This is a genomic window from Terrabacter sp. FW104-15G4B (assembly GCF_058790095.1).
On record NZ_JBYTCI010000029.1, the window covers coordinates 1 to 43,983 of the forward strand.

Sequence of the window (43,983 nt, forward strand, 5' to 3'; positions counted from 1 at the left end):
GTCCCACCCGACCCGCGGACGGCCCCGGGGTGGAATGCGCGGGAGCCCGGGCTCGCTACTAGGGTGTTCACCACGTCGGCATACGTCGGCCAGTCCCTCCCGTGTCGGCTTGCGTCGGCCCGGATCGGGTAGGTCCGACCGCACGTTCCACGAAAGCAGAGGTAGCCATGGCTGACCCCGCCCGCGCCCGCAAGATAGCCGACCGGATCAAGGTCATCGTCGCCGAGTACCTCGAGTTCCGGCTCAAGGACGAACGCCTCGGCTTCGTCACCATCACCGACGCCCGGGTCACGGGCGACCTCCAGCACGCGTCGGTCTTCTACACCGTCTTCGGCAGCACCGAGGAGCGTCAGGCCACGGCCGACGTTCTCGAGGCGAACAAGGGCCGCATCCGCTCGGCGGTCGGCAAGGGCATCGGCATCCGCCTGACGCCATCGGTCGAGTTCATCGCCGACGCCCTGCCAGAGGGTGCCGCCCACCTCGAGGACCTCGTGGCCCAGACCCGGGCCCGCGACGAGGAGCTCGCGCGCGCTGCCGCGAACGCGAAGCCGGCCGGCGACCCCGACCCGTACAAGAAGCCGGTCGACCGGAGCCAGTCCGACAGCGACGCCGACGCCGACGACACCGTGGACGCCGAGGTGGACGCGGACGTCGAAGCCCGATGACCGACCGCTCGGGTCTGCTCGTCGTCGACAAGCCGGCCGGGTGGACCAGTCACGACGTCGTCGCGCGAGCCCGGCGCCTCTGCGGCACCCGCCGCGTGGGGCATGCCGGCGCGCTCGACCCGATGGCCACGGGCGTGCTCGTGCTCGGCGTCGACCGCGGCACCAAGCTGCTGACCTTCCTCGTCGGTTGCGACAAGGCGTATGCGGCGACGATCCGTCTCGGGATGGCGACCGTCACCGACGACGCCGAGGGAGAGGCGACCGAGGCGCTGGGCGTCGGGGACGTTCCGGCGCTCGAGGCCGCCCTGCCCGGCGCCGTGGCGGCCCTGACCGGGGACATCCAGCAGGTGCCGAGTGCGGTCAGTGCGATCAAGATCAAGGGCGTGCGCAGCTACACACGCGTGCGTGACGGGGACACGGTCGAGCTGCCGGCCCGCCCGGTGACCGTGAGCCGGTTCGACGTCCTCGCGGTGCGTCCGGGCAGGGCCGCAGTCGAGGTGGGGCCGGAGTTCGACGTCGTCGACGTCGACGTCGAGGTCGAGGTGTCATCGGGCACCTACGTGCGGGCGCTCGCCCGGGACCTCGGCGCCGCCCTCGGCGTCGGTGGGCACCTGACCGTCCTGCGGCGCACACGGGTGGGCCGCTTCGGGCTCGACGTCGCCGTCTCGCTCGACGAGCTGGCGGCCAGGTCGGAGGTCGACGGGCCGGACGGCATACCCCTGCTCCCGATCTCGGAGGCGGCCCGTGCGCAGCTGCCGGTGCACGCCGTCTCGGCCGAGGAGGCGGTGGCGCTCGGCTACGGCCAGCGGATCCCGAGCGCGGTCGCCGGTGCGCCTGCGGTGGCGGCGATCGACCCGGGCGGGCGACTCGTCGCCGTCCTCGACGAGACCCGCGCCACGGCGCGCGCCAAGGTGGTCTTCGCCGCGTCCGGCGCTGGGGCCTGAGGGCGTGCCCGCGCAGTCGCGCGTCGGACCGGCCACTACAGTGGGCGCCGTGCAGCGCTGGTACGGACTCGACGACATCCCGGTCGACCTCGGGCCCACCGTCGTGACCCTCGGCAACTTCGACGGGGTGCACCGCGGTCACCGTGAGGTGCTGACGCGCGTCGTGCGCGAGGCCGGCGCCCGCCACGCGATGCCCGTGGCCGTCACGTTCGAGCCGCACCCGATCGCGGTGCTCTACCCCGAGCGCGCGCCGGCGGCCGTCATGTCGCTCGAGCAGCGCCTCGACGCCCTCGAGTCGGTGGGCCTGGCCGCCGTGTTCGTCATCGAGTTCACGCGAGAGTTCGCGGAGCAGACGCCCGAGGAGTTCGTGCGCAGCACCTTCGTCGACGCCCTGGGGGCGTGTGCGGTCGTGGTCGGCAAGGACACCCGCTTCGGGGTGCGGAACTCCGGTGACGTCGACACCCTCCGCGAGCTGGGGTCGGCCCACGGCTTCGAGGTCGTCGCCCTGGAGGACATCGGCGAGGGTGCGCGCTGGAGCTCGACCCAGCTGCGTGGCGAGCTGCTGGCCGGCAACGTCGAGCACGCCGCCCAGATCCTCGGCCGTCCGCACCGCGTCACCGGCACCGTCGTGCACGGCGACCACCGCGGCCGCGAGCTCGGCTACCCGACGGCCAACCTCTCGCAGGACCACGAGGGCCTGGTGCCCGCGGACGGGGTGTATGCCGGGTGGCTCGTCCGCCTCGACCTGGACCCCACCGCCCCGGACCGCACGCTCCCGGCGGCCGTGTCGGTCGGGACCAACCCGACGTTCGACGGCCACCAGCGGCGCGTCGAGGCCTACGTCCTCGACCGCACCGACCTCGACCTCTACGGCGAGCGGGTGGTCGTCGACTTCGTCTCCCACCTGCGCCCCACGCTGAGGTTCGACTCCATCGACGCGCTCGTCGAGCAGATGGCCCAGGACGTGGCACGGTGTCGCGCGATCCTCTCGGCGATCGTCCCGTCGTAGCGAGGCCGGTGACCGGGCCCGCGGCGCCGCGCCCTGGGGCGCGTATGCCGCATGGCGTGCGGCGGATGGTCCCCTCGGGACGGTCGTGGCTGCAGGTCGACGTCGGCCTGCTCATCGGCGCCGTCGGCCTGTCGCTGGTGGGCGTCGTGCTGGTCTGGTCGGCCACCCGCTCCTCGGTCGGGGGAGCTGCGGCGCTCAAGCAGCTGGTGGCGCTTGCGGTCGGCGTCGGTGGGGCGGCCGCGCTGACGCGGTTGGACGTGCGGTCGGTGCGTGCGGCGGCTCCCGTCGTCTACGTGGTCGGCCTGCTGGGTCTCGCGGCCGTCGTCTCGCCGCTGGGGACCACCGTCAACGGCTCACGGTCGTGGATCCGCCTGCCCGGGGGGATGACGCTGCAGCCGTCGGAGCTGATGAAGGTCGCCCTCGTCGTCGGCCTCGCCATGCTGCTCGCCGAGCGGTCGGAACGGGGGCTGAGACAGCGCCACCGGGACGTCGCGCTCGCGTGGGTGGTGGCCGGCATTCCCGTCCTGCTCGTCCTGGCACAGCCCGACCTCGGCTCGGCCGTCGTGCTCCTGGCGATGTCGGTCGTCGTCATCGCCGCTGCCGGCGCGCCGGCATCCTGGACCCTCGCCGTCCTGGTCGTCGACGCGGGCGCCGTCGTGGCCGCTTTTCTCACCCCCGCGCTGTCGGCCTACCAGCGCAACCGGCTGCGGGCCTTCCTCGACCCGTCGCTCGACCCCCAGGGCATCGGCTACCAGACCCGCCAGGTGCGCATTGCCATCGGTTCAGGTGGTCTCGGCGGCCAGGGCCTGTTCGAGGGGCGCCAGACCCAAGGCGGGTTCATCCCCTTCCAGGAGACCGACTTCGTCTTCTCGGTGGCGGGCGAGGAGCTCGGCTTCCTTGGTGCGGCAGGTGTGGTCCTGCTCCTGGCGTTTCTCGTCGTGCGCTGCGTCGTCGTAGCGAGGCGCGCCGACGCGTTCGGGCGCCTCGTCGCCGTCGGGGTCGCCGTGTGGTTCGGTGTGCAGGCCTTCGAGAACATCGGGATGAACCTGGGCCTGATGCCGGTGACCGGTCTGCCCCTGCCGTTCGTGTCGAGCGGCGGGTCCTCGCTCATCGCGTCGTGGCTCGCCCTCGGCCTCGTCGGCAACGTGGCCGCGACGTCGAGCCGCCGGGAGCGGCGCCGGACGGTCCGTGCGGTGCGGCCGGTGCGCCGTTGACGGCGGTGGTGGCGCTGGGGGCGGCCGTGGCGAGGCGGTGGCCCTACGGTCACGTTTCGATGTGGGCGGAGCGCCGACACGTGACTGCGGCGCCGATTGTTGACATCATCCCGGCATGGCGGCCGCCGCAGACGCCGATGACGCGCAGCCGCAGTGACAAAGGAGTCAACATGCCCCTTCAGGCACTGGCCGACCGGCAGGTCGACCGCAACGTCCTCGACGGACGTGCGCCCAGCGTCGGCGCCCTCTTCCGCGGCCGGGTCCGGGCCACCCCCGACGCCCCGGCCTACCTCTACTTCGGCGACGGCGGGACCGAGCTGACGACGCTGACGTGGCGGCAGACGTACGACATCGTCGAGCAGTGGGCCGCCGGGCTGATCAGCTTGGGCGTGCAGCTCGAGGACCGGGTGGCGATCGCCTCGACCACGCGGGTCGAGTGGATCCTCGCCGACCTCGCCGTCATCTGCGCGGGCGGAGCGACGACGACCGTCTACCCGACGACGATTGCCGAGGACGTCGCCTACATCCTGACCGACTCCGGCAGCGCCATCGTCTTCGCCGAGAACGAGGAGCAGGTCGCCAAGCTGCAGCACGTCCGCTCCGAGGTGCCCGGTGTGCGCCAGGTCGTCGCGCTGACGGGGCCGGGCAGCGAGGACGGCTGGGTCATCACCACCGACGAGCTTGCCGAGCGCGGCCGGGAGTGGCTGGCCGCGACCCCCGACCTCGTCGACTCGCGCATCGACCAGCTCACCCCGGAGTCCCTCGCCGTGGTCATCTACACGTCCGGCACGACCGGGCGCCCCAAGGGCGTGCGCCTCGTCCATGACAGCGTCGTCTACGAGGGGGCCGTGATCGACGCCCTGGGCACCTTCACCAAGGACGACCTCCAGTTCCTGTGGCTGCCGCTCTCGCACGTCTTCGGCAAGATGCTGCTCGCCACGGGGCTGCAGATCGGCTTCCCGACCGCGGTGGACGGCCGCGTCGAGAAGATCGTCGACAACATGGCCGTGGTGCAGCCGACCTTCATGGCCGGGCCACCGCGGATCTTCGAGAAGGCGCACGGCCGCATCGCGCTGATGTTCGCGGGGGAGAAGGGCGTCAAGAAGAGGCTGATCGACTGGGCCCTCACGGTCGGCGGCGAGATGCGCGATGTGCTGGCCCGGGGCCAGGAGCCCTCCGCGGGGCTCAAGCGCCGGCACGGGCTCGCCACCAAGCTGGTCCTGCACAAGGTCCAGGAGCGCTTCGGCGGCCGGGTCCGCTTCATGATCAGCGGCTCCGCGCCGCTCAACGCCGACGTCGCCCGCTGGTTCGGGTCGGTGGGCCTGCTCGTGCAGGAGGGCTACGGACTCACCGAGACCTCCTCGGGCACCACGGTCAACGCACCCGACCACGGCTCGTACCAGTACGGCTCCGTCGGCTGGCCGCTCCCGGGCACCGAGGTCCGGATCGCCGAGGATGACGGCGAGATCCTCGTCAGGGGCCCCGGCGTCATGCGCGGCTACCACAACAACCCCGAGGCGACCGCCGAGGTGCTGACCGAGGACGGCTGGTTCCACACCGGCGACATCGGCCGCATCGACGAACGCGGCTTCCTCTACGTCACCGACCGCAAGAAGGACGTCTTCAAGACCTCCGGCGGCAAGTACATCGCGCCGGCGGAGATCGAGGCCCGGTTCAAGGGGCTGTGCCCCTTCGTCAGCCAGTTCCTCGTGCACGGCGCCGGGCACAACTACGCGACGGCGCTGGTCACCCTCGACCCCGACGCCGTGGCCGCGTGGGCCCCGACCGCCGGGCTGGCGGGCCGGCCCTACTCCGAGGTGGTCACCTCGGGGCAGGCGCACGCGCTCGTGCAGGGCTACGTCGACGGGCTCAACGCAGGCCTCAATCGCTGGGAGACGATCAAGAAGTTCACCATCCTCGACAAGGACCTCACGATCGAGGAGGGCGACCTCACGCCGAGCATGAAGCTGCGCCGCAAGGCGGTCACCGAGAAGCACCGGGCCGAGCTCGACGCCATGTACGACGGCAGCTGATCGGAGAAGCACTTCGTCCGCCGTCACGACGGCGTCTGGGGACCAAGTGCTCCGTCGATCGTCACGTACCATGGCGGGATGCCCGGAGAGTCACTGTTCAACGCCCTCGAGCCCCTCCTGGAGAAGGTCAACAAGCCCATCCAGTACGTCGGCGGCGAGCTCAACTCCACGGTCAAGGACTGGCACGTCGGTGGGCACGGCCCCGGCGGCGAGGAGCTGACCACGCGTTGGGCGCTGATGTACCCCGACGCATACGAGGTCGGCGTCCCCAACCAGGGCGTCATGATCCTCTACGAGGTCCTCAACGAACGTGCCGACGCCCTCGCCGAGCGCACGTATGCCGTGTGGCCCGACATGGAGGCACAGCTGCGGGAGGCGGGCCTGCCGCAGTTCACCGTCGACGGCCACCGCTCGGTGCGCGACTTCGACCTCTTCGGCCTCAGCTTCTCCACCGAGCTCGGCTACACCAACATGCTGACCGCGCTCGACCTCGCCGGCATCCCGCTGCACGCGGGCGACCGCGACGTCGACGACCCGATCGTCATCGCGGGCGGTCACGCCGCCTTCAACCCCGAACCGATCGCCTCGTTCCTCGACGCCGCCATCGTCGGCGACGGCGAGCAGGCCGTGCTCACGGTCACCGACATCGTGGGGGAGTGGAAGGCGCAGGGCCGCCCCGGCGGCCGCCGGGAGGTGCTCCTGCGCCTCGCCCGCACCGGTGGCGTCTACGTCCCGGCCTTCTACGACGTCTCCTACCTGCCCGACGGGCGCATCCAGCGCGTCGCTCCGGCCGCAGACGCCCACGGCGTGCCGTGGCGCGTGGCCAAGCACACCGTCATGGACCTCGACGCGTGGCCCTACCCGAAGCAGCCGCTCGTGCCGCTCGCCGAGTCGGTGCACGAACGCATGTCGGTCGAGATCTTCCGCGGCTGCACGCGCGGCTGCCGCTTCTGCCAGGCCGGCATGATCACGCGCCCCGTGCGCGAGCGGTCGATCACCGGCATCGGCGAGATGGTCGAGCGCGGGCTCGCCGCGACGGGCTTCGAGGAGGTGGGCCTGCTCTCCCTGAGCTCGGCCGACCACTCCGAGATCGCCGACCTCACCAAGGGCCTCGCCGACCGCTACGAGGGCACCCAGACGGGGCTCTCGCTGCCCTCGACCCGTGTCGACGCGTTCAACATCGACCTCGCCAACGAGCTGACCCGCAACGGTCGCCGCTCGGGCCTGACGTTCGCCCCCGAGGGCGGGTCGGAGCGCATGCGCAGGGTGATCAACAAGATGGTGTCCGAGGAGGACCTCATCAACACCGTCGCCGCGGCCTACGGCGCCGGCTGGCGGCAGGTGAAGCTCTACTTCATGTGCGGCCTACCCACCGAGACCGACGAGGACGTGCTCCAGATCGCCGAGCTCGCCAAGCGGGTCATCGAGACGGGTCGTCAGGTCTCGGGCCGCCGCGACATCCGCTGCACCGTCTCGATCGGTGGTTTCGTGCCCAAGCCGCACACGCCGTTCCAGTGGGCCTCGCAGCTCGGCGTCGAGGAGACCGACGCACGCCTGGCGAAGCTGCGCGACGCGATCCGCGCCGACAAGCGCTACGGGTCGTCCATCGGGTTCCGCTACCACGACGGCCAGCCGGGCATCATCGAGGGACTGCTCTCGCGCGGTGACCGCCGCGTGGGACGCGTCATCGAGGCAGTCTGGCGCGACGGCGGTCGCTTCGACGGGTGGAGCGAGCACTTCTCCTACGAGCGGTGGACGCGGTGCGCCGACGAGGCGCTCGCCGACCTGCCGGTCGACCTCGCCTGGTACACCACGCGTGAGCGCGGCCAGTCCGAGGTCCTGCCCTGGGACCACCTCGACTCCGGCCTCGACAAGGACTGGCTCTGGGAGGACTGGCAGGACGCCCTCGACGAGACCGAGGTCGACGACTGCCGCTGGACGCCCTGCTTCGACTGCGGCGTGTGTCCTCAGATGGGCACGGAGATAGAGATCGGCCCGACCGGCAAGACCCTGCTGCCGCTCACTGTCCTCGGCTCCGGTCGTCAGGACCTCCTCGAGCACCAGCACTGATCCCCGGACGCCGCGCACCCCGGCTGCGCCGGGGGCCGGCTGCGTCCGGGCCGCTCAGACGGGGAAGCCGACGTGGGCGAGCGCCGCGCGTACGAGGACCCCGTGGGAGCCGGGCATCTCGCCGCGCGCAGCGAGCGAGGCGGCTTCCTCGGGGGTGACCCACGACAGGTCGAGGGCGTCCTGCTGCGGGCGGCAGTCGCCCATGACCGGGACGACGAAGGCCAGCGAGACGGCGTGCTGCCGCGGGTCGTGGAACGGCGTGACGCCGGGTGTCGGGAAGAACTCGGCGACCGTGAACGGCTGCGGGGACAGCGGGATCCGGGGGAGCGCCATCGGCCCGAGGTCGCTCTCGACGTGCCGCACCAGGGCGTCGCGCACGCGCTCGTGGTAGAGCACGCGGCCGCCGACGACCTCCTGGCCGATGCCCCCGTCGCTGTCGGCGCGCAGCAGCAGGCCCACGTGGGTGACGACGCCGCGGTCGTCGACGCGGACCGGGATCGCGTGGACGTAGAGGATCGGCAGTCGGTCACGGGCGTTGTCGAGGTCCTCGCGGCTCAGCCACGCACCCGTCGTCTCCACTTCGGTCATGCCGCCATCCTGCCAAACGCCCGCCGAGGGCCGGGGCGCGGTCTAGCCTGCGGCGAAGACCTTGCCCGGGTTCATGATCCCCAGCGGGTCGAAGACGGCCTTGAGCCGGCGCTGGCGGGCCAGCTCCGCGCCACCGAGCTCCAGCCCCAGCCACGGCACCTTGACCGACCCGATGCCGTGCTCGCCGCTGATCGTGCCGCCGAGCGAGAGGCCGAGCCGGATGACGTCGTCGAAGGCCTCCCACGCCCGCGCGAGACTTTCGGGGTCGTCGTAGGCGTAGACGATCGACGGGTGGAGGTTGCCGTCGCCGGCGTGGCCACTGACCGGGATGAGGACCGACCGTTGATGCCCGATCGCCTCGATGCCTCGCACGAACTCGGCGAGCCGCCCCACCGGCACGCACACGTCCTCGGCGAGCCGGCCGCCCATCGCCTCGAAGGCCGTGCTCATGACACGCCGCCCGGCCAGCAGTGCCTCCGACTCCTGGGCATCGTCGGCGACCGCCACCTCGACGGCGCCCGCGTCGCCCAGCAGGCCGGCATACCTGGCGAGGTCGTCGGCAACGTGTCCAGGGCGGTCGGACTGGACGAGCAGCACGGCGGCGCAGTCGTCGGGGAAGCCGAAGTCGCCGAACGACTGGATGGCGCGCACGCTCGAGCGATCGATGATCTCCAGCAGGCAGGGGCGGTGCCGGTCCCGACGCAGCGCGACGATTCCCGCGACGGCGGCGTCGAGCGAGTCGAAGACCGCCAGGGCCGTCAGGGCTGGGTCCGGAGCCGGCTCCAGTCGTACCACCGCCTCCGTCACGACGCCGAGCGTGCCCTCCGAGCCGACGAAGAGGCCGGTGAGGTCGTAGCCGGCGACCCCCTTGGCCGTCCGATGTCCGGTGCGCATGACCTCGCCGCCGGGCAGGACGACCTGCAGCGCCTTGACCCAGTCGGAGGTGACGCCGTACTTCACGCAGCAGAGGCCGCCGGCGTTCGTCGCGACGTTGCCGCCGATCGTGCACGTCTCCCACGACGCCGGGTCGGGCCCGTAGAAGAGGCCCGCTGCCGCGGCCGCGCGCTTGAGGTCCGCGTTGACGACGCCGGGGCCGACGACGGCATACCCCTCCAGCTCGTCGATGTCGTGGATCGCGTCGAGCGCCTCGACGTTGAGCACGATGCACCGGTCGGAGGCGACGGCGCCGCCGGACCGCGACGTCCGCGCCCCCTGCGGGACGACGGGCGTCCTGGTGGCCGCCGCGTGCTCGAGTACCGCCACGACGTCGTCGACGTCGCGAGCGCGGACCACCGTGAAGTCGTCGGGGGGAGGAGCGAGGGTGACCGTGGCGTCCACCGCATACGACCGGCGCACGTCGGCGTCGGTGACCTCACGTCGGGCGATCCGCTCGGGCAGTCCAGGCACGCCATCAGGCTAGACTGACCGGCACAGGCGTTCGAGCCGTCATCAGCGGCGAGCCTCCGGAAGAACAGGGCGCAAGCTCCCACTAGACCCGGACGGGTGGGCCCGTCACAGCCTTCGACAAGAGCGGTCGTATGCGGTCTGCCCGGTGGTTGGGCGCGTGCGGCAAGCGGGGTGGTACCGCGGCAGCCTCCGTCAGGAGACGTCGTCCTCGTGGCAGAGCGACCGACCGACGCCAACGCAGGAGACCACGAGCATGACCTACCCCAAGGTCACCACGAACGACGACGCCGGCCAGCCCTCGGCCGGCGGCGGTGTCCCGTCCAAGCCACGCTTCCCCGAGATCGAGCAGCGGGTCCTGAAGTACTGGGACGAGGACGGCACCTTTCTCGCGTCGGTCGAGGGCCGCGACCCCGGCACCGACGGTGACAACGAGTTCGTCTTCTACGACGGGCCGCCCTTCGCCAACGGCCTGCCCCACTACGGCCACCTGCTCACCGGCTACGTCAAGGACATCGTCCCGCGCTACCAGACGATGCGCGGCAAGCGCGTCGAGCGGCGCTTCGGCTGGGACACCCACGGTCTGCCCGCCGAGCTCGAGGCGCAGCGCCAGCTCGGCCTCAAGACCAAGCAGGACATCGTCGAGCTCGGCATCGACCGCTTCAACGACGCCTGTCGCAGCTCGGTGCTGAAGTACACGGGCGAGTGGCGCGACTACGTCACCCGCCAGGCTCGCTGGGTGGACTTCGACCACGACTACAAGACGCTCGAGCCCGACTACATGGAGTCGGTCATCTGGGCGTTCAAGCAGCTGCACGACAAGGGCCTGGTCTACGAGGGCTTCCGCGTGCTGCCCTACTGCTGGAACGACCAGACGCCGCTGTCCAACCACGAGCTGCGCATGGACGACGACGTCTACAAGATGCGCCAGGACCCGGCCGTCACGATCGGCCTGCGCCTCGAGACCGGCGAGCTCGCCCTCGTCTGGACGACGACGCCGTGGACCCTGCCGGCCAACCTCGGCATCATGGTCGGCCCGGACATCGACTACGTCGTCGTCGAGTCCGACGCCACCGGCACGACGGAGCGCTACGTCATCGGTGCGGCACGCCTCGCGGCCTACGCCAAGGACCTCTTGGGTCCCGACGTCGACCCGGCCGGCCTCGACGAGCGGGTCGTCGCGCGCCTCAAGGGCAGCGACCTCGTGGGCCGATCCTTCACGCCGCCCTTCTCCTACTACGTCGGTCACGAGCGCGCGCACCGCGTCTTCCCCGCCGAGTTCGTCACCACCGAGGACGGCACCGGGCTCGTCCACACCGCAGGCGCGTTCGGTGAGGAGGACAAGATCGTCACCGACGCGGCCGGCATCGAGCCGGTCATCCCCGTCGGCCCCGACGGCCGCTTCCTCTGGCCGGTCACCGACTACGAGGGCATGCACGTGTTCGACGCGAACGCGCACATCATCGACCACCTCAAGGCGGCCACCCGCGGTGAGGGCGAGACGGGCTCCGTCACCCCCGGCACGGTGCTGCTGCGCCGCGAGACCTACGACCACAGCTACCCGCACTGCTGGCGCTGCCGCGAGCCGCTCATCTACATGGCGGTCTCGTCGTGGTTCGTCGAGGTCACCAAGATCAAGGAGCGGATGCTCGAGCTCAACCAGCAGATCGAGTGGACGCCCTCGCACATCAGGGACGGCCAGTTCGGCAAGTGGCTGGCCAACGCCCGTGACTGGTCGATCTCACGAAACCGCTTCTGGGGCAGCCCGATCCCGGTGTGGAAGTCCGACAACCCGGAGTTCCCGCGGGTCGACGTCTACGGCTCGTTCGAGGAGCTCGAGCACGACTTCGGCGTCACGGTCACCGACCTGCACCTTCCCTTCATCGACAGCCTCACCCGTCCGAACCCCGACGACCCCACGGGCCGGTCGACGATGCGCCGCGTCGAGGACGTGCTCGACGTCTGGTTCGACTCGGGCTCGATGAGCTTCGCGCAGGTGCACTACCCCTTCGAGAACGCCGAGTGGTTCGAGCACCACTTCCCGGGCGACTTCATCGTCGAGTACATCGGCCAGACGCGCGGCTGGTTCTACACGCTGCACATCCTCGCCACGGCCCTCTTCGACCGGCCCGCCTTCAAGACGTGCGTCAGCCACGGCATCGTGCTGGGCTCCGACGGCCAGAAGATGAGCAAGTCGCTGCGCAACTACCCCGACGTCCGGGAGGTCTTCGACCGCGACGGCGCCGACGCCATGCGGTGGTTCCTGATGAGCAGCCCGATCCTGCGCGGCGGCAACCTCGTCGTGACGGAGCAGGGCATCCGCGACGGGGTGCGCCAGGTGATGATCCCGCTGTGGAACGCCTGGTCGTTCTTCGCGCTCTACGCCAACACCGCCCGCGGTGGTGAGGGCTACGAGGCGAAGCGCTCGACGGCGTCGACGGACGTGCTCGACCGCTACCTGCTCGCCAAGCTGCGCGAGTTCGTCGGCGACATGACCGAGCAGCTCGACGCATACGAGATCGCCGCTGCGTGCGACACGATGCGTGGCTTCCTCGACGTGCTGACCAACTGGTACATCCGCCGCTCGCGCGACCGGTTCTGGGGCGGCGAGACCGACGAGTCGCTCGCGGCCTTCGACACCTTGTGGACGGCGCTCGAGACGGTCACCCGTGCCACGGCGCCGCTGCTGCCGCTCGTCACCGAGGAGATCTGGCGCGGCCTGACCGGCGGCCGCTCGGTGCACCTGGCCGACTACCCCACGGTCGACGACCTCCCTGCCGACCACGAGCTCGTCGTGGCGATGGACCGCGCCCGCGAGATCTGCTCCACGGGCTCGAGCCTGCGCAAGGCCCGCGGGCTGCGCGCGCGCCTGCCCCTGGCCGAGCTGACCGTCGTGGCTCCCGACCCTGCCGGCCTCGAGCCCTTCCGGGCGATCATCCAGGATGAGCTCAACGTCAAGGCGCTGACCCTCGTCGACGTCGCCACCGCGAGCGAGGCCGACTTCGGTGTCACCCAGCGCCTGACCGTCAACGCGCGAGCCGCCGGTCCGCGCCTCGGCAAGGACGTCCAGCGCGCCATCAAGGGCAGCAAGTCGGGTGACTGGTCCGTCGACGCCGAGGGCACTGTGACGGCGGGCGGCCTGGCCCTCGTCGAGGGGGAGTACGCCCTCGAGACCGTGGTGGCCGGCGACGGCGCCACCTCCGGAGCCACGGCGATGCTGCCGTCCGGCGGCTTCGTCGTGCTCGACACGACCGTCACCCCCGAGCTCGCCTCGGAGGGCCTGGCCCGCGACCTCGTCCGTGCGGTCCAGCAGGCCCGGCGCGACACCGGCCTGCACGTCAGCGACCGCATCAGCCTGACGGTCCAGGGCGGGGCCGAGGTCTTCGAGGCCACCGTGACCCACCGCGACCTCATCGTCGGCGAGACCCTCGCGACGCAGTTCGCCGCGGCAGGACTCGACCACACGCTGCCGGACGGGCTGCCCGGCAGCCCCACCGAGGTGGTCGTCGGCGACGGCCACCCGGCCACGATCCTGGTGGTCAAGCGATGAGCGCCGCCAACCGCGAGGACGACCTGGAGGGTGCCGACGTGAGCACGATTTCCGACCCGACCGACCGTGACCGGAGCGGCTTGCGCGCGACGCGCGACGGCGTCGTCGTGCGCGGGGCCGTCGGCGACGACCTGGCGGGTGTCCTGTCCGTCGGGCACCGCACGTGGCTCGCCACGTACGAGCCGATCGCCGGGCCCGAGTACGTCGCGATGGGCCTGGCCAAGTGGTGGACGAGCGACGTCGTGACCGACTCGATCCGCAAGGGGCGCACCCTCGTCGCCGTCGAAGGCGACGAGGTCGTCGGTGTGGCGACCTTCGGCCCGCAGGACGACGCCCTGGTGCTGTGGAAGCTCTACGTCCTGCCGGAGCACCACCGCCACGGGGTCGGCTCGCGGCTGCTGGAGGCGGTCGTCGAGCGCGCCCAGGAGGGCGGCCTCCGGCGCATCTCCCTGTCGTATCTCGACGGCAACCAGCAAGCGGCCCGCTTCTACACGAGGCACGGGTTCACCGAGACGCACCGGGAGACGCCGGGCTCCGGCCTGCCCGAGAGCGTCTGGATGGTGCGCGAGCTGGGCGGGGGTGAGCCGGCATGAGCGGTCGCCCCGACGCCGCGTCCCTCGAGGCCGCCCGCAACCTCGAGGAGATGAAGCGGATGCGCGAGATCGAGGAGGAGATCCTCGCCCGCGCCCCGGAGAACGACATCGGCCCGTCGCTCGACCGCATCCGTGCCGTCATGGAGCTCGCCGGAGACCCCCAGCGCAGCTACCCCTCGATCCACCTCACCGGCACGAACGGCAAGACGTCCACGAGCCGGATGATCGACTCCATCCTGCGCGAGACCGGGCTGTCGACCGGGCGCTTCACCTCGCCGCACCTGCACGACATCCGCGAACGGATCACCCTCTCCGGCAAGCCGATCCCGCGCGAGAAGTTCATCGCCGCCTACGACGAGGTGGCCCCGCTCGTCGAGCTGGTCGACGCACGCTCCCTCGAGTCGGGTGGCCGGCGGATGAACTTCTTCGAGGTGCTCGTCGCGCTCGCCTACGCCGCGTTCGCCGACGCGCCGGTCGACGTCGCGATCATCGAGGTCGGCCTCGGCGGCTCGTGGGACGCGACGAACGTCATCGACGCGCAGGTCGCCGTGGTCACGCCCGTCGACCTCGACCACACGCACCTGCTCGGTGACGACGTCGTCTCGATCGCCCAGGAGAAGAGCGGCATCATCAAGGCCGACTCCGTGACCGTCTCGGGCGTGCAGGACGAGGACGTCGCCCGCGTCCTCCTCGACCGCGTCGAGGAGGTCGGCGGTGCCCGGATCGTCTTCGAGGGCAACGACTTCGGCGTGCTCGCACGCGAGGTCGCGCTCGGCGGCCAGCAGGTCTCCCTCAGAGGCCTGGCGGGGGAGTATGCCGATCTCTTCCTCCCGCTCCACGGCGCGCACCAGGCGAGCAACCTCGCCACCGCCGTCGCGGCCGTCGAGTCCTTCCTCGGCGGCGGCGAGCAGCGCATCGAGCCGGACGTGCTCACGGCCGCGGTCGCGGCGATGACCTCGCCCGGACGCCTCGAGGTGGTCCGGCGCTCCCCGACGGTCCTCGTCGATGCCGCGCACAACCCGCACGGCGCACGGTCGCTCGTCGCGGCGCTCGAGGAGTCCTTCGGCTTCACCCGGCTGGTGGGGCTCGTGGGCATCGTCGAGGACAAGGACGCGGCCGGGATGCTCGAGGTGCTCGAGCCGGCCCTCGACCACATCGTCGTCACCCGCAGCTCGTCTCCGCGGGCGATGCGGCCTGAGGCGCTGGGCAGGCTTGCCGTCGACCTCTTCGGCGAGTCTCGGGTGACGGTGGTCCGCGACCTTCCCGACGCGCTCGAGCAGGCCGTGACCATCGCCGAGGCCGACGGCATGGGCGGCGGCGTCATCGCCACCGGGTCGGTCATCACTGCGGGCGAGGTGCGGATGCTCCTCGACCACACCGACGTCTGACGCGACCCGCTGCACGACCCGCTCCCACGACCCGCTCCACGACCCGGACCTAGGCTGGCACCCATGCACCCCCTGGTGAAGCTCGTCCTTCTCGTCATCCTCGTCATGATCGCCGTTGTCGTGTGGGGGCGGGTCATGGGACGCAAGGACCCCGACCGCGAGCTGGTCGGGCTGACCGACACGGTCCGCGCCCGGGTCAGCCGCGAGATCAGTGCCGGCCACAAGATCAACGCCATCAAGATCTACCGCGAGGCGACGGGCGCCCCGCTCGCCGACGCCAAGCGCGCCGTCGACAGCTGGTTCGTCCCGGGCCAGGGCCCGGGCGTGCGTGACGCCGCAGCCTCCTACACCCAGGGCCGGCTGACGGACGAGGCGCGGGCCCGCATCAGCGAGCTCATCGTCGCAGGCCGGCGCGAGGACGCGATGAGCCTCTACGCCGAGGCGACGGGCGCGAGCGGCTCAGAGGCGCAGGCCATCATCCGGACCTGGGACACCTCCCAGAACTACTGAGCCGCACCACGCAGGCGCACGCCTGAGCCGCACGACCGACACCCGAGGCAGACCCACCCCATGCGTTCGATCATCTTCTACGGCCGGACCGGCAAGTTCACCTTCCGCATGCTCGCGACGGTGCTCGGCGGCGAGTCCATCTGCATCCTGCTCGGCGCCCTCGTGGCCCGGGCCGTCGCCGCCACCGACCAGGGCACCGGCAACGGCACGGCATACCTCGTCGTCGGTATCGGGCTCGGCGCCCTGTGCATCGTCGCGGCGGGACTCATGCGACGCCCGTGGGGCGTCACTGTGGGGTGGGTCGTCCAGGCACTCGCCCTGCTCAGCGCGTTCGTGGTTCCGATGATGCTCGTCGTCGGTCTCTTCTTCCTCGCCCTCTGGATCACCTGTCTGGTCAAGGGTGGCCAGATCGACGCCGAGATCGCCCGGCGCGAAGCCGCCGCGGGCGGGGACGACCCGGCCGATAGGGTGGACGGGTGACCATCGAACGCTCCCTCGTCCTCGTCAAACCCGACGGTTTCCAGCGCGGCCTCACCGGTGAGGTGCTGCGTCGCATCGAGGCGAAGGGCTACCGTCTGGCCGCCCTCTCCGTGCTGACGCCCACCCGCGAGCAGCTCGGTGCCCACTACGCCGAGCACGAGGGCAAGCCGTTCTACGCGCCGCTCGTGGACTTCATGAGCTCGGGCCCCGTGGCCGCCGTCGTCATCGAGGGGCAGGACTGCGTCAAGGGCTTCAGAGGCCTGGCCGGCGCCACCAACCCCACCGACGCCGCGCCCGGCACGATCCGCGGCGACCTCGGTCGCGACTGGGGAACCAAGGTCCAGCAGAACATCGTGCACGGTTCCGACTCCCACGAGTCCGCCACACGCGAGATCGGCATCTGGTTCCCCGATCTGGGGGCCTGACCGGGGCACAATCTCGGCATGACCTCCCGACCGTGGCTGCGCCCCCTCGGGCGTGACCTCGCGATCGACCTCGGGACCGCGAACACCCTGATCCACGAACGGGGCCGCGGCGTCGTCGTCGAGGAGCCGTCGGTCGTGGCCGTGGAGGTCGGCACCGGCCGGCTGGTCGCCGCCGGCACCCGTGCCAAGGAGATGCTCGGCCGGTCGCCGGGCACGATCCGGGCCGTGCGCCCGCTCCGCGACGGTGTCGTCTCCGACGCCGACGAGACGGAGCGCATGCTGCGATGGTTCATCGACCAGGTGCGCACCTCACGCCTCGTGCGGCCCCGGATGGTGCTCTGCGTCCCGAGCGAGGTCACCGGCGTCGAGCGCCGGGCCCTCGAGGACGCCGCCACCCGGTGCGGCGCCCGCCGGGTCTACATGATCGAGGAGCCGATGGCGGCCGCCATCGGTGCCGGCCTGCCCGTCTACGACACGGCCGCCAGCATGGTCGTCGACATCGGCGGGGGCACCACCGACGTCGCGGTCATCAGCCTCGGCGGCATCGTCACGTCCACCTCGCGGCGCATCGCGGGCGACGAGATCGACGAAGCCCTCGTCAGCCACGTCAAGAGCGAGTACTCCCTGCTGCTGGGCGAGCGCAGCGCCGAGGACATCAAGGTCGCCGTCGGCTCGGTTTTCCCGCTCCGCCAGGAGCTGACGACCCGGCTGCGCGGTCGGGACCTCGTGACCGGGCTGCCCAAGACGGTCCAGGTCGGGTCGGTCGAGGTGCGCCGCGCCATCGAGGGCCCGGTCCTGCAGATCATCGAGCTCGTCCGCGCTACCCTCGACGTGTGCCCGCCCGAGCTCGCCGGCGACATTCTCGACCGCGGCATCACGCTGACCGGCGGGGGAGCCCTGCTGCGGGGCCTCGACGAGCGGATGCGCCACGAGCTCGGCGTGCCGGTCCGGGTCGCCGAGGACCCCTTGCGCGCCGTGGCCCGCGGCGCCGGCCGGTGCGTCGACGACTTCGCGAGCCTCGAGCAGGTCCTCGTCGGTGACAACCGCCTCTGACGCATGCAGCCGAACGCCCGCCGCCGTCTCCTCGTCGTCCTCGCCTCGCTGACCCTCGTGCTGCTCGTCTCCGACGTCGCGGGCTCCCCGGTCGCCGACGGTGTCCGGCGCGCCGGCGGCTACGTGCTCGGGCCGGTGCAGCGCGCCCTTTCCGATCCCCCGGGGGACGAGCTCGCCACCCTCCGGGAGGAGAACGTCCGCCTGCGGGCGCTCACCGCCGAGCAGCAGCACCGGCTCGATGAGCTGGCCCGTCTCGACGAGCTGCTCGGCGCGGCGTCCATGAGGGGCCGGGCCGTGGTCGCCGCGCGCGTCGTCGCGACCGACCTCAGCCCCCTCGGCGGTCGCAGCGTGACGCTCGACGTCGGCTCTCGCGACGGGGTCGCCGCCGACTCGACCGTGGTTTCCGCTGATGGACTCGTCGGCAGGGTCGTCGCGGTCACCCCCTGGACCTGCGACGTGCAGGTGCTCGGCAGCGCCGGCTCGGTCGTCGCGGTCCGCACCGGGCCCGCCGGCACGCTGGGCACCGTGTCGGCCCCCGGCCCGGGCGACTCCCAGTCGCGCCCACGGGGCTCCCTGCGCCTGTCGGTGATCCCGCCCGGGGCGCCGGTCGTGGGCGACGTCGTACGCACGCTCGGGAGCGTGGACGAGACGCCGTATGCCGCCGGCATCGTCGTCGGGACCGTGACGGCCGTCGACGAGGCGCAGGGTCGACCGGACGCCGGCGCCACGGTGCGGCCGGCCGTCGACGCAGACTCCATCGACGTGGTCGCCGTCCTCCTGCCGACAGCACGGGCCGCTCCCCGGCCGGTCGTCGCTCCTGCGGCGGCGGCCCGACGATGAGGCCGACGTTGCTGGGGCTGCTGCGCACGGCCTACGTGCTCGTGGGTGCGCTGGTGACCGCGACCCTGCTGCCCCGCCTCGGGGTGCCGCGCGGCTGGGTCCCCGACCTCGTCCTCGTCGGCGTCGTGGCGACCGCCGTGCTGCGCGGGCCGGTGCACGGAGCGCTCGTGGGGCTGCTTGCCGGATGGGTCGTCGAGCTGGTGCCGCCGGTCGGGAGCCCGCTGGGCCTGACCCCGCTCGTCATGCTGGCGGCCGGGCTGGTGGCGGGGCTCTTCCGTCGGACGTCGTCGCGCTCACGCCTGCGCGCCCCCGCGGCTCTGCTTGCCGCGGTGGCCGTCGTGCTGGTGGCGCACGTCGGCGCAGCCGTCGTCGCCGACGGCAGCGTGGACCTCGGCGGGGCGGGCGCCCAGCTGGCGTCCACGGCAGTGGTGGGCGCCCTCCTGCTGCCGGCCCTCATCGCGCTCGACCGGGCCCTGGTGCGACGGAGGCTCGGGTGAGCGGGGCACGGACCCGCCACGGCGGCAGCTGGACCCGTCGGCCGCGAAGAAGCGCCACGGGCCGTCACCGCGTCGGGGTGGTCGGGGTCGTCCTCGTCCTGCTCGTCACGCTCTTCGGGCTGCTGCTCGGGCGGCTCGGGCAGCTGCAGCTCGTCCAGGGTCCGGAGCTGGCGCAAGCCGCCGCCACGGTCAACACCCGCACGGTCACCGAGCAGGCCCTGCGCGGACGGATCCTCGACCACCGGGGAGCGCCGCTCGTCGCCAACAGCTTCGACACCATCGTCACGGTGCAGCGCTCCACGCTCCTCGGGGCCGCTGACGGGGGACGCGCGCTGGTCGGTCGGGTGGCGTCCGCCATCGGGCAGCCCGTCGACCGGCTGTGGGCCAAGACGATGCTCTGCGGCACGGCAGGTGCCCCGGCGGCGCCCGCCTGCTTCAACGGCTCTCCCTACGTCCCGATCCCGGTGGCGACCGGCGTCGACGCACGGCGCGCCCTGAGCCTGCTGGAGCAGCCGGAGAAGTTCCCGGGAGTCGGCGTCACCACCGAGCCGGCCCGCTCCTACCCCCACCCCGACGGCGCCCTCGCCGCCCACCTGCTCGGGTGGGTCGCCCGCGCGGGGGCGGACGACGTGACCGGCAGCGACGGGCGGATCACGGCCGATGACGTCGTCGGCCGGTCCGGCCTGGAGGCGCAGTACGACCCGGTGCTGCGCGGCACGAACGGCAGCACGGTGGTGGCCATCGACCCGCGCGGCATCGTGACGCGCACCGTCGACTCGACGGCGCCGGTGCCCGGCCGGGACGTCGTCACCCACCTCGACGCCCGCCTGCAGGCGCGCACCGAGACCGCCCTCGCGCGCGCCGTCGACAAGGCACGGTCCCTGAAGCTGCCTGCCGACACCGGCGCGGCCGTCGTGCTCGACGTCACGAACGGTGCAGTGGTGGCCGCCGCGAGCTACCCCTCCTACGACCCGGCGCTCTTCACCGGCGGCATCAGCAGTGCGGACCTCGCCAGCCTCACCGACCCCAAGTCGGGGACCCCCTTGCGCTCCCGTCTGACGGCCGACACCTTCCCGCCGGCCTCGACGTTCAAGGTCGTCTCGGTCCCCGCCGCCGTCAACTCCGGGGCGAAGCTGGACGGGACGTACGACTGCTCGCCCGACGTCACGATCGGCGGCCGCCGCTTCCACAACTTCGAGTCGCGCGGCTACGGCCCGATCGACCTGCACAAGGCTCTCGTCGTCTCCTGCGACACCGTCTTCTACCGGCTCTCGTATGCCGCGTGGCTGGAGCAGGGCGGCCTCGCCGCGCCCGTCTCGGCCCCAGACCCCTTCGTCGCCATGGCAAGGGCGTTCGGGCTCGGGCGCCCCACGGGCATCGACGTGCCCGGTGAGGCGGCCGGCCGCGTGCCCGACCGCGCCTGGAAGGAGCAGTACTGGCTCGCGACGAGGGACGAGACGTGCCAGCGCGCCCGCACCGGCTACCCCCAGGTCGCCCGAACGGATCCCGAGCGCGCCGCCTACCTCGCGAAGGTCGCGGGCGAGAACTGCACGGCCGGCTACCAGTACCGCGCCGGGGATGCCGTGAACTTCTCCATCGGCCAGGGCGACACGGCGGTGACGATCCTGCAGATGGCCGGTGTCTACGCCGCCATCGCGAACGGCGGCACGCTGTGGCAGCCGCAGCTGGCCGCCGCCCTGCGCACCCCGGCCGGATCCACCACCCCCATCCCGCCCAGGCGCGTCGCCACGGTGCCCCTGCGACCCGACGTGCTGGCCTACGTCCGCTCGGCCCTGGGCGACGTGACGCGGCCCGGCGGGTCTGCCGGGAGCGCCTTCGCCGGCTTCCCGCAGGAGCGCTACCCGCTCGCCGGCAAGACCGGCACGGGCGAGGTCTTCGGCAAGCAGGCCACGGCATGGTTCGCCGGGTACGGACCCACCACCCGGCCGAGGTATGCCGTCGTGGTCGTCGTCGGGCAGGGCGGCTCGGGCTCGAAGGTGGCAGCCCCTGCCGTGCGCCAGATCTTCGATGCCATCCTTGCCCTGAAGCTCTAGACCGCCGATCCTGCCCGTGCCGGCCCTGCAGGGCGCGCGGTGACACCCGACCGAGAGGCTCGCTCGTGGACGACTACCTGAGGAGCGACGCGCCCGTCGCCGACGCCCTCGACCGGGCCTGGGACCGCAGCCGGCTCAGCGTCCGCACCCGCTTCGACCGGCTCCACTCACGGATGTTCCTGCTCGTGCAGTGCGCCGTGGCGGCCGCGGTGGCCTGGTGGCTGGCGACCGACGTCTTCAAGCACCTGTCGCCCTTCTTCGCGCCGATCGTCGCGGTCGTCTGCCTCGGGATGTCCTACGGCCAGCGGCTGCGCCGGGTGTTCGAGGTCGCCATCGGTGTCGCGGTCGGCGTCTTCACCGCCGACGTCTTCGTCCACGTGGCCGGCAGCGGGCCGTGGCAGATCGGCGTGGTCGTGCTGGCCTCGATGACCCTGGCCTCGTTGCTCGACGGGTCGCGCGTCATCGTGACGCAGTCGGCCGTGCAGAGCATCGTGATCGTCGCGCTCGTGGCCAGCCCGGGACAGGCCTTCCACCGGTGGACCGACGCACTCATCGGCGGCGCCGTCGCGCTCGTCGCCGCGACCGTCGTGCCGCAGGCGCCACTGCGCCGGCCGCGGGTCGCCGCCGCCGAGGCGGTGCGCAAGATCGGGGAGCTGCTGCGCAGGGCGGCCGCGAGCGCGCACGACGGTGACGTCGAGGGCGCGGCCGAGGTGCTGGCCTCGGCGAGGGGCACCGAGTCGCTCCTCACCGAACTGCGGTCGGCGGCCGACGAGGGGCTGTCGGTTCTCACGTCCTCCCCGTTCAAGCGCAGGCACGCCCACGGCGTACGCAAGATGGCAGACCTCGTCGAGCCGCTCGACCGGGCGATGCGCAGCACCCGCGTGCTCGTGCGCAGGGTCACCGTCGCCGTCGGGCGGGGCGAGTCGCTGCCACCCGGCTACGAGGAGCTCCTGCTCGAGCTCGCCTCGGCCACCGACGTCATCGGGCGCGCGCTGTCCGAGAACGCCTCGCCGGAGATCGGTCGCTCGGCGCTGCTGGGCGTCGCCGCATCGACGGGCGAGGTGCCCAGGACGTCGAGCCTTGCGAGCGAGACCGTGCTCGCCCAGGTCCGGTCGACGGTCGTGGACCTGCTCCAGGTCACCGGCCTGGACGTCGACGCCGCCATCGCCGCCCTGCCGCCCGAGCGCGCCAGGGAGTCCTGAGCCGGCGGGTCGCGCCCCGCCGGGAGGTCGCTCCGGAGCACACACGAGGGCCGGACCCGTGCGGACCCGGCCCTCGCGGCATACGTGCTCGAGCTGCGACGCGACTACGCGGAGGGCGTCATCTCGTGCGGCACCGGGGCGAGCTTCTCGACCCGGGGGTCACCGGCGTCGGCGAAGTAGTCGGCCGGGATGGTCTCGTCCTGACCTTCGTCCGCCTTGACGGCGCGGAAGACGAGCGTCAGCAGCGCGGCCACGACGACGTTGAGGGCGAACGCCGTCACGGCGATGTAGCCCAGCTGCCCCACGACCGGCATGTTCGCGATCGAGCCGCCGAAGTGCGGCGTCTGCGGGCTCGCCACGCCGTATGCCGTCCACGTGCCGTAGATCATGCCGACGGCCCAGCCGATGAGCAGGGCACGGCGGTGGAACCAGCGCGTGTAGAGGTAGAACACCACCGATGGGAACGTCTGCAGGATCCAGATGCCACCCAGGAGCTGGAAGTTGATGGCGTTCTGCTTGTCGAGCGCGAGGACGAAGACCAGCGCGAAGGCCTTGACGACCAGCGAGGTGACCTTGCTGACCTTGGCCTCCTGCTGGACGGTCGCCGCGGGATTGATCCACGCCTTGTAGATGTTGCGCGTGAACGTGTTGGCCGCGGCGATCGACATGATCGCGGCGGGCACGAGCGCGCCGATCGCGATCGCGGCGAAGGCGACCCCGGCGAACCAGGACGGGAAGAAGTCCTCGAAGAGCTGCGGCACGACGAGCTGCGGGTTGGGCTTGCCGTTCAGGCCGATGGGCTTGGTGCCGGCCGCGATGGCCACCCAGCCGAGCAGGGCCAGCAGGCCGAGCAGGAACGAGTAGGCGGGCAGGATCGAGGCGTTCTTGCGGATCGTGTTGCGGTTCTTGGCAGAGAGAGTCGCCGTGATCGAGTGGGGGTACATGAACAGCGCCATCGCCGAGCCGAGGGCGAGCGTCGCGTAGGCCCAGTACTGGCCGGCACCCGGGATGAAGACGCCGACGGGCTTGCCCGTCGCGGGGTTCGTCTTGGCCATCTTGCCCTGGGCGGCGTCGAAGACGTGAGCCCAGCCGCCGACCTTCGATGGCAGGTAGATGACGGCGACGATGATGACGATGTAGATCAGGATGTCCTTGACGAACGCGATGAGCGCCGGCGCGCGCAGCCCCGAGGTGTAGGTGTAGAGCGCGAGCACGAGGAAGGCGATGAAGAGCGGCAGGTCGTTGGCCAGCCAGTTGCCGCTGCTACCGACTCCGGCCACCTCGAGAACGGCCTGGATGCCCACGAGCTGCAGCGCGATGTAGGGCATCGTCGCGATGAAGCCGGTGATCGCCACGGCCAACGTGAGGCCGCGCGAGCCGGAGCGGCCCTGGACGAAGTCGGCCGGGGTCACGTAGCCGTGCCGGTGCGACACCGACCACATGCGGGACATGAAGACGAAGATGATGGGGTAGAGGATGATCGTGTACGGCACGGCGAAGAAGCCGCTGACGGCTCCGGCCGAGAACATCGCAGCCGGCACCGCCACGAAGGTGTAGGCCGTGTAGAGGTCGCCGCCGAGCAGGAACCAGGTGATCCACGTGCCGAACGAGCGGCCGCCGAGGCCCCACTCCTCGAGGCTCTCCATGCTGGCCGGGCGCCGCCAGCGCGCGGCCCAGAAGCCGGCCCCGGCGACGACGACGAAGAAGAAGATGAGAACGGCGAGCGCCACGACGTTGACGCCGCTGGTGTCGGCAGCGGGTGCGATGGCGGTCATCGGTTGCCGTCCTGTCGGGGTGCGTCGAGGAAGGAGTCGCCCTCCGGGTTCATCGGCACGTGCGGCCGGGCCTTGAGGACGATGCGGTACGCCGAGTACGTCAGCACCGAGCAGATGATGACCCAGAGGAACTGGTACCAGATGAAGAACGGGAAGCCGCCGAGTCGCGGCTCGTCCTTGGCGTAGGTCCCGACGAGCAGCAGCGCGACGACGGGAATGGCGAGGAGGACGGCGGCCAGGGCCAGCAGGCCCTTGTTCGCCGGTGGCGCCTCGTAGCGGTGCGGAGTGGTGCTCACGCGAGTGACCTCCATTGGTCGGGGCCGGATGCGTCCGGCCGTGCGTCGCGGAAACTTACTCTTGCGCGACGGGAATGTGGGGGTGTGGACCGGCGTTTCGCCGGTGCATCACGATCGTGATGTTGACTTACCCGCGGCCCGCCCCGGTCGACACCCGGCGCAGGGGTCCAAGGGTGTGAACAAAGGGGCGTTTGCGCCCAGATAGGCTGTCGGCCATGGCTGATTTCGATGTCGTTGTGCTCGGTGCCGGTCCCGGTGGCTACGTCGCGGCGATCCGCGCGTCGCAGCTGGGCAAGAAGGTCGCCGTCGTGGAGAAGCAGTACTGGGGCGGCGTCTGCCTCAACGTCGGCTGCATCCCCAGCAAGGCGCTGTTGCGCAACGCGGAGATCGCGCACATCATCACGCACGAGAAGAAGACCTTCGGCATCGAGGGCGACGCCACCATGTCGTACGCGCCGACGCACGCACGCAGCCGTTCGGTGGCCGACGCGAGCGCCAAGGGCGTGCACTACCTGATGAAGAAGAACAAGATCGAGGAGATCGACGGCTGGGGCACCCTCACCTCGGCCACGTCGATGGACGTGGCCCTGAACGACGGCTCGTCGCGCTCGGTCACCTTCGACCACCTCATCATCGCCACCGGTGCGCAGGTCCGGATGCTGCCCGGGATGCAGGTGAGCGACAACGTCGTCACCTACGAGGAGCAGATCCTCGACGCCGACCTGCCCGGCTCGATCGTCATCGGCGGCTCGGGCGCCATCGGCGTCGAGTTCGCCTACGTCATGAAGAACTTCGGCGTCGACGTCACCATCGTCGAGTTCCTCGACCGCATGGTGCCCACCGAGGACCCCGACGTGTCCAAGGAGCTGCTGCGCCAGTACAAGAAGCTCGGCGTCAAGGTCCTGCTGTCCACCGCCGTCAAGAACGTCGAGGACACCGGCTCGGGCGTGCGGGTCACCGTGGCCCCGGCCGCCGGGGGAGAGGAGACCGTCATCGAGGCCGACAAGTTCCTTGCCGCCTTCGGCTTCGCCCCGCGCACCGAGGGCTACGGCCTCGAGACCGTGGGCCTGCAGATGACCGAGCGGGGCGCCATCGCCGTCGACCGACGCGGGCGCAGCAGCGTGCCCAACGTCTTCGCGATCGGCGACGTCACGGCCAAGCTGATGCTGGCCCACACCGCCGAGGCCATGGGCGTCGTCGCCGCCGAGACGATAGCCGAGGCCGAGACGATGGAGCTGAACTTCGACATGATTCCGCGGGCGACCTTCTGCCAGCCGCAGATCGCCTCGTTCGGCTACACCGAGGCCCAGGCGAAGGAGAAGGGCTACGACGTCAAGTCGGCCAGCTTCCCGTTCTCGGCCAACGGCAAGGCGCGCGGCATGGCCGAGGGCGTGGGCTTCGTCAAGATCGTCTCCGACGCCGAGCACAACGAGCTGCTCGGTGCCCACATGATCGGCCCCGAGGTGACCGAGCTGCTTCCGGCGCTGACGCTGGCCCAGCAGTGGGACCTCACCGCCGACGAGGTCGCCCGCAACGTCTTCGCCCACCCGACGCTGAGCGAGGCCGTGAAGGAGGCCATCGAGGGCATCGCGGGGCACATGATCAACCTCTGAGCGACGGCGGCTCGAACGAGGGACTCCTGGGCGGGCCACACGGCATACGCCCGCGTTCCGCGCCCGGACAGCAGAACGCCCCCGCGGTTTCCCGCGGGGGCGTCGTGCTCTTGACGGGTCGTGCGACCGATCAGTACCAGTGCTTCCGGCCACCGATGGCGCGGCCGGTCGCGCCGAGGAGGAAGAGCACAGCGCCGATGACCACGAGAATGATGCCGATCGTGGTCAGGATGCTGATCTTGGCGAAGATGCCAATGAGCAGCAGGATGAGTCCGAGAACGATCATGGTGTCGCTTGTCTCCTTCAAGAGAGGGTTCCCCGAGCATCAAGATTCTTACCCGCCTCGCGCTCTGCCCCAACATCGGGCCGGTCACGAAACGGCCACACCAGCTGCGTGTGCCGATTAGGGCGGGCTCAGGCACGCTGTTAGGCTGGGAGATGCCGTAGACCGGCCGCGGATTCGACAGCGCCCAGGTGGACATGCCCTGGAGCACCGCGCAACGAGATGAGAAGGAGTCGGTCATCCATGCCTTTGGACGCTGACGTGAAGAAGCAGATCATGACCGAGTACGCCACGGTCGAGGGCGACACCGGCTCTCCCGAGGTCCAGATCGCGATGCTGACGCAGCGCATCAAGGACCTGACCGAGCACGCTCGGGCCCACAAGCACGACCACCACAGCCGTCGTGGTCTCCTCCTGCTGGTCGGCCGCCGCAAGCGCATGCTGCGCTACCTCGAGGCGACCGACATCGAGCGCTACCGTTCGCTGATCAAGCGACTCGGCCTGCGTCGATGAGTTCGTGACGAAAGGCGGTCACCGCATCTGCGGAGACCGCCTTTCGTCGTAGGTGCAGGCAGCCGACGCCCGTCGGATGCCGCGCCAGGGCCAGCCGGCCCGAAGAAGAAACCACGCACACAACGACGATGTGCGCGGGCACGCAGAGAAAAAGAAAGCGAGGGCCCACATGGAGGGTCCAGACATCACCTTCGCCGAGGCCGTCATCGACAACGGCAGCTTCGGCACCCGCACCGTCCGGTTCGAGACCGGCCGCCTCGCCCGCCAGGCCGGCGGCGCGGTGACCGCCTACCTCGACGACGACACGATGCTCCTGTCGACGACGTCCGCCGGCAAGCAGCCGAAGGACCAGTTCGACTTCTTCCCGCTGACGGTCGACGTCGAAGAGCGGATGTACGCCATCGGCAAGATCCCCGGCAGCTTCTTCCGCCGTGAGGGCCGCCCGTCCACCGAGGCCATCCTCACCTGCCGCCTCATCGACCGCCCGCTGCGCCCCACCTTCAAGAAGGGTCTGCGCAACGAGGTCCAGGTCATCATCTCGGTGTTCTCGCTGAACCCCGACCACCAGTACGACGTGCTCGCAATCAATGCGGCCAGCGCTTCGACGCAGATCTCCGGCCTGCCCTTCTCCGGCCCCATCGGTGGCGTGCGTGTCTCGCTCATCGACGGCCAGTGGGTCGCCTTCCCGAACTTCTCCGACATCGAGCGCTCGGTCTTCGACATGGTCGTCGCCGGTCGCGTGGTCGGTGACGACGTCGCCATCATGATGGTCGAGGCCGAGTCCACCGAGTCGACGTGGGACCTCGTCAAGAACGAGGGCAAGCAGGCGCCCACCGAGGAGGTCGTGGCCGAGGGCCTCGAGGCCTCCAAGAAGTTCATCAAGCAGCTCTGCGAGGCCCAGGCCCAGCTCGCTGCCGAGGCCGCCAAGCCGGTCCAGGACTTCCCGATCTTCCTCGACTACGAGGACGACGTGTACGCCGCCGTCGAGGCCGCCGTGTCCGACGACACGAGCGCCGCCCTGACGATCGCCGGCAAGCAGGAGCGCGAGGAGCGCCTCGACGAGATCAAGGCCGCCGTCAAGGCGCAGCTCGCCGAGCAGTTCGAGGGGCGCGACAAGGAGGTCTCGGCCGCCTTCCGCGCCGTGCAGAAGAAGCTCATCCGCCAGCGCATCCTGCGCGACAAGGTCCGCATCGACGGCCGTGGCCTCGCCGACATCCGCGCCCTGGGCGCCGAGGTCGAGGTCCTGCCGCGCGTGCACGGCTCTGCGATCTTCGAGCGCGGCGAGACCCAGATCATGGGTGTCACGACGCTCAACATGCTCAAGATGGAGCAGCAGCTCGACACGCTGAGCCCCGTCACGCGCAAGCGCTACATGCACAACTACAACTTCCCGCCCTACAGCACCGGTGAGACCGGCCGCGTCGGTTCCCCGAAGCGCCGCGAGATCGGTCACGGAGCCCTGGCCGAGCGTGCGCTCATGCCGGTCCTGCCGACGCGCGAGGAGTTCCCGTACGCCATCCGCCAGGTGTCCGAGGCCCTCGGCTCCAACGGGTCGACGTCCATGGGTTCGGTCTGTGCCTCGACCCTGTCGCTGCTCAACGCTGGTGTGCCGCTGCGCGCCCCGGTCGCCGGCATCGCGATGGGCCTCGTGTCCGACACCGTCGACGGTGAGACGCAGTACGCCGCGCTCACCGACATCCTCGGTGCCGAGGACGCCTTCGGCGACATGGACTTCAAGGTCGCCGGCACCAAGGAGTTCGTCACGGCCATCCAGCTCGACACGAAGCTCGACGGCATCCCCGCGTCGGTGCTCGCCGGCGCGCTGACCCAGGCTCGCGACGCGCGTCTGCACATCCTCGACGTCATGGCCGAGGCCATCGACGTGCCCGACGAGATGAGCCCGTACGCCCCGCGCATCATCACGGTGAAGGTTCCCGTCGACAAGATCGGTGAGGTCATCGGCCCGAAGGGCAAGATGATCAACCAGATCCAGGACGACACGGGCGCCGACATCTCGATCGAGGACGACGGCACCGTGTTCATCGGTGCGGTCGACGGCCCCTCGGCCGAGGCGGCTCGCGCGGCGATCAACGCCATCGCGAACCCGCAGATGCCCGAGGTCGGCGAGCGCTTCCTGGGCACCGTCGTCAAGACGACGACGTTCGGCGCGTTCGTCTCGCTGCTGCCCGGCAAGGACGGCCTGCTGCACATCTCCGAGGTGCGCAAGCTCGTCGGCGGCAAGCGGATCGACAATGTCGACGACGTCCTCAAGGTGGGCCAGAAGGTGCAGGTCGAGCTCAAGGAGATCGACCCGCGCGGCAAGCTGAGCCTGGCTGCGGTCCTCGCCGAGGGCGCCGCCGAGTCCGGCGACGCCGAGCCGGCCGAGGCACCCGCCGAGGCCTGAGCACTCCGGTGGTCCGCGAGCGGCCCGTCACCTTCTGGGGTGACGGGCCGCTCGTCGTCCACCTGGTGCTGAGCGCGCTGCCGCACCGGTCTGCCGGGTGGTTCAGCCCCGGGCGGCGAATCCTGCGTGCCTGGCGGGCCATGGTCCTGTCAGCGGGTGTTGCCGGTGTGACCGAGCGAGAAGCGGCCCGGCTGTGGCCAGACGAGCAGCCCGTGCGGACCCGCGTCGGTGGGGATCCGCGAGATCAGCCGGCCGTTGCGCGTGTCGATCACGTACACCTCGGCGCTGTACCGGCCGGACAGCCAGAGCTGTGACCCGTCAGCCGTCACGCCGCCCATGTCGGGGGTGGCGTGACCGGGCAGCCTCCAGGTCGTCCGCGGCCGGTCCGTTGTGGCGTCGAAGACGGCGATCGTGCCTGCGTCGCGGTTGGTGACGAAGATGCGGCGTGCGTCGCGCGACGGGTAGATGCCGTGGGCGCCCTTGCCGGTCGGCACGAAGTGGTCGTAGGCGAAGGTCGCCGCATCGATGAACCACACCCCGTTGAGGAGCATGTCGGCCACCATGAACCAGCGACCGTCGGGCGTCAGGCGGACGTCCTGCGGCATCGACGAGGCCCCGTGGGCGAGTCCACGTCGCGGACCCGTCATCGCCATGGGCATGGGTGCTGTCGCACCGGGGGTGTGGATCTCGTTGAGGTCCAGCACTTTTCGGACGCGGGTGGCGCTTGCGTCGACGACGAGGAGGCGGCCGTCGAACTCGCAGCTGGCGACGAAGGCCGTGAGGTCGGCGGTGAAGTCGGCGTGGTTGACGCCGGCGTACTCGGGCACGGGGAGGGACCGGACGCGGCGCAGGCTGCGCGCGTCGAGGACGTCGATGGCGCGGAAGCGTGACGCCATGACGAGGGCGTACCGGCCGTCCGGGGTGAAGTAGAGGTTGTAGGGGTCGCGCACCGGCACCGGCTTCCCGACCCCGCCGGTGCTCGGGTCGATCGGGGTGAGGGCGTTGCCCTTGTCGGAGTTGACCCAGAGCCGGGTGAAGTCCCAGGAGGGCACCACGTGCTCCGGCGAGGCCGGGACGATGATGCGCTTGACGACGCGGCGGCTGGCGGGGTCGATGATCTCGAGCGTCCCGGCCACCTGGTTCGGGACGTACACGAGCCGCTTGGCGTGGACGGCGGCACCGGTGAGGGCGTCGCGACCGGTGTGCGCGTAGGGCGCCTCCGGAACCCGCGCGTTCATCGACCCCGCTGCCCCGTCGGAGGCCCCGGGGGTCGCCGGAGTCGACGGCGTGACGGAGCCGGGCGCGCGGCTGACGTAGGTCTGGGCCTCCGTGCCCGTCTGCGGGTCGGTGCAGGCGCCCAGGGCCGCGAGGGCGAGAACGGCAGCGAGAGTCACCACCAGCCCGCCGCGCCGGCGAGCAGTTGCGCTCGTCATGCGACCAGCCTCGTCGTCGTGACGGCCCGGAGGGCGCGGTCCGAGAGACCGCTGAGAATCGTCGGCAGCGCCTCGATGGTCCCGGAATGCCCGAGGTGCAGGCTGACGATCGACCCGGCGCCCACTGCCGCCAGGGTGCGGGAGGCGACGGCTCGCGCCCCGGGGTCCTGGTAGTCGGCCGGGTCGACGTCGTAGGAGATGCACCGCGCATAGCCGCTGGCCAGGGCGGCCGCACGGATGGTTCGTGTCGAGGTGGGAGTCCCCGACGGGCGGAACAGGTAGGGGCAGGACCCCTCGATGGCGGCGACCGCCTTCGCGCCCCTGGCGATCTCGATCCGGGCAGCCGGGGTCGAGAGTCGCGGGAGCGTCTGATGGGACCACGTGTGGTTGCCCAGGTCGTGGCCGGCGGCCACGATGGCCCTGCCGAGCTCCGGGTGGGCCGAGAGCCAGCTCCCCACGGCGAAGACCGTCACGTGGGCGCCGTGGTCCCCGAGGATCTGGAGCGCGCGCCGCGTTAGGGCTGGGTCGCCCGCTCCGTGGAAGGTCAGCGCCACGGCGGGCACCGAAGACGGACCCTGCCGCACGTCCGCGCCCGGGGTGCGCAGCAGCACGGGCACCGCCCGCGGCTGCCCCGTGCTCGCCGATGGCGCCGATGCCTCGGACCCGGCGGGGGAGGAGGGCGCGGACGTCTGCCCCGACCCCGGCGGACGCCCCACGCCGGCGGTGACCGAGGGCGCTGCTCCCCTGACGTCTGGACTGATCGTGGAGCAGGCAACGACGCCGAGGCCGACGGCGGCCAGGCCGCCACCTACCAGCGCTCGTCGACCGACAACGGGGTCATCTTCCGGCACGCGCACATCATCACCGGAGCTTCTGGAGTTCGTCTGGGACCCCGCGGTGGCCAGGCTGCGCAGGACGCCGACGAGTGGAGGGGCACGGCACTGGTCAGAAGATCGCGTTGACGATGTTCCAGCCGGTGCTGACCAGGACGCGTGGGCTCCAGCCGCCCGCGGCGATGCGCGGGTAGAGCCAGAGCCGCCCGGAGGTGTCGCGGGCCAGCACGTCGGGCACGCGGTCACCGTCGAGGTCGCCGGGGCTCATGATCGCGGTCATGGCGTTCCATCCACTGCCGGCCTGGACGCGGGTGCCCAGGGTGCCGGAGCCCGTGCCGGGCATGAGCCAGAGGATGCCGGTGGACGGCTCGCGCGCCAGCAGGTCCGGTCGCCCGTCGCCATTGAGGTCACCGGGACCGAGGAGGACGTTGTAGCGGTTCCAGCCGGTGCCGAGGCTCGTCCGGGGCTTCCAGCCTCCGCTGCCGTTCCCGGGGTAGAGGTAGAGCTGACCGGTCGTTCTCACGCGGGCCACGAGGTCCATCCGGCCGTCGCCGGTGAGGTCACCGATCCCGACGATCGCATTCATCACCTGCCAGCCGGTGCCGACGCGCACGCGCGGGAGGCGCCAACCGCCTGCCCCGTTGCCCTTGTACATCCAGAGGTCGCCCGTCGCCGCCTCGCGGGCGAGCACGTCCTGCGCGCCGTCACCGCTGAGGTCGCCGGGCGTCTCGAGGGTCGCCATGCCGCCCCAGCCCGTGCCGATCTGGGTGCCCAGCGACAGGCTTCCCGTGCCGGTGCCCGAGTAGAGCTTGAGCGCGCCACCGACGGTCCAGCGAGCCAGCACGTCGTTGTTCCAGTTGCCGTTGAAGTCTCCGGTGCTGTTGGAAAGGGAAGCGGCAGGCATCGGCAGTGACGTGAACGCGTAGGTGCCGCAGGTGCGGTCGTAGTCCCACTTCGAGTCCCACCACTGCGCGAGGTAGACCTTGCCTCCCGAGAAGCTCGGCTGCGAGCAGCGGTCCAAGGCCTCGGTGGGGTAGTCGAGGGTGCCCGCGGTGGCCCAGACGGGAACCCCGGGCAGCCACCACGAGCCGGTGATCGACCGCCAGCCCGAGGAGTTCGAGTAGACGCCGTACGCGTAGCCGGACGCCCGCAGTCCCCGCATGATTCCTTCGACCACGTACCGGTTCTCCAGGCGCTGCACGGTCGTGGACGTGGGCCAGGGTTGCCTCCTCGGCTCCGTGTCGCGTGGCTCGACGTCGATCCACACCACCGGCGGGCGCCAGCCGACCTTCGCCAGGGATGCGACGGCATACCGGGCCTCGGCGTAGCCGACGTTGGAGAGGCGTGCGGCCCGCGTGGTCGACCGCCAGGGACCGCTCGAGCCGTAGGCCGCCTGCTGCTCCGAGGTGGGGAAGGCCGCCATGGTGTACGCCTGGGCCGGCTTCGCATGCTCACGGACCCAAGTGACCTGGCTCGCGAGACAGGGGTTTTCGGTGAACGGCAGGCCGTTCGTCAGCCCGATGACGAGAAACTGCGTCGACGTCGTCGGGAACGAGGACGGGCACTGCGGCCACGAGATGTCGTTGCCGAAGAGGACGGCGGCCTGCGCGTTCGGCGCGACCGCGAGCCCGATGGCCAGCCCGATGGCCGCCACGGGGATCAGGGCCAGGCGACGAAGCCGGGCCAGGACACTGACGGCGCGTGGGCGGACGGGCATGCGGACCACTTCCTCGAGTCCCCCTCAGTGTGCGTCGCGCAGGAGCCTCCCAACGGGGCTTTGAGACGCAGCAGTCCCCGAATGCCATATGCCGTATGCCGTGTCCTGGACCGCGGGCAGGCGACCGCGGCGCACCTCGTTAGGCTGGCTCGGTGAGCGACACGACAGGCCGGCCTTCCCGCGACATCCGCGTCGCCGTCATCGGTGCGAGCGGTCGGATGGGCTCCGAGGCGGTGCTGGCCGTCGGGGCAGCGACCGGCCTCACCCTGGTCGGAGCCTACGGCTCGGCCGACGACCTCGGCGACCTCGGCGGGGCCGAGGTGGCGGTGGAGCTGACCGTACCGGACGCCTCCCCGGCCAACGTCTCCCACTGCGTCCAGCGTGGCGTGCACGTCGTCGTCGGCACCACGGGATGGGACGACTCGCGCCTGGAGACCTTGAGAGGCCAGCTGGCCGAGGCGCCTCCTGCCTCCTCCGGAGCCGGCGTCGGGGTTCTCATCGCCCCCAACTTCGCCATCGGCGCACTGCTGATGATGTCCTTTGCCGCGAAGGCCGCCCCCTTCTTCGAGTCGGTCGAGGTGATCGAGCTGCACCACCCGGCCAAGGTGGACGCGCCCTCGGGCACCGCTGCCCGCACTGCCGCGATGATGTGCCGGGCCCGGGCAGAGGCCGGCTGCGCCGCGGTGCCCGACGCGACGACCCACGACCCGCACGGTGCCCGCGGTGCCCGGCTGGACGGCATACCCGTGCACTCCGTGCGGCTGCGAGGGCTCACCGCCCACCAGGAGGTCCTGCTCGGCAACGCGGGGGAGCTGCTGACCGTGCGCCACGACTCCTTCGACCGAAGCAGCTTCATGCCCGGGGTCATCGCAGCGGTGCGCGCCGTCGCAGACAACCCCGGGCTCACCGTCGGGCTCGAGCACTACCTCGGCATCGCCTGACCGGCGCCCGCCTCGAGACGAAGCTGCCATGGCCATCCCCAAGGTCGTCCTCTTCTACGCCTTCCGGCCGCTCGCCGACCCCGAGGCGCTGCGCCTCTGGCAGCGCGATCTCTGCGAAGGGCTCGGGCTGCGCGGGCGGATCCTGCTGTCCCGTCAGGGGATCAACGCAACGGTCGGCGGCGACGTGACGGTGCTCAAGACATACGTCCGCAAGACGCGGGAGTACGCGTCCTTCCGCGACATCGACGTGAAGTGGAGTGACGGTTCGAGGCTGGACGGCGAGGGGCGCAGCCTCGACTTCCCGCGGCTGGTCGTGAAGCTGCGCGACGAGATCGTGTCGTTCGGGGTGCCCGACGAGGTCCTCGTCGACGGGCAAGGCGTCGTCGGGGGCGGCACGCGCCTGCGCCCGGACGAGCTCGACGCGCTCGTCGCGAAGCGTGGCGACGACGTCGTGCTCTTCGACGGACGCAATGCCGTCGAGGCGCAGGTCGGCCGCTTCCGCGGCGCGGTCCTGCCCGACATCCGACACACGAGCGACTTCGTCCGCGAGCTCGACGAAGGCCGTTGGGACGCGCTCAAGGGCAGGCCGGTCGTGACCTACTGCACGGGCGGGATCCGGTGCGAGGTGCTGACGAGCCTGATGCGCTCGCGCGGCTTCGAGGAGGTCTACCAGCTCGACGGGGGCATCGTCCGCTACGGCGAGGAGCGAGGTGACCGAGGGCTCTGGGAGGGGCACCTCTACGTCTTCGACGAGCGCATGGCCGTGGGGTTCAGCGACGACGCCGTGCACCTCGCAGCCTGCCACGTCTGCGGCACGCCGACGAGCCGGATGCACAACCGCGAGGACCTGCCCGGCCGCCCGCTCCAGCCGGTCTGCGACGGCCACGCCTGAGCCCGGTGGCCGGCCCCCACGACACATCACGTGGGCTGCCGCGGGCTGGACCATGCACGGACCCGGATGTGCATTCGGAGTTCAGGTGTCGCCGGGGTCGCGCATGCGCCACGCGTCGGTGACGAGCTCCTCCAGGCGAGGGGGATCGACGAGCTCGAGGCGCAGCATGACGAGGGGCAGCCCGTCGTAGGCCGGCGTCGTGAAGAAGAGGTCCGGCTCGCCGAGCACGAGGGCCTGCTTCTCGGCCTCGTCGCCGACGTAGAGCACCGCGATGTCGGTCCGGATGACACGCCGGCGCCCGGGGATGCGCTCCGGCCAGGACCAGACGAAGCCCTTGCCGCCGACGCGGAAGTCGAAGCCCTCGCTCTCGACCTCCTCGACCCCTGTCAGGCCGAGGGCCAGGCGTCGCACGTCGTCGGCATCGGCCATGTCAGGCCCAGCCGAGCGCCCGCAGGGCGGCCGCGGTGGCGGCGCCCAGCACGACGACGACGATGAACGGGGCCCGCAGGAGCAGGGCGACGACCGCGACGCCGACTGCCACGACGCGCGCGTCGAGCACCAGGGACCCGCCCGGACCGGTGAAGGTCTGCGTCGCCACCAGCGCCGCGAGCAGGGCGATGGGCAGGGCGGCGGTGATGCGGCGCACTCGTGGGCCGGTGAGCAGGTGCGCCGGGACGATATGGCCGGCGAGTTTCAGCCCGAAGGCGATCGCGGCCGCGACGAGGATGGCCGTCCACTCGCTCATGGCTGCTCCCGCCTCGGGCCGCGCCACGCGAGGAGGGAGACGGCCGCAGCCGCCACCACGGGTATGCCGGGTGGCATCGTCGGCGACAGCGCCACCGCCACGACCGCGCCGACCACCGCGATGGCGACCGCGTCGCGGTCGCGCAGGCGCGGCCAGAGCAGCGCCGTGAAGGCGGCGCACGCCGCCGCGTCGAGGCCGTAGGTCCGCGGGTCGCCGACGAGATCGCCGATCAGGGCGCCGGCGAGTGTCGCGAGGTTCCAGAGGACGAAGACGCTGAGGCCGGTCAGCCAGAAGCCGAGCCGGGAGGTCGGCTCGTCCTGCTGCGCCACGGACACGGCCGTCGACTCGTCGATGGTGAGGTGGGCGGCCGCGACTCGCCGCACCCCGCGGACCTCGAGCACCTGGGTCAGCTCGAGCGCGTAGAGGCCGTTGCGGATGCCGAGCATCGAGGAGGCCGCGATGGCTGCCGGGGCCGCGTGGAGGCCGTTGGCCAGGATGCCGACGAATGCGAACTGCGAGCCGCCCGTGAACATCAGCAGCGAGAGCGCCATCGCCTGCCAGAGGTCCAGGCCGGCCGCCACGGCGAGCGCCCCGAAGCTGATGCCGTAGGCGCCCGTGGCGAGACCGACCGACACGCCCTGGCGCACCACCGCGCGACGGGCCACCGGGTCGACGGGTGCGGTCACACCGCCCCCGAGCCGGCACCCCGTGCCTCGCCCGAGGTGTCCTCCGCGGCGTCGAGGACGCCGGCCGACAGGCGGACCTCATGCGCCGTACGGCCGTCGTCGGAGACGACCCGTTCGCGGTGCGCGCCGTCGGCCTCCAGCCCGGCGGCGGCGAGGAAGCTGCGCGTCGAGTCGGCGTCGGCGAGCACCCAGGCGGTCAGGGCCGCGGCTCCCCGGCCGCGAGCCGTGTCGACGGCGGCGTTGAGCAGGCGGGAGCCGTGGCCCTGGCGGCGCGCGTCCGGGTGCACCCCGAGGACGAGCAGCTCGGCCGCGTCCTCGCCGTCGGGGTCGGGGGAGGGGCCGACGGCTGCGAACCCGACGACCTGCTCGCCGGCGCACGCCACGAGCAGCAGGTGGTCGGGCGAGGGGGCGTCGCCGAGGGAGGCGCGCCAGGCGTTCGTGAAGGGTCGCGGGTCGAACTGCGCCACGACCTCGTCGGGTAGCACACCGGCGTACGCCTCTCGCCACACGACGGCCTGGACGAGACCCACGGCGGGGGCGTCAGACGCCCGCGCGATGCGGACGCTGGCGTCGGCGACCGGGCCGCGCTCGTGGGCGTGGTCGTGGGTGTGCGCATGGTCGTGCGCGTGGGGCGTCTGCTCGTCGGGGGCCACCCGGGCATCCTCTCAGGCGGCCCCCCTCTGGTTTCCGGCCACACCCCACCCCGGCTTTTGGACGCCCCCGCTCCCATCTCGCATACTGGACTCATGTATGGCAACGACGTCATCGACCCGAACGAACCGCTCAACGCGGCCGAGACCGACGCGTACGACGCGGCGGCGGAGCACGACGACCAGCGGGACACGGTCGGCGACGACTTCGACGCCCTCATCGCGGCCGACCAGCGCATCGAGCCGCGCGACGCGATGCCCGACACCTACCGCGAGACGCTGATCCGCCAGATCGCCCAGCACGCGCACTCCGAGATCATCGGCATGCAGCCCGAGGGCAACTGGATCACACGCGCCCCGTCGCTGCGCCGCAAGGCCATCCTCATCGCCAAGGTGCAGGACGAGGCAGGCCACGGGCTCTACCTCTACTCGGCGGCGGAGACGCTCGGCATCGACCGGCAGGAGCTGCTCGACCGGCTGCACGACGGCAAGCAGAAGTACTCCTCGATCTTCAACTACCCGACCCTGACGTGGGCCGACTGCGGCGCCATCGGCTGGCTCGTTGACGGCGCGGCGATCATGAACCAGGTCCCCCTCTGCCGCTGCTCGTACGGCCCGTACGCCCGCGCCATGGTCCGTGTGTGCAAGGAGGAGAGCTTCCACCAGCGGCAGGGCTTCGAGATCCTCTGGAAGCTCATGCGGGGCACGGAGGCCCAGCAGGCCATGGCCCAGGACGCGGCCAACCGGTGGTGGTGGCCGGCGCTCGCGATGTTCGGGCCGCCCGACACCGGTGACGCCGCCGCCAAGGGTGGGCACACCGAGCAGTCGATGGCGTGGGGCATCAAGCGCTTCAGCAACGACGACCTGCGCCAGAAGTTCGTCGACATGATGGTGCCACAGGCCGAGAAGCTCGGCATCGTGCTGCCCGATCCCGACCTGCGCTGGAACGAGGAGCGCGGGCACTACGACTTCGGCGAGATCGACTGGGACGAGTTCTGGCAGGTGCTACGTGGCGACGGCCCGTGCAACGCCGAGCGGATCGAGCACCGCCGCCGGGCCCACGACGAGGGCGCCTGGGTGCGCGAGGCCGCCAACGCATACGCCGCCAAGCATGCACGGACCGCCCACTCGACCGCTCAGGAGAGTGCCGCGTGAGCGAACCGACCCCCCCGTCCGGCGAGGCGGTGGTGGCGCCTGCCGCTGCCCAGGTCGAGCGCAGCTGGCCGCTCTGGGAGGTCTTCGTCCGCGGCAAGCGTGGCCTCTCGCACGTGCACGTCGGCTCGCTGCACGCTCCCGACGCCGAGCTGGCGCTTCGCAACGCTCGGGACCTCTACACCCGCCGCCAGGAGGGCGTCTCGATCTGGGTCGTCCGGGCCGACGACGTGACGGCGAGCAGCCCGTCCGAGAAGGACTCGTTCTTCGACCCGGCCGGCGACAAGATCTACCGGCACCCGACGTTCTACGACGTGCCCGAGGATGTCGAGTACCTGTGACGACCCCATCCAGCTCTCCGCCGCGCTCCGACACCCCGCGTGAACCCCTGCCCGGCGCTGCCGAGAACACCGGCGCCGCGGACGCCGAACCGTACGCCGGCTACGTCCTCGGCCTGGCCGACGACGCCATGGTCTACGCGCAGCGCCTCGGCGAGTGGATGACCAACGCCCCCCAGATCGAGGAGGACATGGCGCTCGGCAACGTGGCCCTCGACCTGCTCGGCCAGGCCCGCGCGCTCTACCCCTACATCGGCTCCATCGACGGCACCAGTCGCGGCGAGGACGACTACGCCATGCAGCGCGACGAGCGCGAGTGGCGCAACCTCCACCTCGTCGAGCAGGAACGCGGCGACTTCGGTGACGAGATGGCCCGGCTGCTGTGGTTCTCGGCCTACCAGGTCGAGCTGCACACGGCGCTCGCCGCTTCGGGCGACGACGTCGTCCGGGGTCGCGGGCAAGGCCATCAAGGAGGTGCGCTACCACCTCGACCACGCATCGCTGTGGGTCGTGCGTCTCGGCGACGGCACGGAGGACTCCTCCCGCCGGATGCAAGCGGCCCTGACCCGCGTGACCCCCTACGTCGCAGAGCTCTTCGACGACGACGAGGCATCGGTGGTCGCCGCCGAGCTCGGTGTCGGAGTGCTGCCCTCGACCCTGCGAGACGCGGTCATGGCACGGGTGGCGCGCGTCGTCGAGCAGGCGACGCTCACGATGCCTGAGGGATCCCGTTGGCGCTCCCGCGGCGGTCGCGCGGGCATCCACTCGCGGCCGATGGGCTACCTCCTCGCGGAGATGCAGCACATCGCACGGTCCCACCCCGGCGCGACGTGGTGAGTGTCGTGGACACGGAATCGGCTCTCGCAGAGGCGATCTCGCGCATCCCGGATCCCGAGGTGCCCGTCATCAGCATCGCCGACCTCGGCATCCTCCGCGCCGTCGAGGTCGACGCGCGGGCCCACACCGTCACGGTGACCATCACCCCCACCTACAGCGGGTGCCCCGCCATGGAGGCCATCGCGTCACGCATCTCCTTCGAGGCCGACCGGCAGGGGTATGCCGCCGACGTGCGCACGCAGCTGTCGCCGGCCTGGACGACCGACTGGATGAGCGACGAGGGGCGAGCAGCCTTGCAGCGCTTCGGGATCGCTCCGCCGGGCCCGGCGTCGGCAGGGGAGCCGCGCGGCCCGGTGGCCGTGAGCCTGAGCCGCCATGTGGTCGCCTGCCCGCGCTGCGCCTCCACCGACACGACCGAGATCGCCCACTTCGGCTCGACCGCCTGCAAGGCCCTGCGCCGCTGCAACGCCTGCCTCGAGCCCTTCGACGAGTTCAAGGCCATCTGAATGACCAACCTCACCACTCCGGCCGCTGCCGAGCCGACCACGGCTGCAGAGCCCACGGCCGCCGCGGCCTCCGACGTGACCGCCTCCGGCGCGCGGCACCGCGCCCGGTTCCACCCGCTGACCGTGGCCTCGGTCGAGCGGCTCACCGAGGACGCCGTGGCCGTCACCTTGGAGGTGCCCGAAGATCTCGTCGAGGAGTTCCTCTTCGAGCCGGGCCAGCACCTCACGCTGCGCGCGACGATCGGCGGCGAGGACGTGCGCCAGTCCTACTCGATCTGCCAGTCACGCCGGGCAGACCCCACCGGCCGCCGCCTGCGCGTCGCGGCGGCCCGCGTGCCGGAGGGCCGGATGTCGACCTGGCTCAACGACGTCGTGACCCCCGGCGTCGTCGTGGACGTCATGACCCCCCAGGGGTCCTTCACCTGCCTGGCCCAGCCCGACGGCATACGCCATCACGTGGCCATCGCGGCCGGCTCCGGCATCACGCCCGTGCTCTCACTGCTGACCACCGCGCTCGAGGAGGAGCCGGGCTCGCGCGCGACGCTGCTCTTCGGCAACCGCCGCACGAGCTCGATCATGTTCCTCGAGGAGCTCGAGGACCTCAAGAACCGCTTCCCGGGGCGCTTCCACCTCGTCAACGTGCTGTCGCGGGAGGCCCAGGACGTCGAGCTGTTCCACGGCCGGCTCGACCGAGAGCGGCTCGAAGCGATCTTCGGCTCGTTGCTGCCGGTCGGGTCGGTCGACGAGTGGTATCTCTGCGGACCGTTCGGCATGGTGACCGAGGCCGAGGCGTTGCTGACCGGGCGTGGCGTCGACGCTCGCCACATCCACCACGAGATCTTCCACGTCGACGACGGCACGGCGCCCAAGCGCAAGGTCGTCGTCGACGCCGGGGCCCCGCCCGAGGCGACCGTCACCGTCAACCTCGACGGGCGCACCACCGTGATCCCGATGCCGAGCCGTGAGGAGAGCATCCTCGACGCGACGCTGCGGGCCCGGCCCGATGCGCCCTACTCGTGCACGGGCGGCGTCTGCGGCACTTGCCGGGCCCGGCTCGTGTCGGGCGAGGTGCGGATGGACCGCAACTACGCGCTGGAGCCCGAGGAGGTGGCGGCCGGCATCGTCCTGGCCTGCCAGAGCCACCCCGTGACCGACACGGTCGGCCTCGACTACGACGCCTGACCCGCCTCACCCCTCAACACACCGAGTAGGTCGCAACACACCCTGATCCGGTCCCGGTGTGTTGCGACCTGCTCGGTGTGTTGGCTGCGACGCGGGACGGGACCGAGGCGCGGCGGGCGGCCTACGGCGGCTGGTCGATGGGCCGGGCTAGGCTGCGGTCCGTGCGGCAGTACCTCGACCTCCTCGACCACGTCCTGACCCACGGTCAGGAGAAGTCCGACCGGACGGGCACGGGAACCCTCAGCGTGTTCGGCCACCAGATGCGCTTCGACCTCGCCGACGGCTTCCCGGCCACGACGACCAAGAAGCTGCACCTGCGCTCGATCATCGGCGAGCTGCTCTGGTTTCTGCGTGGCGACACCAACGTGCGCTGGCTCCAGGATCGTGGCATCTCCATCTGGGACGAGTGGGCCGACCCCGCCACAGGCGACCTCGGCCCCATCTACGGCTACCAGTGGCGCTCCTGGCCGACGCCCGACGGCCGCCACGTCGACCAGATCGCCAAGGTCATCGACCAGATCCGCACCAACCCCGACAGCCGCCGCCTCATCGTCTCGGCGTGGAACGTCGCCGACGTCGACGACATGGCGCTGCCACCGTGCCACACGATGTTCCAGTTCTACGTCTCGCCGCCCGGGCCCGCCGGCCGCCGGCGCCTCTCGTGCCAGCTCTACCAGCGCAGCGCCGACATCTTCCTCGGCGTGCCCTTCAACATCGCCAGCTACGCCCTGCTGACCCAGATGGTGGCGCAGCTGACCGACCTCGATCCCGGCGACTTCGTGCACACCCTTGGCGACGCGCACCTCTACCTCAACCACCTCGATCAGGCCCGCCTGCAGCTGACCCGCACCCCGCACCCCCTGCCGACGATGCGGATCACCCCCGGCAAGACGGCGATCGACGACTTCGACCTCCACGACTTCGAGCTGGTCGACTACGTCGCGGAGCCCAGCATCAGGGCTCCCATCGCGGTGTGAGCCGCGCGCATCTGCGAGCCTTGCTGCCATGAGCGAGGTCAGCGACAACGTCACGATGATCGTCGCCGTCGGCCGCAACAGGGTCATCGGCGACGGGCTGACGATGCCGTGGCACCTCGCCGAGGACCTCAAGTTCTTCAAGCGCACCACGATGGGCCACCCGATGGTCATGGGCCGGCGCACGTTCGACTCCATGGGGGTCCTGCCCGGGCGCCGGAGCATCGTGGTGACCAGGCAACCCGACTGGAGCGCGCCCGGCGTCGAGGTGGCCCACTCGCTCCCGGCGGCGCTCGAGCTGGTCGCCGACTGCGACGAGGTCTTCGTCGTTGGTGGGGGAGAGGTCTACCGACAGGCCATGTCGTATGCCGTCCGACTCCTCGTCACCGAGGTCGCCCAGTCCCCGGAGGGCTCGGTCACCTTCCCCGAGATCGACCCGGAGATCTGGACCGAGACGGCCCGCGAGCAGCACCCGGGGTTCGCGTGGGTCACCTACGAACGGCGCGCCTGAGCGGCATACGCAATCGTGGAAAAATAGGTCATGCGCGGATGTAACGCCCGGTGGCAAGCGGCGATGTAGGGGGTGGCGAGGCACTACCCGGACCCCCGAGCGAGTAGTGCCTCGCCTCTGTCGTCCAGCCGTTCTCGATCCCAGACGGCTGCGCGCCGTGGCATGGGCGCGGCGAGGTGCGGCAGCACCAGGGCGCTAACCTTGGGCCCATGGCTCACTCTCCCGCCCTCGGACGTGTCCTCTCGGCGATGGTGACGCCCATGCGGACCGACGGCTCCATCGACCTGGACGCCGCGCAGCGCGTCGCCGCGCACCTCGTCGACGCCGGTCACGACGGCCTCGTCGTCTCGGGCACCACCGGGGAGTCGCCCACGACGTCGGCCGACGAGAAGGACGAGCTGCTGCGCGCGGTCATCGAGGCCGTCGGCGACCGCTGCGTCGTCATCGCCGGGGCCGGCAGCAACGACACCGCCAAGAGCGTCGAGTCGGTGCGCGTCGCCCAGAAGGCCGGCGCCGACGCCGTGCTCGCGGTCACCCCGTACTACAACAAGCCACCGCAGGCCGGGCTCGTCGCCCACTTCACGGCGCTGGCCGACGCGAGCGACCTGCCGGTCATGGTCTACGACATCCCGGGCCGCTCGGGCATCGCCATCGCGCGCGAGACCTACCTGCGCATCGCCCAGCACGAGCGCGTCACCGCCGTGAAGGACGCCCGCGGGGACCTCTGGTTCGCCAGCGAGATGATGCAGGCGACCGGCCTCGACTGGTACTCCGGCGACGACGCCATGAACCTCGCCCACTTCGGCAACGGCGCCGTCGGCTTCGTCGGCGTGACCTCGCAGGTGGCCCCGACGGCATACCGCGAGATGGCGGATGCCGTGGTCGCCGGGCGTTGGGACGACGCCCGAGCGGTGCACCGACGGCTCGCGCCGCTGGTGAACGCGGTCATGAACGTCACCCAGGGGGCCATCATGGCCAAGGCCGGCCTGGCCGTGCAGGGCCTCATCGAGTCGCCGGCCGTGCGCCTGCCGCTCGTGCCCGCGGACGAGGAGCAGACCGCCCTCCTGCGCGCGGCGATCGCGGCGGTCGGATGACCGACGCCCACGACCTCAGACCGGTGCCCCCGACGGCCCGGCGGCACCACCGAACGACAGGACACCTGTGAGCCATCCCCACCCCGAGC

42 protein-coding genes and 1 pseudogene are annotated in these 43,983 nt (G+C 71.4%); 31 read left to right on the forward strand and 12 right to left on the reverse strand.

Annotated elements, in window-relative coordinates; genetic code table 11:
• The first annotated feature begins 167 nt into the window (after nt 1–167).
• From rbfA to AC3WRT_RS17415, 6 genes are all read left to right on the forward strand, one after another.
• The gene (rbfA, locus tag AC3WRT_RS17390; protein ID WP_492724153.1) at nt 168–665 is read left to right on the forward strand and encodes a 30S ribosome-binding factor RbfA; all 498 of its coding nucleotides are present in this window, start codon (nt 168–170) and stop codon (nt 663–665) included.
• Nucleotides 662–1,609, forward strand: coding sequence for a tRNA pseudouridine(55) synthase TruB (truB, locus tag AC3WRT_RS17395; RefSeq protein WP_492724155.1), 948 nt, complete (start codon nt 662–664; stop codon nt 1,607–1,609). Before rbfA ends, truB begins: the two co-directional genes overlap by 4 nt.
• A gap of 49 nt (nt 1,610–1,658) precedes the next feature.
• The gene (locus AC3WRT_RS17400; RefSeq protein ID WP_492724157.1) at nt 1,659–2,618 is read left to right on the forward strand and encodes a bifunctional riboflavin kinase/FAD synthetase; all 960 of its coding nucleotides are present in this window, start codon (nt 1,659–1,661) and stop codon (nt 2,616–2,618) included.
• Nucleotides 2,619–2,683: 65 nt separating this feature from the next.
• Nucleotides 2,684–3,832 (forward strand): rod shape-determining protein RodA, encoded by a 1,149-nt coding sequence (gene rodA, locus AC3WRT_RS17405; protein ID WP_492724158.1) that lies wholly within the window; start codon nt 2,684–2,686, stop codon nt 3,830–3,832.
• 170 nt (nt 3,833–4,002) lie between these two features.
• Nucleotides 4,003–5,865: an AMP-dependent synthetase/ligase gene (locus AC3WRT_RS17410; protein ID WP_492724160.1), complete on the forward strand. Its 1,863-nt coding sequence runs from the start codon at nt 4,003–4,005 to the stop codon at nt 5,863–5,865.
• A gap of 78 nt (nt 5,866–5,943) precedes the next feature.
• Nucleotides 5,944–7,935, forward strand: a complete 1,992-nt coding sequence (locus AC3WRT_RS17415; RefSeq protein ID WP_492724162.1) for a TIGR03960 family B12-binding radical SAM protein — start codon at nt 5,944–5,946, stop codon at nt 7,933–7,935.
• 54 nt (nt 7,936–7,989) lie between these two features.
• On the opposite strand, the gene AC3WRT_RS17420 is transcribed toward AC3WRT_RS17415, so the two are convergent.
• A complete protein-coding gene (locus tag AC3WRT_RS17420; protein WP_492724164.1) occupies nt 7,990–8,523 on the reverse strand; it encodes an NUDIX hydrolase family protein in 534 nt (177 codons plus the stop codon).
• A gap of 42 nt (nt 8,524–8,565) precedes the next feature.
• Nucleotides 8,566–9,930: an FAD-binding oxidoreductase gene (locus AC3WRT_RS17425; protein ID WP_492724165.1), complete on the reverse strand. Its 1,365-nt coding sequence runs from the start codon at nt 9,928–9,930 to the stop codon at nt 8,566–8,568.
• Nucleotides 9,931–10,183: 253 nt separating this feature from the next.
• On the opposite strand from AC3WRT_RS17425, the gene ileS reads away from it, so the two are divergent.
• From ileS to AC3WRT_RS17480, 11 genes are all read left to right on the forward strand, one after another.
• Nucleotides 10,184–13,477 (forward strand): isoleucine--tRNA ligase, encoded by a 3,294-nt coding sequence (gene ileS / locus AC3WRT_RS17430; RefSeq protein WP_492724167.1) that lies wholly within the window; start codon nt 10,184–10,186, stop codon nt 13,475–13,477.
• Between the two features lie 38 nt (nt 13,478–13,515).
• Nucleotides 13,516–14,070, forward strand: a complete 555-nt coding sequence (locus AC3WRT_RS17435) for a GNAT family N-acetyltransferase (protein WP_492724169.1) — start codon at nt 13,516–13,518, stop codon at nt 14,068–14,070.
• Entirely contained in the window at nt 14,067–15,458 is a 1,392-nt protein-coding gene (locus AC3WRT_RS17440; RefSeq protein ID WP_492724170.1) for a bifunctional folylpolyglutamate synthase/dihydrofolate synthase, read from the forward strand. Before AC3WRT_RS17435 ends, AC3WRT_RS17440 begins: the two co-directional genes overlap by 4 nt.
• Nucleotides 15,459–15,521: 63 nt before the next feature.
• Complete coding sequence (locus AC3WRT_RS17445) at nt 15,522–15,968, forward strand: hypothetical protein (RefSeq protein ID WP_492724172.1); 447 nt, start codon at nt 15,522–15,524, stop codon at nt 15,966–15,968.
• 60 nt (nt 15,969–16,028) lie between these two features.
• Nucleotides 16,029–16,448 (forward strand): DUF4233 domain-containing protein, encoded by a 420-nt coding sequence (locus AC3WRT_RS17450; RefSeq protein WP_492724174.1) that lies wholly within the window; start codon nt 16,029–16,031, stop codon nt 16,446–16,448.
• The gene (ndk, locus tag AC3WRT_RS17455; protein ID WP_492724176.1) at nt 16,445–16,873 is read left to right on the forward strand and encodes a nucleoside-diphosphate kinase; all 429 of its coding nucleotides are present in this window, start codon (nt 16,445–16,447) and stop codon (nt 16,871–16,873) included. The genes AC3WRT_RS17450 and ndk overlap by 4 nt, the downstream gene beginning before the upstream one ends.
• A gap of 18 nt (nt 16,874–16,891) precedes the next feature.
• Complete coding sequence (locus AC3WRT_RS17460; protein ID WP_492724178.1) at nt 16,892–17,926, forward strand: rod shape-determining protein; 1,035 nt, start codon at nt 16,892–16,894, stop codon at nt 17,924–17,926.
• Between the two features lie 3 nt (nt 17,927–17,929).
• Nucleotides 17,930–18,766, forward strand: a complete 837-nt coding sequence (gene mreC, locus AC3WRT_RS17465) for a rod shape-determining protein MreC (protein WP_492724180.1) — start codon at nt 17,930–17,932, stop codon at nt 18,764–18,766.
• A complete protein-coding gene (locus AC3WRT_RS17470; RefSeq protein WP_492724182.1) occupies nt 18,763–19,263 on the forward strand; it encodes a rod shape-determining protein MreD in 501 nt (166 codons plus the stop codon). The genes mreC and AC3WRT_RS17470 overlap by 4 nt, the downstream gene beginning before the upstream one ends.
• A complete protein-coding gene (mrdA, locus tag AC3WRT_RS17475) occupies nt 19,260–21,317 on the forward strand; it encodes a penicillin-binding protein 2 (protein ID WP_492724184.1) in 2,058 nt (685 codons plus the stop codon). The genes AC3WRT_RS17470 and mrdA overlap by 4 nt, the downstream gene beginning before the upstream one ends.
• Nucleotides 21,318–21,382: 65 nt before the next feature.
• Nucleotides 21,383–22,519 carry an FUSC family protein gene (locus AC3WRT_RS17480; protein ID WP_492724187.1) on the forward strand — a complete coding sequence of 379 codons (1,137 nt, stop codon included), beginning with the start codon at nt 21,383–21,385 and terminating at the stop codon, nt 22,517–22,519.
• 104 nt (nt 22,520–22,623) lie between these two features.
• Here AC3WRT_RS17480 and mctP read toward each other — a convergent pair whose 3' ends face one another.
• Together mctP and AC3WRT_RS17490 are read right to left on the reverse strand one after the other, a co-directional pair.
• Nucleotides 22,624–24,294: a monocarboxylate uptake permease MctP gene (gene mctP, locus AC3WRT_RS17485; protein WP_492724189.1), complete on the reverse strand. Its 1,671-nt coding sequence runs from the start codon at nt 24,292–24,294 to the stop codon at nt 22,624–22,626.
• The gene (locus tag AC3WRT_RS17490) at nt 24,291–24,590 is read right to left on the reverse strand and encodes a DUF3311 domain-containing protein (protein WP_492724190.1); all 300 of its coding nucleotides are present in this window, start codon (nt 24,588–24,590) and stop codon (nt 24,291–24,293) included. The genes mctP and AC3WRT_RS17490 overlap by 4 nt, the downstream gene beginning before the upstream one ends.
• A 215-nt stretch (nt 24,591–24,805) precedes the next feature.
• Between AC3WRT_RS17490 and lpdA the strand changes: the two genes are divergently transcribed.
• Nucleotides 24,806–26,203, forward strand: a complete 1,398-nt coding sequence (gene lpdA / locus AC3WRT_RS17495) for a dihydrolipoyl dehydrogenase (protein ID WP_492724192.1) — start codon at nt 24,806–24,808, stop codon at nt 26,201–26,203.
• Between the two features lie 130 nt (nt 26,204–26,333).
• Here the strand turns inward: lpdA and AC3WRT_RS17500 are convergent, their stop codons facing one another.
• Nucleotides 26,334–26,489, reverse strand: coding sequence for a DUF6131 family protein (locus tag AC3WRT_RS17500; protein ID WP_185742614.1), 156 nt, complete (start codon nt 26,487–26,489; stop codon nt 26,334–26,336).
• A gap of 240 nt (nt 26,490–26,729) precedes the next feature.
• On the opposite strand from AC3WRT_RS17500, the gene rpsO reads away from it, so the two are divergent.
• Both rpsO and AC3WRT_RS17510 read left to right on the forward strand, forming a co-directional pair.
• Entirely contained in the window at nt 26,730–26,999 is a 270-nt protein-coding gene (rpsO, locus tag AC3WRT_RS17505; protein WP_020142650.1) for a 30S ribosomal protein S15, read from the forward strand.
• A gap of 169 nt (nt 27,000–27,168) precedes the next feature.
• Complete coding sequence (locus AC3WRT_RS17510; protein ID WP_492724194.1) at nt 27,169–29,403, forward strand: polyribonucleotide nucleotidyltransferase; 2,235 nt, start codon at nt 27,169–27,171, stop codon at nt 29,401–29,403.
• Between the two features lie 149 nt (nt 29,404–29,552).
• On the opposite strand, the gene AC3WRT_RS17515 is transcribed toward AC3WRT_RS17510, so the two are convergent.
• The 3 genes from AC3WRT_RS17515 to AC3WRT_RS17525 form a co-directional block, all read right to left on the reverse strand.
• A complete protein-coding gene (locus AC3WRT_RS17515; RefSeq protein WP_492724195.1) occupies nt 29,553–30,836 on the reverse strand; it encodes a YncE family protein in 1,284 nt (427 codons plus the stop codon).
• Nucleotides 30,833–31,687, reverse strand: a complete 855-nt coding sequence (locus tag AC3WRT_RS17520) for a polysaccharide deacetylase family protein (RefSeq protein ID WP_492724197.1) — start codon at nt 31,685–31,687, stop codon at nt 30,833–30,835. The genes AC3WRT_RS17515 and AC3WRT_RS17520 overlap by 4 nt, the downstream gene beginning before the upstream one ends.
• Before the next feature lie 94 nt (nt 31,688–31,781).
• Complete coding sequence (locus AC3WRT_RS17525) at nt 31,782–33,386, reverse strand: FG-GAP-like repeat-containing protein (protein WP_492724199.1); 1,605 nt, start codon at nt 33,384–33,386, stop codon at nt 31,782–31,784.
• 152 nt (nt 33,387–33,538) lie between these two features.
• On the opposite strand from AC3WRT_RS17525, the gene dapB reads away from it, so the two are divergent.
• Nucleotides 33,539–34,327, forward strand: a complete 789-nt coding sequence (gene dapB, locus AC3WRT_RS17530; protein ID WP_492724201.1) for a 4-hydroxy-tetrahydrodipicolinate reductase — start codon at nt 33,539–33,541, stop codon at nt 34,325–34,327.
• 28 nt (nt 34,328–34,355) lie between these two features.
• The gene (gene trhO / locus AC3WRT_RS17535; protein WP_492724202.1) at nt 34,356–35,219 is read left to right on the forward strand and encodes an oxygen-dependent tRNA uridine(34) hydroxylase TrhO; all 864 of its coding nucleotides are present in this window, start codon (nt 34,356–34,358) and stop codon (nt 35,217–35,219) included.
• Between the two features lie 81 nt (nt 35,220–35,300).
• Here trhO and AC3WRT_RS17540 read toward each other — a convergent pair whose 3' ends face one another.
• The 4 genes from AC3WRT_RS17540 to AC3WRT_RS17555 are packed head-to-tail and all read right to left on the reverse strand — an operon-like array spanning nt 35,301 to nt 37,303.
• Nucleotides 35,301–35,648 carry an MmcQ/YjbR family DNA-binding protein gene (locus AC3WRT_RS17540; protein WP_492724204.1) on the reverse strand — a complete coding sequence of 116 codons (348 nt, stop codon included), beginning with the start codon at nt 35,646–35,648 and terminating at the stop codon, nt 35,301–35,303.
• A 1-nt stretch (nt 35,649) separates the two neighbouring features.
• A complete protein-coding gene (locus AC3WRT_RS17545; RefSeq protein ID WP_492724206.1) occupies nt 35,650–35,964 on the reverse strand; it encodes an AzlD domain-containing protein in 315 nt (104 codons plus the stop codon).
• Nucleotides 35,961–36,650: an AzlC family ABC transporter permease gene (locus AC3WRT_RS17550; RefSeq protein ID WP_492724207.1), complete on the reverse strand. Its 690-nt coding sequence runs from the start codon at nt 36,648–36,650 to the stop codon at nt 35,961–35,963. Before AC3WRT_RS17550 ends, AC3WRT_RS17545 begins: the two co-directional genes overlap by 4 nt.
• The gene (locus AC3WRT_RS17555; RefSeq protein WP_492724208.1) at nt 36,647–37,303 is read right to left on the reverse strand and encodes a GNAT family N-acetyltransferase; all 657 of its coding nucleotides are present in this window, start codon (nt 37,301–37,303) and stop codon (nt 36,647–36,649) included. Before AC3WRT_RS17555 ends, AC3WRT_RS17550 begins: the two co-directional genes overlap by 4 nt.
• A 93-nt stretch (nt 37,304–37,396) precedes the next feature.
• Between AC3WRT_RS17555 and paaA the strand changes: the two genes are divergently transcribed.
• The 9 genes and pseudogenes from paaA (at nt 37,397) to dapA (ending at nt 43,894) form a co-directional block, all read left to right on the forward strand.
• Nucleotides 37,397–38,455: a 1,2-phenylacetyl-CoA epoxidase subunit PaaA gene (paaA, locus tag AC3WRT_RS17560; RefSeq protein WP_492724210.1), complete on the forward strand. Its 1,059-nt coding sequence runs from the start codon at nt 37,397–37,399 to the stop codon at nt 38,453–38,455.
• Entirely contained in the window at nt 38,452–38,793 is a 342-nt protein-coding gene (gene paaB / locus AC3WRT_RS17565; protein ID WP_492724211.1) for a 1,2-phenylacetyl-CoA epoxidase subunit PaaB, read from the forward strand. Before paaA ends, paaB begins: the two co-directional genes overlap by 4 nt.
• Nucleotides 38,790–39,173: pseudogene (locus tag AC3WRT_RS17570) on the forward strand (1,2-phenylacetyl-CoA epoxidase subunit PaaC); the annotation flags it as partial. The gene paaB and the pseudogene AC3WRT_RS17570, both read left to right, overlap by 4 nt.
• 91 nt (nt 39,174–39,264) lie before the next feature.
• On the forward strand, nt 39,265–39,627 hold the full coding sequence (locus AC3WRT_RS17575) for a 1,2-phenylacetyl-CoA epoxidase subunit PaaC (RefSeq protein ID WP_492724212.1): 363 nt from the start codon (nt 39,265–39,267) through the stop codon (nt 39,625–39,627).
• Nucleotides 39,628–39,632: 5 nt separating this feature from the next.
• Nucleotides 39,633–40,133 carry a 1,2-phenylacetyl-CoA epoxidase subunit PaaD gene (gene paaD, locus AC3WRT_RS17580; protein WP_492724213.1) on the forward strand — a complete coding sequence of 167 codons (501 nt, stop codon included), beginning with the start codon at nt 39,633–39,635 and terminating at the stop codon, nt 40,131–40,133.
• Nucleotides 40,134–41,315 (forward strand): 1,2-phenylacetyl-CoA epoxidase subunit PaaE, encoded by a 1,182-nt coding sequence (gene paaE, locus AC3WRT_RS17585; protein WP_492724214.1) that lies wholly within the window; start codon nt 40,134–40,136, stop codon nt 41,313–41,315.
• Nucleotides 41,316–41,476: 161 nt separating this feature from the next.
• Nucleotides 41,477–42,292 (forward strand): thymidylate synthase, encoded by an 816-nt coding sequence (locus AC3WRT_RS17590; RefSeq protein ID WP_492724216.1) that lies wholly within the window; start codon nt 41,477–41,479, stop codon nt 42,290–42,292.
• Between the two features lie 28 nt (nt 42,293–42,320).
• Nucleotides 42,321–42,800, forward strand: coding sequence for a dihydrofolate reductase (locus AC3WRT_RS17595; RefSeq protein ID WP_492724217.1), 480 nt, complete (start codon nt 42,321–42,323; stop codon nt 42,798–42,800).
• Between the two features lie 209 nt (nt 42,801–43,009).
• Nucleotides 43,010–43,894, forward strand: coding sequence for a 4-hydroxy-tetrahydrodipicolinate synthase (gene dapA / locus AC3WRT_RS17600; RefSeq protein ID WP_492724219.1), 885 nt, complete (start codon nt 43,010–43,012; stop codon nt 43,892–43,894).
• Nucleotides 43,895–43,983 lie beyond the last annotated feature (89 nt).

Coding starts and splice junctions, on each gene's coding strand:
- AC3WRT_RS17420 (WP_492724164.1), bottom strand. CDS start 8,523: ATGACCGAAGTGGAGACGACGGGTGCGTGGCTGAGCCGCGAGGACCTC.
- AC3WRT_RS17460 (WP_492724178.1), top strand. CDS start 16,892: ATGACCTCCCGACCGTGGCTGCGCCCCCTCGGGCGTGACCTCGCGATC.
- AC3WRT_RS17525 (WP_492724199.1), bottom strand. CDS start 33,386: ATGCCCGTCCGCCCACGCGCCGTCAGTGTCCTGGCCCGGCTTCGTCGC.
- AC3WRT_RS17440 (WP_492724170.1), top strand. CDS start 14,067: ATGAGCGGTCGCCCCGACGCCGCGTCCCTCGAGGCCGCCCGCAACCTC.
- AC3WRT_RS17445 (WP_492724172.1), top strand. CDS start 15,522: ATGCACCCCCTGGTGAAGCTCGTCCTTCTCGTCATCCTCGTCATGATC.
- paaA (WP_492724210.1), top strand. CDS start 37,397: ATGTATGGCAACGACGTCATCGACCCGAACGAACCGCTCAACGCGGCC.
- AC3WRT_RS17595 (WP_492724217.1), top strand. CDS start 42,321: ATGAGCGAGGTCAGCGACAACGTCACGATGATCGTCGCCGTCGGCCGC.
- lpdA (WP_492724192.1), top strand. CDS start 24,806: ATGGCTGATTTCGATGTCGTTGTGCTCGGTGCCGGTCCCGGTGGCTAC.
- ileS (WP_492724167.1), top strand. CDS start 10,184: ATGACCTACCCCAAGGTCACCACGAACGACGACGCCGGCCAGCCCTCG.
- rpsO (WP_020142650.1), top strand. CDS start 26,730: ATGCCTTTGGACGCTGACGTGAAGAAGCAGATCATGACCGAGTACGCC.
- AC3WRT_RS17415 (WP_492724162.1), top strand. CDS start 5,944: ATGCCCGGAGAGTCACTGTTCAACGCCCTCGAGCCCCTCCTGGAGAAG.
- AC3WRT_RS17515 (WP_492724195.1), bottom strand. CDS start 30,836: ATGACGAGCGCAACTGCTCGCCGGCGCGGCGGGCTGGTGGTGACTCTC.
- AC3WRT_RS17450 (WP_492724174.1), top strand. CDS start 16,029: ATGCGTTCGATCATCTTCTACGGCCGGACCGGCAAGTTCACCTTCCGC.
- AC3WRT_RS17500 (WP_185742614.1), bottom strand. CDS start 26,489: ATGATCGTTCTCGGACTCATCCTGCTGCTCATTGGCATCTTCGCCAAG.
- AC3WRT_RS17510 (WP_492724194.1), top strand. CDS start 27,169: ATGGAGGGTCCAGACATCACCTTCGCCGAGGCCGTCATCGACAACGGC.
- rbfA (WP_492724153.1), top strand. CDS start 168: ATGGCTGACCCCGCCCGCGCCCGCAAGATAGCCGACCGGATCAAGGTC.
- AC3WRT_RS17540 (WP_492724204.1), bottom strand. CDS start 35,648: ATGGCCGATGCCGACGACGTGCGACGCCTGGCCCTCGGCCTGACAGGG.
- paaE (WP_492724214.1), top strand. CDS start 40,134: ATGACCAACCTCACCACTCCGGCCGCTGCCGAGCCGACCACGGCTGCA.
- trhO (WP_492724202.1), top strand. CDS start 34,356: ATGGCCATCCCCAAGGTCGTCCTCTTCTACGCCTTCCGGCCGCTCGCC.
- rodA (WP_492724158.1), top strand. CDS start 2,684: ATGGTCCCCTCGGGACGGTCGTGGCTGCAGGTCGACGTCGGCCTGCTC.
- AC3WRT_RS17470 (WP_492724182.1), top strand. CDS start 18,763: ATGAGGCCGACGTTGCTGGGGCTGCTGCGCACGGCCTACGTGCTCGTG.
- truB (WP_492724155.1), top strand. CDS start 662: ATGACCGACCGCTCGGGTCTGCTCGTCGTCGACAAGCCGGCCGGGTGG.
- mreC (WP_492724180.1), top strand. CDS start 17,930: ATGCAGCCGAACGCCCGCCGCCGTCTCCTCGTCGTCCTCGCCTCGCTG.
- mctP (WP_492724189.1), bottom strand. CDS start 24,294: ATGACCGCCATCGCACCCGCTGCCGACACCAGCGGCGTCAACGTCGTG.
- dapA (WP_492724219.1), top strand. CDS start 43,010: ATGGCTCACTCTCCCGCCCTCGGACGTGTCCTCTCGGCGATGGTGACG.
- AC3WRT_RS17545 (WP_492724206.1), bottom strand. CDS start 35,964: ATGAGCGAGTGGACGGCCATCCTCGTCGCGGCCGCGATCGCCTTCGGG.
- AC3WRT_RS17410 (WP_492724160.1), top strand. CDS start 4,003: ATGCCCCTTCAGGCACTGGCCGACCGGCAGGTCGACCGCAACGTCCTC.